General features: G+C 34.5%; 57 protein-coding genes (2 of these 57 only partly in view). 52 read left to right on the forward strand and 5 right to left on the reverse strand.

Annotated features, from left to right (window positions below; all coding sequences use genetic code 11):
• The 14 genes from recG to FP432_RS01345 all read left to right on the forward strand — a co-directional run.
• On the forward strand, positions 1-1,693 hold the 3' portion of the coding sequence (gene recG / locus FP432_RS01280) for an ATP-dependent DNA helicase RecG (protein ID WP_265489050.1). Its footprint begins 359 nt before the window's first position; 1,693 of the gene's 2,052 nt are visible here — the last part of the coding sequence; the start codon falls outside the window, past its left edge; its stop codon occupies positions 1,691-1,693.
• Between the two features lie 37 nt (positions 1,694-1,730).
• Complete coding sequence (gene plsX / locus FP432_RS01285; protein WP_265489052.1) at positions 1,731-2,741, forward strand: phosphate acyltransferase PlsX; 1,011 nt, start codon at positions 1,731-1,733, stop codon at positions 2,739-2,741.
• A gap of 42 nt (positions 2,742-2,783) precedes the next feature.
• Positions 2,784-3,026: an acyl carrier protein gene (gene acpP / locus FP432_RS01290; RefSeq protein WP_265489055.1), complete on the forward strand. Its 243-nt coding sequence runs from the start codon at positions 2,784-2,786 to the stop codon at positions 3,024-3,026.
• Positions 3,027-3,199: 173 nt separating this feature from the next.
• Positions 3,200-4,201: an ABC transporter ATP-binding protein gene (locus FP432_RS01295; RefSeq protein WP_265489057.1), complete on the forward strand. Its 1,002-nt coding sequence runs from the start codon at positions 3,200-3,202 to the stop codon at positions 4,199-4,201.
• Positions 4,202-4,217: 16 nt separating this feature from the next.
• Entirely contained in the window at positions 4,218-5,189 is a 972-nt protein-coding gene (locus FP432_RS01300) for an ABC transporter ATP-binding protein (RefSeq protein ID WP_265489059.1), read from the forward strand.
• Position 5,190: 1 nt separating this feature from the next.
• Complete coding sequence (opp4B, locus tag FP432_RS01305; RefSeq protein ID WP_265489061.1) at positions 5,191-6,150, forward strand: oligopeptide ABC transporter permease; 960 nt, start codon at positions 5,191-5,193, stop codon at positions 6,148-6,150.
• Positions 6,151-6,164: 14 nt separating this feature from the next.
• Positions 6,165-7,064, forward strand: a complete 900-nt coding sequence (locus tag FP432_RS01310; protein WP_265489063.1) for an ABC transporter permease — start codon at positions 6,165-6,167, stop codon at positions 7,062-7,064.
• Between the two features lie 247 nt (positions 7,065-7,311).
• Positions 7,312-9,063 carry an oligopeptide ABC transporter substrate-binding protein gene (locus FP432_RS01315; RefSeq protein WP_265489065.1) on the forward strand — a complete coding sequence of 584 codons (1,752 nt, stop codon included), beginning with the start codon at positions 7,312-7,314 and terminating at the stop codon, positions 9,061-9,063.
• A gap of 113 nt (positions 9,064-9,176) precedes the next feature.
• A complete protein-coding gene (gene rnc / locus FP432_RS01320; protein ID WP_265489067.1) occupies positions 9,177-9,851 on the forward strand; it encodes a ribonuclease III in 675 nt (224 codons plus the stop codon).
• A 19-nt stretch (positions 9,852-9,870) separates the two neighbouring features.
• On the forward strand, positions 9,871-13,431 hold the full coding sequence (smc, locus tag FP432_RS01325; protein ID WP_265489068.1) for a chromosome segregation protein SMC: 3,561 nt from the start codon (positions 9,871-9,873) through the stop codon (positions 13,429-13,431).
• A gap of 217 nt (positions 13,432-13,648) precedes the next feature.
• The gene (ftsY, locus tag FP432_RS01330; RefSeq protein WP_416202882.1) at positions 13,649-14,875 is read left to right on the forward strand and encodes a signal recognition particle-docking protein FtsY; all 1,227 of its coding nucleotides are present in this window, start codon (positions 13,649-13,651) and stop codon (positions 14,873-14,875) included.
• An 18-nt stretch (positions 14,876-14,893) separates the two neighbouring features.
• Positions 14,894-16,318, forward strand: a complete 1,425-nt coding sequence (locus FP432_RS01335) for a C69 family dipeptidase (protein ID WP_265489069.1) — start codon at positions 14,894-14,896, stop codon at positions 16,316-16,318.
• 145 nt (positions 16,319-16,463) lie between these two features.
• A complete protein-coding gene (locus FP432_RS01340; RefSeq protein ID WP_265489070.1) occupies positions 16,464-17,504 on the forward strand; it encodes a zinc-dependent alcohol dehydrogenase family protein in 1,041 nt (346 codons plus the stop codon).
• A gap of 18 nt (positions 17,505-17,522) precedes the next feature.
• A complete protein-coding gene (locus FP432_RS01345) occupies positions 17,523-17,972 on the forward strand; it encodes a flavodoxin family protein (RefSeq protein WP_265489071.1) in 450 nt (149 codons plus the stop codon).
• Between the two features lie 21 nt (positions 17,973-17,993).
• Here the strand turns inward: FP432_RS01345 and FP432_RS01350 are convergent, their stop codons facing one another.
• Positions 17,994-18,860 carry a LysR family transcriptional regulator gene (locus tag FP432_RS01350; RefSeq protein ID WP_265489072.1) on the reverse strand — a complete coding sequence of 289 codons (867 nt, stop codon included), beginning with the start codon at positions 18,858-18,860 and terminating at the stop codon, positions 17,994-17,996.
• Between the two features lie 127 nt (positions 18,861-18,987).
• Here FP432_RS01350 and FP432_RS01355 point away from each other — a divergent pair, with 127 nt between their 5' ends.
• From FP432_RS01355 to FP432_RS01375, 5 genes are all read left to right on the forward strand, one after another.
• Positions 18,988-19,845, forward strand: coding sequence for an aldo/keto reductase (locus FP432_RS01355; protein ID WP_265489073.1), 858 nt, complete (start codon positions 18,988-18,990; stop codon positions 19,843-19,845).
• A 14-nt stretch (positions 19,846-19,859) separates the two neighbouring features.
• Positions 19,860-20,522, forward strand: coding sequence for an NAD(P)H-binding protein (locus tag FP432_RS01360; RefSeq protein WP_265489074.1), 663 nt, complete (start codon positions 19,860-19,862; stop codon positions 20,520-20,522).
• Positions 20,523-20,541: 19 nt separating this feature from the next.
• Positions 20,542-21,246, forward strand: coding sequence for an SDR family oxidoreductase (locus FP432_RS01365; protein ID WP_265489075.1), 705 nt, complete (start codon positions 20,542-20,544; stop codon positions 21,244-21,246).
• A gap of 139 nt (positions 21,247-21,385) precedes the next feature.
• Positions 21,386-21,757 carry a nuclear transport factor 2 family protein gene (locus FP432_RS01370; protein WP_265489076.1) on the forward strand — a complete coding sequence of 124 codons (372 nt, stop codon included), beginning with the start codon at positions 21,386-21,388 and terminating at the stop codon, positions 21,755-21,757.
• Positions 21,758-21,772: 15 nt separating this feature from the next.
• Positions 21,773-22,381, forward strand: coding sequence for an NAD(P)H-binding protein (locus tag FP432_RS01375; RefSeq protein WP_265489077.1), 609 nt, complete (start codon positions 21,773-21,775; stop codon positions 22,379-22,381).
• Positions 22,382-22,602: 221 nt separating this feature from the next.
• Here the strand turns inward: FP432_RS01375 and FP432_RS01380 are convergent, their stop codons facing one another.
• Entirely contained in the window at positions 22,603-23,034 is a 432-nt protein-coding gene (locus FP432_RS01380) for a cupin domain-containing protein (protein ID WP_265489078.1), read from the reverse strand.
• Positions 23,035-23,149: 115 nt separating this feature from the next.
• On the opposite strand from FP432_RS01380, the gene FP432_RS01385 reads away from it, so the two are divergent.
• From FP432_RS01385 to FP432_RS01465, 17 genes are all read left to right on the forward strand, one after another.
• On the forward strand, positions 23,150-24,040 hold the full coding sequence (locus tag FP432_RS01385) for a LysR family transcriptional regulator (RefSeq protein WP_265489080.1): 891 nt from the start codon (positions 23,150-23,152) through the stop codon (positions 24,038-24,040).
• Positions 24,041-24,080: 40 nt separating this feature from the next.
• Entirely contained in the window at positions 24,081-24,287 is a 207-nt protein-coding gene (locus tag FP432_RS01390; protein WP_265489081.1) for a DUF3923 family protein, read from the forward strand.
• Between the two features lie 146 nt (positions 24,288-24,433).
• On the forward strand, positions 24,434-24,967 hold the full coding sequence (locus FP432_RS01395) for a phenolic acid decarboxylase (protein ID WP_265489575.1): 534 nt from the start codon (positions 24,434-24,436) through the stop codon (positions 24,965-24,967).
• 54 nt (positions 24,968-25,021) lie between these two features.
• A complete protein-coding gene (locus FP432_RS01400; protein WP_265489082.1) occupies positions 25,022-25,564 on the forward strand; it encodes a PadR family transcriptional regulator in 543 nt (180 codons plus the stop codon).
• A 107-nt stretch (positions 25,565-25,671) separates the two neighbouring features.
• Positions 25,672-26,784, forward strand: a complete 1,113-nt coding sequence (locus FP432_RS01405; RefSeq protein ID WP_265489083.1) for a glycosyltransferase — start codon at positions 25,672-25,674, stop codon at positions 26,782-26,784.
• The gene (locus tag FP432_RS01410) at positions 26,768-28,018 is read left to right on the forward strand and encodes a metallophosphoesterase (RefSeq protein ID WP_265489084.1); all 1,251 of its coding nucleotides are present in this window, start codon (positions 26,768-26,770) and stop codon (positions 28,016-28,018) included. Before FP432_RS01405 ends, FP432_RS01410 begins: the two co-directional genes overlap by 17 nt.
• Positions 28,019-28,116: 98 nt before the next feature.
• On the forward strand, positions 28,117-28,881 hold the full coding sequence (locus FP432_RS01415) for a carboxymuconolactone decarboxylase family protein (RefSeq protein WP_265489085.1): 765 nt from the start codon (positions 28,117-28,119) through the stop codon (positions 28,879-28,881).
• Positions 28,882-28,892: 11 nt separating this feature from the next.
• Positions 28,893-29,540 carry an NAD(P)H-binding protein gene (locus FP432_RS01420; RefSeq protein ID WP_265489086.1) on the forward strand — a complete coding sequence of 216 codons (648 nt, stop codon included), beginning with the start codon at positions 28,893-28,895 and terminating at the stop codon, positions 29,538-29,540.
• Between the two features lie 99 nt (positions 29,541-29,639).
• On the forward strand, positions 29,640-30,005 hold the full coding sequence (locus FP432_RS01425; protein WP_265489087.1) for a pyridoxamine 5'-phosphate oxidase family protein: 366 nt from the start codon (positions 29,640-29,642) through the stop codon (positions 30,003-30,005).
• A gap of 80 nt (positions 30,006-30,085) precedes the next feature.
• On the forward strand, positions 30,086-30,427 hold the full coding sequence (ylxM, locus tag FP432_RS01430) for a YlxM family DNA-binding protein (RefSeq protein ID WP_265489088.1): 342 nt from the start codon (positions 30,086-30,088) through the stop codon (positions 30,425-30,427).
• Between the two features lie 4 nt (positions 30,428-30,431).
• Positions 30,432-31,859 carry a signal recognition particle protein gene (gene ffh, locus FP432_RS01435; RefSeq protein ID WP_265489089.1) on the forward strand — a complete coding sequence of 476 codons (1,428 nt, stop codon included), beginning with the start codon at positions 30,432-30,434 and terminating at the stop codon, positions 31,857-31,859.
• A gap of 83 nt (positions 31,860-31,942) precedes the next feature.
• Positions 31,943-32,215, forward strand: coding sequence for a 30S ribosomal protein S16 (gene rpsP / locus FP432_RS01440; RefSeq protein ID WP_117118820.1), 273 nt, complete (start codon positions 31,943-31,945; stop codon positions 32,213-32,215).
• Between the two features lie 67 nt (positions 32,216-32,282).
• Positions 32,283-32,810: a ribosome maturation factor RimM gene (gene rimM, locus FP432_RS01445; protein WP_265489090.1), complete on the forward strand. Its 528-nt coding sequence runs from the start codon at positions 32,283-32,285 to the stop codon at positions 32,808-32,810.
• Entirely contained in the window at positions 32,800-33,522 is a 723-nt protein-coding gene (gene trmD / locus FP432_RS01450) for a tRNA (guanosine(37)-N1)-methyltransferase TrmD (protein WP_265489091.1), read from the forward strand. Before rimM ends, trmD begins: the two co-directional genes overlap by 11 nt.
• Positions 33,523-33,640: 118 nt before the next feature.
• Positions 33,641-33,991 (forward strand): 50S ribosomal protein L19, encoded by a 351-nt coding sequence (gene rplS, locus FP432_RS01455; RefSeq protein WP_265489092.1) that lies wholly within the window; start codon positions 33,641-33,643, stop codon positions 33,989-33,991.
• Positions 33,992-34,066: 75 nt separating this feature from the next.
• Positions 34,067-35,038: a class III bacteriocin gene (locus tag FP432_RS01460; protein ID WP_265489093.1), complete on the forward strand. Its 972-nt coding sequence runs from the start codon at positions 34,067-34,069 to the stop codon at positions 35,036-35,038.
• 54 nt (positions 35,039-35,092) lie between these two features.
• A complete protein-coding gene (locus FP432_RS01465; RefSeq protein ID WP_265489094.1) occupies positions 35,093-35,941 on the forward strand; it encodes a phosphotransferase in 849 nt (282 codons plus the stop codon).
• Between the two features lie 60 nt (positions 35,942-36,001).
• Here FP432_RS01465 and lexA read toward each other — a convergent pair whose 3' ends face one another.
• Positions 36,002-36,625 carry a transcriptional repressor LexA gene (lexA, locus tag FP432_RS01470; RefSeq protein WP_265489095.1) on the reverse strand — a complete coding sequence of 208 codons (624 nt, stop codon included), beginning with the start codon at positions 36,623-36,625 and terminating at the stop codon, positions 36,002-36,004.
• 133 nt (positions 36,626-36,758) lie between these two features.
• Here lexA and FP432_RS01475 point away from each other — a divergent pair, with 133 nt between their 5' ends.
• From FP432_RS01475 to FP432_RS01490, 4 genes are all read left to right on the forward strand, one after another.
• A complete protein-coding gene (locus FP432_RS01475; protein ID WP_265489096.1) occupies positions 36,759-37,007 on the forward strand; it encodes a DUF896 domain-containing protein in 249 nt (82 codons plus the stop codon).
• Between the two features lie 69 nt (positions 37,008-37,076).
• Positions 37,077-37,298, forward strand: a complete 222-nt coding sequence (locus FP432_RS01480; RefSeq protein ID WP_265489097.1) for a YneF family protein — start codon at positions 37,077-37,079, stop codon at positions 37,296-37,298.
• Between the two features lie 84 nt (positions 37,299-37,382).
• Positions 37,383-39,149, forward strand: a complete 1,767-nt coding sequence (locus FP432_RS01485) for an ABC transporter ATP-binding protein (RefSeq protein WP_265489098.1) — start codon at positions 37,383-37,385, stop codon at positions 39,147-39,149.
• Positions 39,142-40,938 (forward strand): ABC transporter ATP-binding protein, encoded by a 1,797-nt coding sequence (locus tag FP432_RS01490; protein ID WP_265489099.1) that lies wholly within the window; start codon positions 39,142-39,144, stop codon positions 40,936-40,938. The genes FP432_RS01485 and FP432_RS01490 overlap by 8 nt, the downstream gene beginning before the upstream one ends.
• A gap of 54 nt (positions 40,939-40,992) precedes the next feature.
• On the opposite strand, the gene FP432_RS01495 is transcribed toward FP432_RS01490, so the two are convergent.
• Both FP432_RS01495 and FP432_RS01500 read right to left on the reverse strand, forming a co-directional pair.
• A complete protein-coding gene (locus FP432_RS01495; protein WP_265489100.1) occupies positions 40,993-42,174 on the reverse strand; it encodes an SAM-dependent methyltransferase in 1,182 nt (393 codons plus the stop codon).
• Positions 42,175-42,255: 81 nt separating this feature from the next.
• Entirely contained in the window at positions 42,256-42,870 is a 615-nt protein-coding gene (locus FP432_RS01500; RefSeq protein WP_265489101.1) for a lysophospholipid acyltransferase family protein, read from the reverse strand.
• A 64-nt stretch (positions 42,871-42,934) separates the two neighbouring features.
• Between FP432_RS01500 and FP432_RS01505 the strand changes: the two genes are divergently transcribed.
• The 12 genes from FP432_RS01505 to nusA all read left to right on the forward strand — a co-directional run.
• On the forward strand, positions 42,935-43,960 hold the full coding sequence (locus FP432_RS01505; RefSeq protein WP_265489102.1) for a GIY-YIG nuclease family protein: 1,026 nt from the start codon (positions 42,935-42,937) through the stop codon (positions 43,958-43,960).
• A gap of 150 nt (positions 43,961-44,110) precedes the next feature.
• Positions 44,111-44,896 carry a 30S ribosomal protein S2 gene (gene rpsB / locus FP432_RS01510; protein WP_265489103.1) on the forward strand — a complete coding sequence of 262 codons (786 nt, stop codon included), beginning with the start codon at positions 44,111-44,113 and terminating at the stop codon, positions 44,894-44,896.
• 39 nt (positions 44,897-44,935) lie between these two features.
• A complete protein-coding gene (tsf, locus tag FP432_RS01515) occupies positions 44,936-45,961 on the forward strand; it encodes a translation elongation factor Ts (RefSeq protein WP_265489104.1) in 1,026 nt (341 codons plus the stop codon).
• 110 nt (positions 45,962-46,071) lie between these two features.
• Positions 46,072-46,797, forward strand: a complete 726-nt coding sequence (pyrH, locus tag FP432_RS01520) for a UMP kinase (protein ID WP_265489105.1) — start codon at positions 46,072-46,074, stop codon at positions 46,795-46,797.
• A complete protein-coding gene (frr, locus tag FP432_RS01525) occupies positions 46,797-47,354 on the forward strand; it encodes a ribosome recycling factor (protein ID WP_265489106.1) in 558 nt (185 codons plus the stop codon). The genes pyrH and frr overlap by 1 nt, the downstream gene beginning before the upstream one ends.
• Before the next feature lie 15 nt (positions 47,355-47,369).
• Positions 47,370-48,089 carry an isoprenyl transferase gene (locus FP432_RS01530; RefSeq protein ID WP_265489107.1) on the forward strand — a complete coding sequence of 240 codons (720 nt, stop codon included), beginning with the start codon at positions 47,370-47,372 and terminating at the stop codon, positions 48,087-48,089.
• A 15-nt stretch (positions 48,090-48,104) separates the two neighbouring features.
• Entirely contained in the window at positions 48,105-48,902 is a 798-nt protein-coding gene (locus FP432_RS01535; RefSeq protein WP_265489108.1) for a phosphatidate cytidylyltransferase, read from the forward strand.
• Positions 48,903-48,912: 10 nt separating this feature from the next.
• Positions 48,913-50,169 (forward strand): RIP metalloprotease RseP, encoded by a 1,257-nt coding sequence (rseP, locus tag FP432_RS01540; RefSeq protein WP_265489109.1) that lies wholly within the window; start codon positions 48,913-48,915, stop codon positions 50,167-50,169.
• 18 nt (positions 50,170-50,187) lie between these two features.
• Positions 50,188-51,885 carry a proline--tRNA ligase gene (locus FP432_RS01545; RefSeq protein WP_265489110.1) on the forward strand — a complete coding sequence of 566 codons (1,698 nt, stop codon included), beginning with the start codon at positions 50,188-50,190 and terminating at the stop codon, positions 51,883-51,885.
• A gap of 5 nt (positions 51,886-51,890) precedes the next feature.
• Positions 51,891-56,195, forward strand: coding sequence for a PolC-type DNA polymerase III (locus FP432_RS01550; RefSeq protein WP_265489111.1), 4,305 nt, complete (start codon positions 51,891-51,893; stop codon positions 56,193-56,195).
• A 107-nt stretch (positions 56,196-56,302) separates the two neighbouring features.
• The gene (rimP, locus tag FP432_RS01555) at positions 56,303-56,779 is read left to right on the forward strand and encodes a ribosome maturation factor RimP (protein WP_265489112.1); all 477 of its coding nucleotides are present in this window, start codon (positions 56,303-56,305) and stop codon (positions 56,777-56,779) included.
• Positions 56,780-56,797: 18 nt separating this feature from the next.
• On the forward strand, positions 56,798-57,671 hold the 5' portion of the coding sequence (gene nusA / locus FP432_RS01560) for a transcription termination factor NusA (RefSeq protein ID WP_265489113.1). Its footprint extends 299 nt past the window's final position; the window shows 874 of its 1,173 coding nt (coding positions 1-874); it begins with the start codon at positions 56,798-56,800; its stop codon lies beyond the right edge, outside the window.

Raw genomic sequence — 57,671 nt, forward strand, 5'->3', positions numbered from 1 at the left:
TGGTAAATATAATACGACTCGTCAATCTTTAAGTGCTTTTAAATTAGTGGCTGAGAAAAAAGAGGATTCAAGTATGGAACCTATCTATCCTTTAAATCGTCACGTAAAACAGAAAAAGCTTCAAGAATTGATTGATCAAGCTATTACCGAATATCTGCCCTTATTAGATAATGTAGTGCCTGATGATCTAAGGAAAAAATATAAACTTGAAACAGATCAAGCAATTGTGCAAGATTTGCATCATCCTAAGAATGGAATTATGGCCAAAATGGCCAAAAGAAGTGCAATTTTTAGAGAATTTTTCTTATTTCAAATTCAATTAGCACAAATGCTTAATCAAAAAGATGAAACTGCTCCAGGTCAAGCAAAAGAATATGATTTAAAAGAAATCTCTAAATTGATTTCCTCGTTACCTTTTGAACTCTCAGATGATCAAAAGAAAGTTGTCAATGAAATTTTTGCGGATCTACATGCACCGCGTCAGATGCGACGTTTACTGCAAGGGGATGTAGGAGCGGGAAAAACAATTGTCGCTGTTTTTGCTATCTTTGCTGTCATTACTGCTGGTTATCAGGCAGTCTTAATGGTGCCGACAGAAATTTTAGCGCAACAACATTTTGATAAAATAAATGAACTGTTAAGTCAATTAGGTGTTAGAGTAGCACTACTAACTGGCGATACTAAAGAATTAGAAAAGAAAGAAATTTATCGTGAATTAGAAGATGGAACCATTAACGTAGTTATTGGAACTCATGCTTTAATCCAAGATAAAGTCAAATTTAAAAAGTTAGGTCTAGCAATTATTGATGAACAGCATCGTTTTGGGGTAAATCAGCGTAATAAATTAATCAACAAGGGTAATAATCCTGATGTTTTGGCAATGACTGCTACACCAATTCCGCGAACTCTCGCTTTAACTGTCTATGGTGATATGAATGTCTCTTCAATTCACCAGCTACCAAAGGGAAGAAAACCAATTATTTCTTCCTGGGTTACTAGTAATAAGTTACGTGATGTACTCATGCAAGTGCAAAGTCAATTAGACCAAGGCTTTCAGATTTATGTAGTTACACCACTAATTAGTGAGTCTGAAGCTACTGATTTAAAAAATGCAGAAGACTTACAAGTGAAATTAGCACAATACTTTAAAGAGCAAAATGTTGTCTTGCTTCATGGACGAATGGCAGGGGAAGAAAAGAATAAGATCATGGATGCCTTTGCCGATAAAAAAATTAATATTTTAGTAACCACAAGTGTAATTGAAGTGGGGGTTGATGTCCCTAATGCTAATATGATAATTATTTTCAATGCTGATCGATTTGGCTTAAGTCAATTACATCAACTTCGTGGTCGAATTGGTCGTGGTCAAACTCAGAGTTACTGCGTATTTGTAAGTGATCCGAAGACAGAAGTTGGAAAAAAACGGATGGAAATTGTTGCCAATACTACAGATGGTTTTAAACTGGCTGAAGAAGATTTAAAGCTACGTGGTGAAGGAGATATTTTTGGTAAAGCGCAATCTGGCTTGCCTCAGTTTAAATTGGGTGATGTAGTTCAAGATTTTAATTCTCTGGTTACTGCCCAAAAAGAAGCGCGCGCTCTTATTAAAAAAGATCCGGATTTGACTGGTAAACAATATAACTTTTTGAATAAAGTGTTAAAATATAGCAAAGAATTACAAAATAATGATTAATTATTAGATTAAAGTAGATCATTTATAGGAGAAATTTATGAAAAGAATTGCCGTAGATGCAATGGGCGGAGAGCATGCACCTCAAGCTATTGTAGATGCAGTTATTAAAGCTCGTAAAGAATTAACCAATGTAACTTTTATCTTGTTTGGTAATGAAGAACAGGTAAAGGCTGCTTTTCCTAAGGATGAAAATTTTGAACGAGTAGAATTTGTGAATACTACTGAAGTAATCGCAGATAGTGATGAACCAGTCAAAGCAATTCGCAAGAAAAAAGATTCTTCCATGGTAGTAGCAGCAAGATATGTTAAAGATAAGAAAGCTGATGCTTTGATTTCTTTAGGAAATACTGGGGCTTTGCTTTCAAGTGGAATTTTTATCATTGGTCGCATTAAAGGCGTAGAACGTCCAGCCTTAATGCCTACGATGCCAAGTCAAAAGGGTGAACAAGGTTTTAATATTATTGATGTTGGAGCGAATGCTCAAAGTAAAGCTAGTTACTTAGTTCAATGGGCTCAAATGGCTAATTACTATGCTGAAAAAATCCGTAATGTAAACCATCCTAAAGTTGCACTCTTAAATAATGGTGCTGAAGATGATAAGGGCGATCCCATGCACCAAGAAGCATATAAGCTCTTATCTGAAACTGATTTAAACTTTACCGGTAATATTGAAGGTAATGAATTAATGGAAGGTAAGGCTGATGTTGTTGTAACTGATGGTTTTACTGGAAATGCAGTCTTAAAGGCAATTGAAGGTACTGCTTCTGTGATTCTTCATATGTTAAAAGATTCATTATTAAATAGTGGTTTAGTGCCTAAAATTGGTGCGGGATTAGCTAAACCAGCTTTAAAGAATTTAGCAAAACGATTTGATACTAAACGATATGGTGGAGCTGTTTTATTAGGTGTTGATGGAGTAGTAGTTAAATCACACGGTCGCTCTGATGCCACAACAATCTATTATGTATTTAAGCAAGTAGATAAAATGCTTGACCAAAATTTAGTAGAAAAATATACAGAGCTATTTAAAGACGAAAAGACTAAATAATTGTAAAATAGTAAGTAAATTTAGTAAAAGAGGGGAATATAAATGACTGAAGAAGAAATTTTTAATAAAATTGCTGATATGATTGCCGATCGCTTTGAATTTGATCGTGATAAGATTACGATGGATTTAAACTTCCAAAACGATTTAGATGCAGATTCAATTGATTTTGTAGAATTTGTCATGGATTTAGAAGATACTTTTGGTGCAGAAATTCCTGATGAAGAAGCTGAAAAACTTCAAACTGTTGGTGAAGCTGTTGCTTATATTAAGGCACACCAAGGTTAATTAATTATTTAAAATTAAGAAATAAATTAAGAAAAGCCTATCAATTTATGAAAAATATTTAGGGAAATATTGAATTGATAGGTTTTTTTATATATAATGAGTGCATTATTAAGAATCAAGTTGATTTTAATTTTAAATTCAAAATTGCATAAAGGTTGAGAGGAGAATGAGCTTTGGAAAAGCAAAGTGATGTATTATTAGACATCGAACACTTGCATACTGCATATCGCTTGCAAGGTAAATTTTATGATGCCGCTGATGACATTAACTTGAGATTGAAGCGAGATGAAATTCTAGCGATAGTTGGTGAATCTGGTTCAGGTAAAAGTACAATTGCTTCAAGTATTATTGGTTTATACGATCAAAAAAATACTAAAGTTACGGGAGATATTTTATATAATGAACTGAACTTAGTGGGCTTAAATGATAAGCTTTTTAATCAAGTTCGCGGTAAAAAAATCGGTATGATTTTCCAAGATCCCTTGGCTTCCCTCAATCCTTTGATGCGAGTTGGAGATCAAGTAGCAGAAACCTTGTTATATCACACTGATATGAATGAAAAGCAAAGATATAATCGAGTAATAGAGCTTTTCAATCAGGTTGGGATGCCACGTCCTGAAGAAATGTATTCAATGTATCCTCATGAATTATCTGGTGGACTACGTCAACGTGTGGTAATTGCGATTGCAATTGCATGTAAGCCGGAGATTATCATTGCTGATGAACCTACAACTGCTTTGGATGTTACTATTCAAGCTCAAATTTTGGATTTATTAAAAGAGATTCAAAAGGAAACTCATTCAGGAATCATCTTAATTACTCACGATTTGGGTGTCGTTGCTGAAACAGCAGATCAAGTAGCGGTTATGTATGCTGGACAAATTGTTGAAAAAGCTGATGTTAAAACGATTTTTTCACATCCATTACACCCCTATACTCGTTCATTATTGCATTCAATGCCTCAAACTGATGATAACAGTGAAGAATTACATGTAATTCAAGGAACTGTCCCATCATTAAAAAATATGCCACGTACTGGTGATCGTTTTGCAGCCCGTATTCCTTGGATTCCGGCTTCAGCTCATGAAGATAATCCCCGAATTCATGAAGTAGAGCCAAATCACTTTGTAAGATGTACTTGCTGGCAAGGATTTCATTTTGAGGATGAAAAGTAAAAAGTAGGAGTAGTTTATGGCAGAAGAAATAATTCAAATCAAAGATTTAAAAGTCCATTATCCTATTCGTTCTGGTTTCTGGAATCGTATTACTGATTACGTTCGCGCTGTTGATGGTGTTAGCCTTTCAATCAAAGAGGGAGAAACTTATGGATTGATCGGTGAATCAGGTTCAGGAAAATCAACAACTGGTAAAGCAATTGTTGGTATTGAAAAGGTAACAAGTGGACAAATTCTTTATAAGGGTGTAGATGTTACCAAGGCAAGCAATCGCAAAAAATTGAACTACAATAAGGACGTTCAAATGATCTTTCAAGATTCGATGTCTTCATTGAATCCGCGTAAGAGGATAGAAGATATCATTGCCGAACCAATTAGAAACTTTGAAAACTTAACCACTGATGAAGAACGTAAAAGAGTGCAAGAGTTGCTTGATATCGTAGGGATGCCGAGTGATGCAATTTATAAGTACCCACATGAATTTTCTGGTGGACAAAGACAAAGAATTGGGGTTGCTCGTGCTGTTGCAACTAATCCTAAGCTAATTGTTGCCGATGAACCTACTTCAGCCCTGGACTTATCAGTTCAAGCACAAGTGCTTAACTTTATGAAGCACATACAGCAACAATATAACATTGCCTTTCTCTTTATTTCTCACGATTTAGGTGTGGTTAAGCATATGTCAGAAGATATTGCGATTATGCACCGTGGTCGGTTTGTAGAGATTGGCGAACGTGATCAAATTTATAATGATCCAATGCATATTTACACTAAACGTTTACTTTCAGCTATTCCTAAAGTAGATGTTGAAGGTCGTGAAGAGCATAAATTGGCACGTCAAAAAGTTGAAAAAGAATTTTTAGATAATCAAGATAAATGGTATGACAAAGATGGACGTGTGTTACCGCTAAAAAAGGTTTCAGATCGTCACTATGTTGCCTTACCAGAAGATATGATTCAAGAAGAATTAAAGGAGGGAGAAGAATAAAATGTGGAAAACAATTTTACGACGTATTCTTGTTATGATCCCTCAATTAATCATCTTAAGTATCTTAGTCTTCTTTTTGGCTAAATTGATGCCAGGGGATCCTTTTACTGGGATGATTAACCCAAATTCTGATCCTAGAACGATTGCACGGTTAAAACAGGAATATGGTTTGAATGATCCGGTTTGGGTTCAATATGGCCGTTGGGTTGGTAATCTATTCCATGGTGACTTAGGGATGTCCTATATCCAAAAAGTACCAGTAGCATCACTTATTTGGGATCGTGCTGTAAATACTTTCTGGTTGTCATTAGTTACAGTTATTATCACTTACGCAATTGCAATTCCACTTGGAATTTCTGCTGGTCGTCACCAAAATGAATGGCAAGACCAATCAATTCAAATTTTTAACTATATTACCTTAGCAACTCCTGCATTTGTATTTTATATTTTAGGTTTATACATTTTTGGTTTTGTTTTAGGCTGGTTCCCAGTCTCAGGTTCAGTTTCTGATACTGCTTCCGGGTTCTTTGGTATTTTAGGAAGTAGGTTATATCACATCATTTTACCGGCAATTCTGTGTGCCTTGATTACAACTACTGCAACTGTACAATACTTGAGAACAGGTATTGTTGATAATAAAGTTGAAGATTATGTTAGAACAGCACGTAGTAAGGGTGTTCCTGACAAGGTTGTTTTCAATAAACACATTCTCAGAAACTCTTTACTTCCAATTGCAGCATTTTTAGGAACAACAATTACTGGTTTGCTTTCTGGTTCAATGATTATTGAAACGGTCTTTAGTTATCCTGGAATGGGTAAATTATTCTTGGACTCAATTGGCCAACGTGATTACACCACTTTAACTGCTTTAATTATGATTTTCGGAATTTTAACCTTAGTTGGTAACTTGATTTCCGATATCGTAATGAGTATTGTTGATCCACGAATTAGAGTTCAATAGGAGGGAGAGAGAAAATGGCTGAAGAAGCAAAAAAAGAAACCAAGCCAACTCTTCCTTCATCGGGATTGAGAGTTGTTGCAAGAGAAATTTTTCATGATCCTACCGCTATGGTAGCTTTAATCATTATTATTTTAATTTTATTATTTACCTTTGTCGGTTCACTGTTTTTGAATAGTACTCAAGTGACTCAAATCAATATTGCCGATGCCTATTATGGTTGGGGTGAAGCTGGACACTTACTTGGAACCGATGATGGTGGCCGTGATATTGTCCAACTACTTATTATGGGTGGTCGAAACTCAATCTTTATCGGGATTGCCATTACGGTTATTACTGAATGTATCGGTTTGGTAATTGGACTTGTTACAGGATATTTCGGTGGGATTACGGATTCAATTATCATGCGTATTGTTGATTTTATTCAAATCTTGCCCCAAATGCCAATTTTGATCGTTTTGGTTACTGTAATCCCTAATTACAATGCCTTTACATTGGTATTATTAATTGCAATGTTTGGTTGGACTACAACTGTTAGATACTATCGTTCTTTTGTTTTATCGCAAAGTGGTCGCGAGTATGTTTTAGCATCCAAAACTTCAGGTTCTTCAAATATGAAAATTATGTTCCGAGAAGTTTTACCAAACATTACATCAATGATTATTATTGATGTCGTATTGACCATCGCTGGAAACATTGGTATTGAAACTACTCTTTCATTTATCGGTTATGGGTTACCACCTAATGTGCCATCACTTGGTAGTTTGATTGGTTATGCGAATGATCCAGTTAACGTTACTACCAGACCATGGTTATGGTTACCGGCAACAATTTTATTATTAGCAATTTCATTAAGTATTAACTATGTAGGTCGTGCGCTTCAAAGAGCCTTTGATGCCCGTCAACGTGTAAACTAGCAATAAAGATTCAGATTTTATTCTGAATCTTTATTTTTTTGCCTTAATAATACTTAGATTAAAATATTTTAATAATTAATTGCAAGGATGTAAGGGGATTAGTGCTTATTAATGCAAGTATTCATAACGGTTAGCTTAAGTAATAATAAAATTAAAAAAATATAAGTAAAATTATTGAATTTTAAAAAAAGTGATGTTAATATCTAATTGTGATTAAAATTAGTTCCAGAAATTGGAGGATAAATACATGAAGAAAGCCAAGTTATTTGGAAGTTTAACACTTCTTACTGGTGTGGCTTTAACATTAGCTGCATGTGGTAATTCAAGTTCAAACGATACAAGTTCTGTAAAGAAGATGAAAGCAGCTGTTCCTACAAAGACTGCTAAAAAGGGTGGGACAGTTTCACAAGCGATTGAAACTGATACTCCATTTACAGGAATTTTTTCAAACGAATTATCAACTTCTGCAACTGATACAAGCGTAATGGCACCAGCGAATGAATCTTTGTTTGATACTGATAATACTTACAAGTATAACAATAAAGGTCCTGCTACAATTGATATTAATAAGGATGCAAAGACTGTAACTATTAATATTAAGAAGGGCGTAAAGTGGTCAGATGGCAAGCAAGTAACTGCTAAAGATTATGAATATGCTTACGAAATTATTGCTAATCCTGATACTGCTTCACAAAGATATACCAGTAGCTTGGCTGACCTAGAAGGTCTTGAAGAATATCATAATGGCAAGGCAAAGACAATTTCTGGTCTTGAAATGCCTGATGGTGAAAATGGACTTAAAGTAGTTCTTCACTTTAAAGAAATGAAACCAGGTATGGAACAGTCTGGTAATGGTTATATTTGGGAATCAGTAGCTCCATATCACTACTTAAAAGATGTACCATTTAAGAAGCTTCAATCTTCCGATCAAATTAGAAAGAAGCCATTATTCTTTGGCCCTTACAAGGTTTCTAAAGTTGTCCGTGGTCAATCAGTAACCTATGTTCCTAACAAGTATTACTGGCGTGGAACACCAAAACTTGATAAGGTAAGTTTTTCAGTTGTTAATCCAAATTCTGCTAGTCAAGCAATTAAATCTCATAAATATGACATTGCGGATGTGGTAAATTCACAATGGGATCAAGTAAAGAATACAAGTGATGTAAACTTTGTTAAACAAGTTCCACTTGGTTATTCTTACCTTGGCTTTAAGGTTGGTAAATGGGATGCCAAGGCAGGTAAGAATGTCATGGATCCAAATGCAAAGATGAATAATAAGAATCTTCGTCAAGCAATTGCTTATGGGATGAATATTGAACCAGTAACCAAGCGTTATACTAAGGGTCTTTCATTCCAAGTACCAACTTTAATCCCTAAGCAATTTGGTGACTACTTCAATCCAGATGTTAAAGCCTACACTCAAAACATGAAGAAGGCTAACAAGTTACTTGATGAAGCTGGTTACAAGAAGAAGGGTAAATGGCGTACACAACCTAATGGTAAGCCTTTAGTCATCCACTTTGCGGCTATGTCCGGTAGTTCAACTCAAGAACCAATTATCCAGAACTACATCCAACAATGGCAAAAACTTGGCTTAAATGTTAAGTTAACCAGTGGTCGTTTAATGGAATTCAACTCATTCTACGATAAGGTTCAAAATGATTCTTCATCAGTTGATATGTTCCAAGGGTCATGGCTATTGTCTAGTGAACCTTCACCAAATGATTCATACAGTGAAAAGGCACCATTCAACTTTAGTCGTTTTGTAACTGCTAAGAATACTCAGTTATTGGATGAAATGGATTCTGAAAAAGCATTTAATACTAAGTACCGTGTTGATAAGTTCCATGAATGGCAACAATATATGCACGATGAAGCATATGTATTGCCAATGACTAATGCTTACCAAGTTACTGCAGTTAATAATAAGTTAACTGGTTACTCAACTAAGCCAGCAGATGCCAATGGTTTATGGTTCAAGATTGCTTACGCAAAATAAACAATTAAGTACAATATTTAAGAAGTCATCTTTTTTGCGAGATGGCTTTTTTCTTTGCTTTTTTATCACTCTAAAAATGGGTATAATTAATACATACATGAAAGGACAATTATATGGTATCAGTAGCTTTTAAAAATAATTTAAAAGAAAAATATGGCATAAAATTTATTAATGAAGATTTATTAGAACGTGCTTTTACCCATTCTTCTTATGCTAACGAGCATCATGGTAAGTATAACTATGAAAAATTAGAATTTTTGGGCGATGCAGTTTTAGAATTAGCTATTTCCGATTATCTTTACCGTCATTTTCCTAAGCTTAATGAAGGACAATTGACAAGGATGCGTTCCAATATTGTAAGAACTGAAGGGTTCTCTGAATTTGCTAAGGAAGTAGGATTTCAAAAGGAAATCTATCTGGGTAATGGTGAAGAAAAATCTGGCGCGCGCAATCGTAAGACACTTTTAGAAGATGTTTTTGAAGCTTTTAATGGAGCCTTATTTTTGGATCAAGGGATGCCAGCAGTACAACAGTTTTTAAAGCAAACAGTTTATCCTTTAATTGATGAAGGTGACTTTGATGCTTCGCGTGATTATAAGACTGAATTACAGGAAAAATTACAAGTTAATGGTGCAATTGAGATTAAGTATGAAGTGATTGCAGAAGATGAGAGTGTACCAACATTTACAGTACAACTGTTAGTTAATGGTAAGAAAATGGCCACTGGTACAGGTAGAAATAAAAAAGCAGCAGAGCAACAAGCAGCTGCTGTAGCGTTAAAGAAATAAACTAAGAATAGGTGAGATTTTGCCGCTTAAGCAACTAATTTTAAATGGTTTTAAATCATTTGCAGACAAAACAACTATTAATTATGATGCAGGAATTACTGGGATAGTTGGGCCCAATGGTAGTGGGAAAAGTAACATTACCGAAGCTATTCGTTGGGTAATGGGAGAAAGTTCAGCCAAATCTTTACGTGGTGCGAAAATGAAAGATATTATTTTTGCTGGAAGTCAATCACGTACACCTTTAAATAAGGCTGAAGTAAGTTTGGTTTTTGATAATAAAGATCGCAAGTTAAACTTCAATACTGATCAAGTAACAATTACAAGAACAATTTTACGTTCTGGCGAAAATGAATATTATATAAATAATCAATCAGTTCGCTTAAAAGATATACGTAATCTTTTTATGGATGTTGGTTTATCACATGATAGTTTAGCTATTATTTCACAAGGACGCGTTGATCAGATTTTAAATTCTCAACCGCAAGAACGTCGAAGTATCTTTGAACAAGCAGCAGGAGTTTTACATTTTAAACAGCAAAAAGAAACAGCCCTTAAGCAACTTGATCAGACCAATAATAATTTAATCCGGATTAATGACTTAGTAAAAGAACTAGAGGCTAGAGTTGAACCCTTGCATGAGCAAAGTTCGCTTGCCAAAGAATATAAGTTTACAAAAGAAAAACTTGATGCTGATTTAAAACAATTACTAGCTTTGGAAATTGAAACTTTAAATAAGCAAAAGGCACAAGTAGAGCTTAAATCAAAAAAGAACCAAGAATTGCTGGCTAAGTTAGATAAAGAGGTTATAGAAAGCAAAGAGAATTTAGCGCAATATCGGGATGAATATACAAGTTGGCATGATAAAAAAGATCAACAGCAGAAAGATTTATTAACTTTAACTCAAGATATTGCCAGTTTAAATACTGACTTACAGATGAAAGAACAGTCAAGTCAGTATAATGCAGCTACAAAAAAAGAATATGAAAGTCAAAAGGCTGAGTTAATTAAGCAGCGCGATAATTTAAACAAATTATTAGCTGAGTATGAAAATGATATAAGTAAAAAGAAAGACCAACTAGATAACTTAGACCAAGAAAAGCAGACTTTGGCGAATAATTTAGCACAGGATCCAGATCAATTAAAAAAGCGATTAGAACAATTACGAGCAGAATATATCGATGTTTTACAAGCACAAACTTCTGCTAATAATCAACTTGTTTATCTTAATTCTGAATTGACGCGTTTGCAACACAGTTCAAAGAGCAGTTCTTCGATTGATACCGAACTTGAACAAGCTGAGTATAAGTTAACCGAGCTTAAAGAAAAGGGAAGTAATTTAGTTGCACAAAGAAAAAAGCTTGAAGATAAGTTAGCTGCACAGGCAGATAAGGTTAATCTTCAAAGACATAACGAACAAGAATTACTTCAGAGCATTAGACAAGTTGAAGGGCAAATAAGTCAAGATCAGGCTCAATTAAATGGTTTAAAACGTTTGCAAGAGCGCCATGAAGGATATTATGGTGGAGTAAAATATGTTTTAAATCACCAGCAAAACTTTAATGGGATAATTGGAGTAATTGGGGAATTAATTAGTTTTCCAAGCGAATTAGAAGCAGCTTTGACTACAGCTTTAGGCGCTGGCGTCCAAAATATTGTGACGCAAACTAGGGAAGATGCAAGAGATGCAATTGGACAATTAAAACAGAATCATGCCGGCCGAGCAACCTTTTTACCACTAGATGGAGTTCGTCAAAATTCAATTGCTAGTTCTACTCTTAACACTTTAAAAACAATAGAAGGATTTGTTGGTGTAGCTGCTGAGCTGGTTACTTCGACTACAAATAAAGATATTTCACGCGCAATTAATTATTTACTTGGGAATGTATTAGTTGCTAAAGATATGAATACCGCTTTAAGAATTCAAAGACGAACTGGACATTATTATCGTATCGTAACACTTGAAGGTGATATTATTAGCCCTGGCGGTAGCATGACAGGTGGAGCCCGAACACGTCGTAATAATTCACCATTACAAACTAATACTGAAATAACTAAGTTGACACAAAATATTAACTTGTTGACTAAAAAATTAAAAGAAAGTCAGCAAAAGCTACATGATATTCAGGTAAGTCTAAAACAAGAAGAGGCTGAATGGCAGAGTTTACAAGATAATGTGCAAGAATTAAAACAACAAATTAATGAACAAGCCATCAGATACCAAGCTCAAGAAAAAGAGCTTAGTCGGGTTAAAAAAGTTAAACAAATTCAGGATGCAGAAGAAGTTGCGCGTGCTGGTGAGTTAGAAGAATTAAAGCAAAAACTGCAGTCAGAAAAAGAACAGCAAACTAAATTAGATCAAAAAGCTGATGAGTATCAGCAAAAGATGGATCAAATTAAACATACGTTAGCTGATTTAGATCAAGCTTATGCGCAATTCCAAACACAATTAAGTGAATTAAGCTCAAAAATTGCCGTAGTAAAAACGCAAGCCAGCAACTTGGAAAAACAAAAAGATCAAGTAAAACATAATCTTGAAAACAATCAACAGCAAATTGATGATTTGAATACTAAGATCAATAGTTTAAGCGAAAGTAACAAAACAGAAAAATCACCTGATGAGATTAATGCGCAAATTCAGCAACTAACTCAGCAAAAAGAAGAGCTAAGTACTAAATTAGTTGAAGCTAATGAGTTTCTTGGGAGACAAGAAGCCAAAATTAATCAACTAGAATTACTGGCTAATCGAAACTATGATTTACGTAAAGATGCTGCTCAAGAACAAGAACAAGTTTCAGTTCAAATAAGTAAATTGAGTGGACAGATTGATCAGAAATTAGCCCAACTCCGTGAAAATTATTCGCTTACTTATGAAGCTGCACGTGCACTTTGCCAAAATGATAATACACCCGAAATCCGGGAACAACTTCAACGAGATGTTAAATTAAATAAGATGTCCCTTGATGATATCGGTCCGGTAAATTTAAATGCGATCGAAGAATATGAAGATGTAAAAACTCGTTATGATTTTCTGCATGGACAACAAGATGATCTTTTAACAGCTCGTCAAGATATTGAGCAATCAATGGCTGCATTAGATGAAAATGTAAAAGAACGTTTTAAAGCAACTTTTGAGCAAGTGGAAGCTAAGTTTGAAAAGATCTTTCCGCTTATGTTTGGTGGAGGAAAGGCTCAATTAGTCTTAACGGATCCTGACAATTTACTAGAAACTGGGGTAGATATTATTGCTCAACCGCCTGGTAAAAAGTTGCAAGATTTAGGATTATTATCTGGTGGTGAACGAGCACTTACAGCAATAACGTTGCTGTTTGCAATTTTGGAGGTTAACCCGGTTCCATTCTGTATTTTGGATGAAGTTGAAGCTGCACTAGATGAAGCCAATGTCACCAGATTTGCCAAATTCTTGAGTCGCTATGAGTCAGATACTCAGTTCATTGTTATTACTCATAGACGTGGCACGATGGAGCAAGCTGATCAACTTTATGGAGTGGTTATGCAAGAATCTGGTGTCTCACAGGTATTATCGGTTTCTTTAAAAGAAATAAAAGATGAGGTGAAATAATGGGATTATTTGATCGTATAAAAAATCATTATTTAGTAAAAAGAATAAAAATGATGCAGAAGAGCCAAAAAGTGAAGCATCTATAGTTGAAAGTGCTGCACCTGAAACTAATGAGGCTGCTGAAAAATCAGAAACGGATCAAGTTGAATCTGGAGCTGAACAGTCAGAATCTGAATCAATTGAAACTACAGAGCCTAAATTTTCCGAAGCTCCTCAATTGACACCACCTCTCCAAGAGGAAACTCTAAAATCTGAAGCGCCAAGTGAAGCAGGGTATGAAGTTCAAGTAAGTCAAGCTACTAGTGAAGATAGCCAAGCTAATTCAGAAAGTAGTACTGAAAGCTTAAGTTCTGCTGAAAGTGAAACTACTGAAAGTGCTGGAGAACAAACAAGTAGTGAAGAAGTAACTGAAGAAGAGTCGGAAGCTCCAGAGTCGGTAAAAGAAGAGGCAACTGAAACCTCTGTTGAGGAAGATGAAATAGATGAATCAGAGGAGGAAGAGTCTGAACAAGAAGATCAAGAAAAGTATGATAAAGGATTAGAGAAAACTAACCGCAGTTTTGGTGAGAAATTAAATGCTTTCTTTGCTAAATTTAGAAGTGTCGATGAAGATTTCTTTGATGACTTGGAAGATCTTTTAATCGAATCAGATGTTGGCTATGAAACTGCAATGCAATTAACTGATTCTTTGAGAGATGAAGCAAAATTACAAAAAGCTAAAACCCATGAGGATTTAAAACAAGTAGTAGTAGAAAAACTAGTTGAAATTTATGATCAAAGTGGAGAAAATAAAGATTCAGCTTTAACCTATGATCCTACTGCTAAGCCAAACGTTTATCTTTTTGTTGGTGTTAATGGTGCTGGTAAAACTACCACTATCGGTAAATTAGCCAAACGGCTCAAAGATGCGGGTAAGTCGGTTATGATGGTAGCCGGTGATACTTTTAGAGCTGGGGCAGTTGAACAATTAGTTGAATGGGGCAAGCGTGATGGTGTAGAAGTCATTACCGGAAAAGAAAATGCAGATCCTGCTTCAGTAGTTTATGACGGTGTAGTTAAGGCCAAGGAAGAAGGTATTGATTATTTATTAGTTGATACTGCTGGACGCTTACAAAATAAAGTTAACTTAATGAATGAGCTCGATAAAATCGAACGAACTATTAAGAAAATTTTGCCAGATCAACCAAATGAAGTTTTGTTAGTTTTAGATGGATCAACAGGACAAAACGCCTTATTACAAGCTAAAGACTTTAATAAGACCACTGAATTAACCGGATTAGTTTTGACAAAACTGGACGGTTCTTCTAAGGGTGGTGTAGTAATTGCCATTAGAAATGAAATGAATTTACCAGTAAAGCTTGTTGGTTTAGGTGAAAAAGTTGATGATTTAGCTGACTTTGATGCCGAGAAGTTTGCAATTGGCCTTTTCCAAGGTTTAATTTAAAGATGTAAGGAGACAAATATGAGTAAATTAAGTGCATGCACTACTATTTTAGTAGGGAAAAAAGCTTCGATTGATGGTTCAACGATGATTGCGCGTAATGATGATACATTTCGTCCTATAACACCACAACGTTTCATTATTGAACCAGCTGTAAAGGGAGAAAAGGGACGTAAAATTAAGTCATGGCTCAATAAGTTCCAAATGGAATTACCAGAAAATGCGCAACGTGTTCCAGCTGTTCCAAATGTAGATTACAAGACTCAAGGCTACTATGATGAAAGTGGTATTAATGAAGAAAATGTAGCTATGTCATGTACTGAATCAACTTATGGAAATGAAAGAACTTTAGCATTTGATCCTTTAGTAAAAGACGGTCTTGATGAAGATTGTATGCAAACTGTTATATTGCCATACATTCATTCAGCTCGTGATGGAGTACAATACCTTGGTAAGTTGATTGCTAAATACGGTTCACCTGCCGGAAACTCAGTTTTATTTAGTGATAAAGATGAAGTTTGGTATATGGAAATTGTGACTGGTCACCACTGGGTAGCTCAACGTATTCCTGATGATTGTTATGCTGCTACTGGTAACCGTGTTGCTATTCAAGAAGTAGATTTTAATGATCCCGATAACTTTATGTGGTCTGAAGGAATTCAAGAATTTGTTGAAGAACATAATTTAAATCCAGATCATGAAGGTTGGAATTTCCGTCATATTTTTGGTACTTATACTGAACAAGATCGTCACTATAATACTAGCCGTCAGTGGTATATTCAAAAATACTTTAACCCAGATATTGAACAAGATCCTGAAGATGGAGAAATTCCATTCATCCGTCGTGCCAATAAAAAGATTACACGTGAAGATATTGAATTCTTATTAGGTTCACACTACCAAGATACCCCTTATGATCCTTATGGTAAGGGGAATGAAGAAGAAAAGCATCGCTTCCGTCCAATTGGTTTGAATAGAACTCAGAACTCACATATTTTACAAATTAGAAGTGATGTTCCTGAAGAAATGGCAGGAATTATGTGGTTGTGTATTGGTGGACCAACATTTACCCCATTTGTTCCATTCTTTGCAAATATGAATGATACTGACCCATCTTACAACAACACTTCTATGAATTATAACCGTGATGATGCTTGGTGGTACTACAAATCATTGGCTGCATTGGTAGAAAGCCACTACTCACACTTTGTACAACTAGATACTAAGTATTTAGAAGAGTTAAATCGTTATTACCGTGGTCGTGTAGAAGAAATTATCAAAAACGCTGGCGACTTAACTGGAGATGAATTGACTGACTACTTAACTAAAGAAAATCAAATGACTGTTGCCCATACTAAAGCAGATAGTGAAAAGTTGATGGGTCAAATGTTTATTGATTCAATTAACATGTCTAAATTAACATTCGATATGGATAAGAATCTTTAATAATTTAAAATCCTGCAAGAAATTGCAGGATTTTTTGTATAACGAACTATACTTAAAACGTATACTACCATCAAAAGATAGTAATTTCTTTATTAATTTTTAATAAGTAAAATAAACTTAAATTAAAAATTAAGAAGGTAATGAAATGAAAGCAGCAATATTTGTCGAACCTAAAAAAGTTGAAGTTAAAGAAATGACAATGCCTAAACTTGAAAAGCCAACAGATGCAATTATTCGGGTTATTCGCGCATGCGTTTGTGGTTCAGACTTGTGGTGGTATCGTGGGATTGCTAAACGTGAAGGTGGTTCAACAATAGGTCATGAAGCTATTGGAATTGTAAAAAGCATTGGGGACGATGTGACTGCTGTCCATCCAGCTGATTTTGTTATTGCCCCATTTACTCATGGTTGTGGGTACTGTGTTAATTGTCGTGCTGGTTTTGATGGCAATTGTTTAAATCAAGAAAAAGGTATTAATGGCGGTTATCAGGGTGAGTATCTACGCTTTACTAATGCAAATTGGGCATTAATTAAGATTCCAGGACAACCTAAAGATTATACGGATGCACAGTTAAATAATTTTTTAGCCTTGTCAGATGTAATGGCAACTGGTTACCATGCTGCAGCTAGTGCGGAAGTTCAGCCGGGTGATACCACTGTTGTAATTGGTGATGGTGCTGTCGGACTATGTGGTGTGATTGGTGCCCGTTTATTAGGTGCTAAAAGAATTATTTTAATGAGTCACCATGAGGATCGTGCAAAGTTAGGACGAGAGTTTGGTGCAACTGATATCATCAGCAAGCGTGGTAATGATGCCGTAGCTGAAGTACTTAAATTAACTAATGGTGTTGGAGTAGATAGTGTATTAGAATGTGTCGGCGCAACTAGTGCAATTGAACAAGCAGGTCAACTTGGCCGTGCAGGTAGTATCATTGGTCGTGTTGGTGTTCCACAAACTGAACCAGCTTCTAACCAACTATTTTGGAAAAATATTGGCTTACGTGGTGGAATTGCACCGGTGACTACCTATGATAAATCGCGTTTACTTAAGGAAGTATTAGAGGGAAACATTAACCCAGGTAAGGTATTTACAAAGCGTTTTTCATTAAAAGATATTCAAAAGGCTTATGAAGCAATGGATAAGCGTGAAACAATTAAGTCTTTAATTATCGTAAATGATAAATAAAAATAGGAGGAATTAAATTTGAAAACTTTAGTTGCCTATTATTCTTGGTCAGGCAATACTAGAAAGGTCGCTGAAAAAATTCATAAGCAAATATCAGAAAGTGATCTTATAGAAATAAGGGTACCAGCTGAGACATTTTCTGAAGATATGTATCAAACTAATGATATTTTTAAGGAACAGGTTAAAAATAAACAATTTCCAAAAATAGTTCTTCCAGCAACTGATTTTCAGAATTATGATCTTATACTAATTGGTAGTCCCGTATGGTCGGGAATGCCAGCGAGTCCGATTAAGACATGTTTAGATAAATTAAGGCAGAATGATTATCAAGGAAAGATTGCTTCATTTTTTACTGATGTTGGACAAGAGGGTAATTATGCGGCAACTTTTAAATCATGGAGTAAAGATCTTAAATTAATTGGAATCGGAAAAAATGATTCTAAAGTAAATGAATGGTTATCAAAATAGGATACTCACAATTGAGTATCCTTATTTTTGTGGCCAAAGTTGACTTAGTTTTAACAGATAGTCCTTAAGCTCAGTTTTATTTTGCTTGAGATAAGTAGCATAAATCTCAAGTTCGTTATGTTCATCTTCAATTTTAACTAAAGTACGATTATCATCCTGATTATGATTAGTGTCTAAGACAGATAGATTTGAACGGAAAACAGGAAAGTTAGAATATTTTGTTAGTTCGTCTAGAGAATTAAGGTCATTTTGATAAAGAAATTTAGCATTAGGGATATATTTCTCACTAATGTCTTTCCATTCTCCAATATCTTGAGCTACTAAGAAGCTCAAGCCTTCTAAGTCTTTAAATGTGACTGAATTCTTTTGCGCAAGAGGATTAAATTTATCAATTTTAACAAATAAGTTTTCTTTTCCTAGATAAAGAGATTCAAGTTCAGGAGTTTGATATTCTTTAGTAGTAAAAATGATTTTTTCTTTATAAGTGAGTAAGTCAGCAGTAACATTAAGTGGATTAATAAGTTGAGAATTAATTACCAAATCTTGATCAAATTTTGGGTCAAAAGTTTTAACTAATAAAAGTGGTCCAGGTAAAGTGGAGGCAATGTGTAACATATTTTGACTGTTGGCAAAATTGATAACTTTTTCAGTAAATTCTTTTTGCGAGTCTAGTAATTTTTTCGCTTCTTTAGCAGCTAATTCACCAGTTTTATTAAGAGTAATCTTATTAGCTTGTCGTTCAAATAAAGTTACACCTAATTCCTGCTCTAATTTTTTCATTCCACGCGTAACACTAGGTTGAGTGATTAATAAATGCTCTGCTGTTGCACTTAAAGTTCCATATTTTTTAAAGGTAACTAACTCTTCTAAAAGTTCTGGGCTAATCATTTTAAGTCTTCTTTCTACCATTCGTTAAGTGTATACTAGCATAATTCATTAGTAATTTTAAAGCTTTATATTCTGTCATATACTCATAATTGAAATTTAGCAGAAAACGAAATAGAGGTAGACAAAGATGGAATATATTAATTTAAATGATGGAAACAAAATGCCCATGTTAGGATTTGGAGTTTTTCAAGTTCCTGATTTTAAGCAAGCGCGTCAAGCAGTTACGGATGCAATTGATGTTGGGTATCGCCTATTTGATACTGCTGCAGCTTATCAAAATGAAGCGGCAGTTGGTGAATCAATTAATAAAAGTGGAATTGATCGTAGTGAATTTTTTGTTACGTCAAAATTATGGCTTGATCATTTTACCTACGAAAAAGCTAAAGCGGGAATTGAAGATTCTTTAAGAAAATTAAATATGGATTATATGGATCTTTACTTACTTCATCAACCTTACGGAGATGTATACGGAGCATGGCGTGCATTAGAAGAAGCACAAAAGTCAGGTAAAATTAAGTCAATTGGCGTATCTAATTTTTATCCTGATCAGGTTAAAAATTTAGAGTTAATGAGCAGTGTCAAACCAGCAGTTAACCAAATTGAAGTTTCTCCATGGTTCCAACAAAATGATGATGTTAACTTTATGCAAAAAGAAGATATTGCCGTAGAAGCTTGGGCACCTTTTGCGGAAGGTAAGCATGATATCTTTACTAACGAAACTTTAGCCAAAATTGGTGAAAAGTATGGTAAGAGTAATGGACAAGTAATTTTACGTTGGTTATTACAAAGAGAAATTATTGTTATTCCTAAGACTGTTCATAAAGCACGGATGCAAGAAAATTTTGATGTATTTGATTTTAAATTGTCGCAAGATGATATGGAAACTATTAGTAAGCTTGATAGACATGAAAGTCAGTTCTTTGATCATCACGATCCCGTAGCAATTGAATCAATTTTTGGTTCAAGCTTAAGAGCTTTACGTTAAAAAAGGAGAAAAATATGATAAAAAATGTTCTAATTGTTGGGGCAAATGGACAAATCGCTCGTTTAGTTGAAGACAGGCTTTTAAAAGATGGTAAAGATGTACATCTAACTTTATTTTTAAGAAATGCTGGTCGCTTAGTGCAATTAAAAGATAATAAGGCAGTAACCATTATTGATGGGGATGCTAATAATTCTGAAGAATTGCGTGAAGCAATTAAAGATCAAGATATTGTTTATGTTGCGTTTGTTGATCATGGCGAAAATGCCCAGGTAACTAAAAATATTATTAAGATTATGGATAAAGAAAGGGTTAAACGTTTAATTTCGTCAAATATCTTGGGAATTTACGACGAAGTGCCGGGGGAATTTGGTGAATATAATCGTCAAATGTGTTTCGGTGGAGTTGTTAAATCTACAGATTCAGTAGTTCAATCAGCAACTGCAATTGAAAATTCAGATTTAGATTATACAATCTTACGAATTCCTTGGTTAAATGATCGTAACGAAATAAAATATACTGTTACACATAAGGGAGAAGAGTACATCGGTGTTTCTGCTTCGAGAAAGAGTGTAGCAGATTTGATTGTTAAGATTATTAACGATCCAAAACTATATGAAAAAGAAAGTATTGGATTTGCAAATCCTGATACGCAAGGTGCAAGTCGACCAGTATATTAAGAAAAGGAAAAAAGTTAAAATGAGTAAAACATGGTTAATCACAGGAATTAGTAGTGGTTTTGGTAAAGCATTGACAAAACAATTATTAGCAAATGGTGAGACAGTAATTGGTACAGTTAGAACTAAAAAAGAAGATATTAAAGAATTAGAAGAACAATATCCTCATACTTTAGATGTAGAGCATTTAGATGTGACTGATGTTAATGAAATTCGTAAAGTAGTAAGTGAGACAATTGCTAAGCATAATAAAATTGATGTCTTGATTAACAATGCAGGTTATGGACTCTTTGGCGCTGCAGAAGAATTAAGTGATGGAGAAATCAATAAAATTTTAGCTACTGATCTTACCGGATCTATTCAAATGATTCGTGCTGTTATTCCACAAATGCGTAAGCAAGGTGAAGGACGTATTATTCAAATTTCTTCATATGGAGGTCAGGTTGCTTATCCTGGTAATTCAATGTATCATGCAGCTAAGTTTGGAATTGAAGGTTTTTGTGAATCAGTAGCCCAAGAAGTTGCGCCATTTAATATTGGTGTAACTATTATTGAACCCGGTGGTGCAAGAACTGAATTTCGTTATGGGAGTGCTCATATAGCAAACTTAATACCAGAATATGATAATACTCCAACTCATGCATTTTTGAAGATGCTTGATCCTAAAAATGGATTAGCTCCTGGTGATCCAAATAAAATGGCTACGCGCATTATAAGAAACAGTTGATCAAGATCCTGCTCCATTACATGTATTACTTGGTTCACAAGCTCTTCGAGCTACCATTGAACGGTTGAGTCAACGATTAGATGAATATAAAGGTCAAACAGATTTAGCAGCTTCAACTGATGTTAAGGAAGAAAATTAAATGACTGACAAAGAAGAAATAATTGATCTATATCGTCGTGAAAATCAGGCTATGGTAGATAAGGATATAGTAACTTTAAAACAGATTTTGGTTCCGACAATGCAACTAATGCATATGACTGGTTATGTTCAACCAAAAAATGAATGGCTAGATCAAATTCAAAATGGACAAATGAAATATTTTTCTTCTGTGGAAGAGAATATTAAGGATATCAATATTGAGAAAAATCATGCCAGTTTAATTGGTCAAAATAAAGTAAAAGCAAATATTTGGGGTAGTGGAGTCGCTACTTGGCGTCTGCAAATGAAAGTAAACTTTATCAAAGTTGATGGTAAATGGATGATTAGTGATCAAGTTGCAAGTACTTATTGAGGAGAAGAGGAAATAATGACAAAAAATATTTTAATTATTGGAGCAACAGGAACTTTAGGTAGAGCAGTTACAGAAAATACGTTAGAAACAACAGATGATAAGTTAACCTTATTTTCTCGTTCAGCTAGCCGAATTAGTCTTATTGACCCTAGCCGTGAAAAAATAATTAGTGGTAGTGTAATGGTTGATGCAGATTTGGATAGAGCAGTAGCTGATCAAGATGCAGTTTTTGCTGCTTTAAGTGGAGACCTTGGAGCTTATGCTGCAAAGATTATTGCTGCTATGAGTCCTAATCATGTTTCTCGCTTAGTTTTTATCACTTCAATGGGAATTTATGATGAAATTCCAGCTTCAGTTGGTACTCAAGGAAATCTTCGTTTCAATCCAGTTTTACAAACTTACCGTGATGCTGCTGATGAGATTGAAGCTTCTAATTTAGATTACACGATTGTACGTCCAGGGTGGTTTACTAGTGGGCCAGTTGATTATGAAGTAACTCATAAAGGTGAGCCTTTTGGTGGTCATGATGTTTCAATTGCATCGATTGCTGATATTGTGACTAAACTTTTAGACGATAATACTTTGTATGCTAGAGATAGTACTGGAATTAATACACCAGCATAATGATTATTAATTTAATTCTAAAGTTTTTTTATCTTTTGACTATTTGAAGGATAGTAGAATAAATAATAAGGAGAAAATTATGTTACAAATAATTGGAAGTGGAATTTTATTAGGGTTATTATTTTTTGCAATGAGACCAAGTCAAAAACAACAATTGCAAAGAATTAATCGTCATGGAAGATAAAATAAATTCCCGAAATTCGAATTAGGATTTCGGGGATTTATTTTGCATTTAAAAAGTAGCTTTCTAATGAATTGTAATAATCATCATCAACAGGTTCTTCCCAAGTTGCAGTACCCTTGGTAATAGCAATATGTGAGAACCAACTATCCTTGGTTGCACCATGCCAGTGTTTTACACCATCATGAACTTCTACTACATCGCCAGGCTTCATTAATTGAGCAGGCTTACCTTCTTCTTGGAACCAGCCTTCACCACCAGTTGCAATTAAGATTTGGTAGCCATGGTGACGATGCCAGTTATTACGAGTTCCTGGTTCAAATGAAACATTAGCTACACTCACATCAATATTATCGTCAGGAGCAACTAAACCATTGAGATAACTTGTTCCAGTAAAGTATTTTGCATATGCGACATTTTCGTCGCCAAAACCAAAGGTATTATTTTTAACTTCTTCTTCATTTTTAGCCATTTTATTCACCTCATAAGTAATATTTAATTCAATATTATTGTAAAGACTACCTAATTCTATGTAAAATGCTTATAGTTTCTTAATTTTAATGCTTAAAATGTATGGAGAAGAAATCATGGATACAAGAGTACTAAATTATTTTTTAACGGTAGCGCAAGAGGGTAATGTAACTAAAGCAGCACAGAAGTTGCATATTACTCAGCCAACACTTTCGCGCCAAATTAGTGAGCTAGAAGATTCTTTAAATGTCACTTTATTTGATCGCACTAATCGACATCTCGAGTTAACTCAAGCAGGCAAATTTTTTCAAAAGCGTGCTCATGCAATTCTTGATCTTGTGGCTCAAACAGAACTGGATTTACAAAATCAAGAGAATGAATTAACCGGGACAATTCACCTCGGTAGTGTAGAAAGTAGCGCTTCAATTTGGTTAATGAACATAGTAAAAAAGATGCAGGAGCTTTATCCACAAGTAGTTTTTGATATTGATACTGCTAATGGGGATGATTTAAAAGAAAAGTTAGACCAAGGATTATTAGATTTGGCACTTTTACTAGAGCCAATTGAAGCAAAAAAATATAACTATATTAGACTACCAATTAAAGATACCTGGGGTATAATTGCAGCACGAGATAGTTATCTAGCAAAAAAGGAAACAATTACTACTAATGATCTCTACCAAATACCTTTAACTTTATCTAAAAGATCTTTGGTGCGTAACGAATTGGCACAGTCTTTACAATTGAATCCTAACCGTTTGAATATTACTTCCACTCATAATTTAGCCAGTAATCCACTGCAATTAGTAAAGAATCATACTAGTTTTCAGTTGGGAATCGAAGGAGTTTTAAAACTACATAATGATCCTGATTTAGTCTTTCTTCCTCTTGTTCCGAAAACTACGACAGGGCATATTGTTGCCTGGCGTAAAAATGCCTACTTGTCAGCAGTAACAAAATCATTTTTACAGTTAATTACGGATACATTGAATACAAGCTCAAAGTAAAGTAAGATAAGGTTATTAATTCAGAGCTTGGAGGAATATTATGAAAGCTTGGAAAATTAGTGGGATGATAGTGTTATTATTTTGGCTTATTGTTGCTGCCATTATTTGGTTTCGTCGGATTGATGGAGCCGGAGTAGTGCAAAATGTTCAAATGAGAGAGATTACTTTGTTAATTTGGTGTGTTTTTGCTATTCCTGTAATTATTGGTTATATTATTTGGTTTATTGGGTTAAATAAGAAAAGCTAGTGGTGATAAATAGCAAAAAATATCTGGGACTAAAAATCTCAGATATTTTTTTATTTGACTATTTGTCGATAACGACTTATACTAGTTATGAAATATGTCGATATTAACACAAAAGGAGAAAATGACTTATGGCAAACTTAAATCATATGGATAAAAAATTTAAAACTTTAGATGATTTTTTAGGTACACACTTTATTTATACTTATGACAACGGCTGGGAATATGAATGGTATGCTAAGAATGATCACACAGTTGACTATCGTATTCATGGAGGAATGGTAGCAGGACGTTGGGTAAAAGATCAAGAAGCCCATATTAATCTTTTAACTGAAGGTGTTTACAAGATTGCTTGGACTGAACCAACTGGAACTGACGTAGCTCTTGACTTTGTACCTAATGAACATAAACTTAATGGAACAATCTTCTTCCCAAAGTGGGTTAAAGATCATCCTGAAATTACTGTTACTTTCCAAAACGAACATATTGATTTAATGCATGAATCACGTGAAAAGTACGATACTTATCCAAAGATGGTAGTTCCAGAATTTGCAACCATTACTTATATGGGAGATGCAGGCCAAAATAATGAAGAAGTTATTGCCGAAGCACCTTATGAAGGTATGACTGATGATATTCGTAATGGCAAATATTTTGATGAAGATTACAAACGTATTAAGTAATAAATATTTAATTTTTAGTATAATGAAGGAAGAAACTAGTTTGGAGGCTTAACTATGCCAAAACAACGGATTCTTCCTTTTATTTTGTTGGGAATTATTGATTGTCATCCCCAAATTACTGGGAAGGGAATTACCAACGAATTTAATACAGAAATTGGCGACTTTTGGAAGGCATCTCATAGTCAAATTTATCCTGAGCTTAAACGCATGGTCGCAGATAAATGGATTACTGTTACTCAAAATGACGATAATGCTAAAGAAAAATACTATAATCTAACTGCTGAAGGTCTTGAAGTACTTAATAATTGGTTAACTCAAGCAGTTACAAAGTTACCAATTCATCAAGATTTATTTTCACTTAAACTATTTTTTATTAAGCAAGCCAATGATCCTCGAATAAAAGATTTAATTACGCGTCAAATTAATTTGCTGAAGCAAGAACTAGATCATTTATTAGAACGTAAAGAATTAATCTTCAGTAAGCAGGCAATGATTGACAATCATTACGGCCATTATCTTGTTTTAACCAGAGCGATTTCAAGAACTCAAGGGCAACTTAAATGGCTAAATGAAGAATTGAATAAGTTAAATAAATAGTGCAGTTTTATCTAATAAAGCTGCACTTTTTTATTGAACTCAATAATTAAGCTCTTAGGAGCAAAAATTATATAATTGAACTAGATTTAGTTTAACGAGGTAGAGAAATGCGGATTTTGATCGTAATTGATGATTTCTTTAATAAAAGTAATGGGATGTGTATTTCAACCCAGAGATTTGCTCATGAATTTAAACAAGCAGGCAATGAGGTAAGGATTGTATCTTGTAAAGATGGTGGCAAAGCTTACTATTCATTACCAGAATTAGTAGTTCCTTTCTTCAAAAAGATTATCGCCAAAGAGGGTTACCATATTGCTTGGCCAAAAAAGAAAGTATTAAAAGCGGCAGTAGGGTGGGCAGATATGGTAGCTGTCGAAACCCCGTTTCCGGTATCTTGGCGCGCTGCAAAATATGCTAAGAGGATGAATAAACCAGCTTATGGCACCTTCCATATTTATCCTGGCAATATCACTGAGACTTTGCATATTAATAATTGGTTCTTTAATAACTTTTTTATGTATTTTTTCCGCGATATTTCTTTTCGTAATTGCGCAGCTATGCAGTGTCCCACTGAAAAGGTAAAAGCAGAACTAGAAAAATATCACTTCAAGCAAAAATTATACGTAATTTCTAATGGGATTACTCAAGCGTTTATTGATAACCCTCATAAAAAGGAAGTGGGTCATCCTTTTACCATTTTGTGTATCGGTCGGTATTCACGGGAAAAACATCAAGAAGTTCTCTTTAAAGCTATGAAACTAGTGCAGCATAATCAAAAGATTAGGTTGATTTTTGCAGGGAAGGGACCGTTAAAAAAAGAATATGAACAGTTAGCTAGAGAATTACCGGCAAAACCAATCATGAAATTTTATACAGCTACCCAACTACGTAAAGTAATGCGTGAAACTGATCTTGTTGTTCATTGTGCTGATGTTGAAGTCGAAGGAATGGCATGTATGGAGGCGTTTGCGGCAGGATGTGTACCTGTGATTGCTGATAGTCCACTTTCATCTACTGCGTCTTATGCCTTGACTGCACATAATTTATTTCCTGCTGGCGATTGTCAACGGCTAGCTGCACAAATAGATTATTGGTATGATCATCCAGCCGAACTGGTGAAAATGCGGCAACGTTATCGGACTTATGCAAAAGAGTTCACTGTTCGTAAGTCTGCCGAAAAAGCCTTGAATATGATGAGAGAAATTGAAAAGAAGAATTAAACAAATGAACTATCTTACTAATACTGAACCTAATAAATTATATGTAATATCTGATACTCATTTATTGGCTAAAGAGTTACAAGATGAAGGGCCGGCTTTTCAAAGAATGCGAGATACAAGTGCGGGGAAAGACCTTGACTATCCTGGCTTGGCGTTAATCGCTTTTGTTCGTAAAATATTACAGGAAAAGCCAACTGCAGTTGTTATTACTGGTGATTTAACCTTTAATGGCGAAAAATTATCGGCTGAGAAATTAGCAACTATTTTTGCTCCACTTGAAAAAGCAGGAATTTACTTTTTTGTGATTCCAGGCAATCATGATATTTATGACGGCTGGGCCAGAAAATTCAGAAATGATAAAAGCTTTTATACTGAGCAGATTAGTACGCAAGAATGGAAACAAATTTTTACTACATCTTATCAACATGCAGCAAGTATTGATGGCCTTTCTTATAGCATTAATTTTAGTAAAAAATATCGTTTAGTATTTGCTGATTCTAATATTTATGGTGAGCGTGAATCATTAACACATCCTATTACCAATGGCAAATTAAGCAATAACCAATTAAAATGGATCAAAAAAGAATTTAAGCAAGCTAAAAATAACCATCAGCATGTGCTACTTTTTATGCATCACAATTTGTATGACCATAATGAGATTATTAAGGGTGGTTTCACCTTAGATAATGCGCCTGATTTGCGTCGATTATGTCAAAAATATCAAGTTGCAGTAGCATTTTCAGGGCATATCCATGCGCAAAATATTATTCGGGGAAATGATGAATGTGATACACCTGAAGTTGCTAGTTCAGGTTTTTCGATGTCTGATCAAGGTTATGGGGTAATTGAATTAACACCTAATGCAGTCGAATATCAACGTTATTCTTTCGATATGGTGCCATTTCTAGCGGATAGAGAAAAAGCGCTGTTACCAAAACAAGATTTTCATGAGTATTTGCATGATATTTTTTATCAGACCAATCAAAAGCAGATGGCTTGGTTAAAAAAGAAGATTTCAAATCAAGCGGAATATGAAAGAATTTTAAATTTTATTGATCGGCTTAATTGGAATTATTTTATTGGTAAAAGTAATTATTCAAGTAAAGATAAAAGTAAGATAATATCATCACCAGAGTATCAGTTGGTGAAAGCAAAGCTACCAGAAATGAAGAATTATCTTGATTCTTTATTAGCTGTAGATCAAGATAGTCAGCATTTAAGAGTGGAATTGTAAAAATCCATCTTGTTTACAGTATTAGAGTACTTATTTTTTGGTTAGAAAGAAATTTAATTTTAAAATAAATATGAGAAAAGAAATTAAGGAGAATGCAAATGGCAATTAGTGAAAATGCAAAAAAGTATTATAAAAAAATGTTTTCTGGTCATGAATCTGTATTAACAAAGACAGATCCTGAATTTATTGAATTCTTTAAAAACTTTGCCTTTGACGAAGTTGTAAATCATGATGATATGGATGATCGAACTAGATTTATGACTATTTTGGCTACTTTAATTGGTTGTCAAGGTAAGGAAGAATATGAATTAATGGTGACTGCAGCTCTGAATTTTGGTGTAAAGCCAGTTGAAATTAAAGAAATAGTTTATCAAGCTGTAGCATATCTAGGGATGGGACGTGTATTCCCATTTTTCAAATTAACTAATAAAGTTTTTGAAGAACAGGGAATCGAGTTACCACTTCCTGGGCAGGCAACTACCGAGGCTGATGAAAGATTACGTGCTGGTGAACAAGCACAGATTGATATTTTTGGACCAGGGATGAAAGATTTTTGGAAGTCGGGTCCTGAAGAAAGTCAACACATTAATTATTGGTTAGCTGATAACTGCTTTGGTGATTACTACACTCGCCATGGATTGACTCTTAAGGAAAGAGAATTAATGACTTTTTGTTATCTAGCTGCACAAGGCGGCGTAGAACCACAGTTAGTTGCGCATGCCAAAGCAAACTTATCAATGGGAAATGATAAGCAATTTTTGATTGATGTAATTTCTCAAAATATTCCTTATATTGGCTATCCACGTAGTTTAAATGCTTTAAGATGCGTCAATACTGCTGCTGAGGAATTAGATAAAAACTAGGAGGCTTTAAAATGAAAAAAGTTTTAATTTTAGGAGCAAATGGTCAAATTGCTCGTCTTGTTGAGGAGCGCTTATTAAAAGAACAACCAGATGTTGAATTGACTTTGTTTTTACGTAACTCTGATCGTTTAGCAAATTTGGCTGATAATAAACGTGTTCGTATTATTGAAGGTGATGCAACTAATGAAAAAGAAGTTGCCGATGCAATGCATGGTCAAAATATTGTTTATATGGCGATGGTAGATCATGAGCACGATAATCAAATTACTAAGAATGTAATTGAAGCGATGAAGCATAATGACGTTAAGCGTGTAATCTCATCAAATATTTTGGGTATTTACGATGAAGTTCCTGGTGAATTCGGACGCTGGAACCATGAACAGGTAAAGGAAGGCTTAGAATCAGCAACAAAATCAGCTGAACTTTTAGAAGATTCAAGATTAGATTACACAATTATCCGTATCCCTTGGTTAAATGATCGTGACGAAATTAAGTACACTGTTACTCACGCTAATGAAGAATATGTTGGTGTTTCAGCTTCTCGTAAAAGCATTGCTGACTTGATTGTCAAAATTATTGCTGATCCATCATATTTGGCTAAAGATAGTGTAGGAGCAGCTGACCCTGATACTCAAGGCCAAGATCGTCCTGTATACTAAGTAAAAGCATAATTCTTATAATTTGTAAGCTAATAACTTTTATCTTATTCATAAAACATATATAATAATAGTTATAATAGAAAAAGGAGAGATTAAATTATGAAAAAATTAGATTCAAATAAATTAACTCCAGAACAACAAAATATGTTCAACGATGAATTAACTTACCTTGCAACTGTAAGTAAAGATGGTACTCCACAAGTTGGTCCTAAGGCTTCATTAATTGCAATTAATGACCACCAATTACAATACTTAGAAAAGACTAAGTCAACTGCTTACCAAAACATTAAGGATGGTTCAAAAGTAGCAGTTGTTGCAGCTAACGTTCCAAGCCACAAGGCTGTTCGTGCTGTTGGGACAGCTGAAATTCACGAAAATGATGAATTTGCTAAGGCTATCGTAGAAAATTCTGACACTCCAGATGCATACGTAGTTGTAATTAACGTTGAACAAGTAAACGGCTAATTATAAATATATTTAATAATTAAAAGAGCGACATGGGATTGTCGCTCTTTTTTTGCTATACTGAAACAAGGTGAAGACAGATGAATGAACTTGAAAAAAATGAAAAATTAGGCAATTTATATGCTTATTATGGTTCACTTTTGACCCAGGGACAGCAAGAGTATTTTGAAGATTATTACTATAATGATTTGTCTTTAGGAGAAATTGCAGATAATCATCAAGTTTCGCGGCAAGCTGTTTATGATAATTTGAGACGTTCAAGTAAAGCTTTGGAAAATTACGAATCTAAGCTTCATATGGCGCAAGATTATCAAAAGTTTGGTAAGTTAACTCAAGAAATATCACATGCTTTATCAGATGGTAACAAGCAGCTAGCTCAAGAAAAAACAGACTATTTATTAAATGAATTAGGCGAGGTTTAAGGATATGGCTTTTGAAAGTTTAAGTGAGAGACTCCAAAAGGCTCTAAGAAATTTAACAGGTAAGGGAAAAATCAGTGAAGCTGATATTAATGAAGCATCCCGTGAAATTAGATTAGCTTTACTTGAAGCAGATGTTAACTTTAAAGTCGTAAAAGATTTTATTAAAACTATTAAAAAAGAAGCTTTAGGTAAAGAAGTCCAAGAAAGCTTAAATCCAGGACAACAAATTATCAAGATAGTTGATCAAGAGTTAACTAAAATGATGGGAGAGGAAGCTGTTAGCTTAAACAAAGCTCCTCATATTCCTACGATCATTATGATGGTTGGTCTTCAGGGTACTGGTAAGACTACTACTGTTGGTAAACTTGCTAATTATCTTAAGAAGAATGATAATGCGCGTCCGCTATTAATTGCTGGTGATATTTACCGTCCAGCAGCTATTGATCAATTAAAGCAAATTGGATCTGACTTAGATGTACCTGTTTACAGTGAAGATAATAAAGATGTAGCCGAAATTGTTAAACATGGTCTTGCGCAAGCAGATAAAAATAAGAATGACTATGTAATTATCGATACCGCTGGTCGTTTGGAAATCGATGAACAGTTAATGGACGAATTAAAGCGCATTACTGAAGTTGCACATCCAGAAAATACTTTATTAGTAGTTGATGCCATGACCGGTCAAGCTGCTACCAAAGTTGCTGAAGGCTTTAATGCAGATCTTGATTTGACTGGGGTTATTTTAACTAAGTTAGATGGTGATACTCGTGGTGGTGCTGCTTTATCAGTTCGTGCTGTAACTGGATTACCAATTATCTTTACTGGTCAAGGTGAAAAATTAAGTGCTCTAGAAACTTTCCACCCAGATCGAATGGCTTCTAGAATTCTTGGCATGGGTGATATGCTGAGCTTAATAGAAAAGGCTCAACAAGACTATGATGCTAAAGAAGCCGAAAAAGTAGCGCAAAAAATGCGTGAAAATACTTTTAACTTTAATGATTTTATTGATCAATTAGAACAAGTTCAAAAGATGGGACCAATTGATCAATTAATTAAAATGATTCCAGGGATGGCTAATAATCCTGCACTTAAGAATATTCAAATGCCAGAAAAGCAAATTGATCATACTAAAGCGATCGTTTACTCAATGACGCCTGCAGAAAGAGAAGATCCAGATATTTTGAATCCTTCACGTCGTCGCAGAATTGCAGCAGGATCAGGTATAGCGGTAGCAGAAGTTAACCGTATGATTAAGCAATTTAAACAAGCCAAAGAAATGATGCAAAAGATGACCTCAGGTAATATGAAGGGCCTTGAAAATATTCCAGGCATGAATTCGCCGATGGGCAAGATGGCTATGCGCTCAATGAGTAAAAGATTTAAGAAAAGTAAGAAGAAGCGCATGAAGAAAATTAAAAGATTTCACTCCTAAAAATAAGTGTTAAGGAAAAATACTTTACACTTATGCAGGGATGTGCTATATTATTAAAGTCAAATAATTTAGGAGGAAATTAAATGTCTGTTAAAATTCGTATGCGCCGCATGGGCTCAAAGAGAAAACCTTTCTACCGTATCGTTGTTGCTGACTCACGTATGCCACGTGATGGTCGTTTCATCGAAGAAGTAGGTTACTACAACCCACTTACTAACCCTGATGAAGTTAAGCTTGAAGAAGGTAAAATCTTTGATTGGCTTGAAAAGGGTGCACAACCTTCAGATACTGTAAGAAGCTTACTTTCAGATGCTGGTATTATGAAGAGATACCACGATGCAAAATACGGTAAGTAATTACTGAACTTAAAAGAGCTTGGGAGTAAGTCCTAAGCTCTTTTCTTTTTATAAATTGAGGTTTTAAATGGATAATTATTTTGAAGTAGGTAAAATTTTAACTACTCATGGCTTAAAAGGTGAAGTAAAAGTTAATCCAATCACTGATTTTATTGAAGAACGTTTTACTCCTGGAACTAGTTTATATATTGGAGAAAGTGTAGATAGCTCAAAGCAAGAAGTTGTGGTCCAAAGAGCTAGAATGCACAAACAATTTGTTTTAGTCATTTTTGAAGGTATTGATAATATTGATGAAGCTGAAAAGATAGTAGGTAAAAAAATCTTTGTTAAAGAAAGTGATCGTCAAGAATTAGAAGATGGTTCTTACTATTTTAAAGATATTTTAGATTTACCAGTTTTTGATGCTGAGACAGGCGAAAAATTGGGAATTTTAAATGATATTGAAACTCCAGGAGCAAATGATATTTGGGAGATAAAACCAGAAAATGGTAAGTCATTTTGGATTCCAAATATCGCTTCAGTTGTTAAAAAAGTAGATTTGGATAATAAACGCATAGAAGTAAGTTTACTTGAGGGATTGCGCGATGAAGATTAATGTTTTGACTTTATTTCCAGATATGTTTACACCACTTCAAGTATCAATGCTTGGCCGAGGCCTTGAGGATGGCAAATGGGATTTAAATTTAGTTAATTTTAGAGACTTTACAACTGATGTTCATCATCATGTCGATGACACTCCTTATGGTGGGGGAGCAGGCATGGTATTACAAATTATGCCAATTAAGAAAGCACTAGATTCCATCGAAAATAAAGGAAAAGTTATCATTACTGCACCACAGGGGAAGACTTTTGATGAAAAAATGGCTCAGGAATGGTCTAAGGAAGAGAATCTTACTTTTATTTGTGGTCACTATGAAGGATTTGATCAGCGTGTCTATGATCTAGCTGATGAAACAGTTTCTATTGGTGATTATGTCTTAACAGGTGGAGAATTACCAACAATGAGTATGATAGATGCGACAGTACGGCTTTTGCCGGGAATTCTTGGAAATGCTGCTTCTCCTGTTGAGGAAAGTTTTTCTCATGGTTTATTAGAATATCCTCAATATACTCGTCCTGCTGATTTTGAAGGCTTAAAGGTACCCGAAGTTTTGACTTCTGGTAATCACCAAAAGATTGCTGAATGGCGTCATCGTGAGGCATTAAAAACTACATATCTAAATCGCCCAGATATGCTTGAAAATCGTGAACTAACAAAAGAAGAAGTTAAAATGCTCAGAGAAATTAAGGCAGAATTAGGACAATAGCATTTACAAGTAAAGTATCATTTGATAGACTACTTTATGTGACTAAATGAGTCACTAGAGTTATGGGTATTCCGCTGGCAGTGGTTGTTTATGAATGCCGTAGAAGGAGAGAAATATAATGGATCCATTAATTCAAGAATTGACAAAAGATCAAATTCGTACTGATTTACCAGACTTCCGTGCAGGTGATACTGTTCGTGTTCACGTACGTGTTGTTGAAGGTAGTCACGAACGTATCCAGATTTTCGAAGGTGTTGTAATTAAGAGAAAGGGTGCTGGCATCAGCGCTACTTACACTGTTCGTAAGATGTCATCTGGTATCGGTGTTGAACGTACTTTCCCAGTAAACGACCCACGTGTTGCTAAGGTTGAAGTTGTACGTCAAGGTCGTGTACGTCGTGCTAAGCTTTACTACTTACGTGATCGTCATGGTAAGGCAGCTAGAATTCCTGAAAAGCGTCGTAAATAATAAAAATAAAGCTTTCTTGTACAAGAAAGCTTTATTTTTTTATCGTAAATTTTATAGATTAAGAAAAGAATTAATATGATTCCTAAAAATGCTCAAGTAAAGTTAAAATATGATTTAAATAATTTACCCCACGTTGTTGTGCAGGCTAGTTTTATGAGCCCGGAGCAAATTTATACTTTACAATTATTACATCAGCAAAGAGATACGGTTGTATATCGTCATCCAGCTTTTGGAAAAGAAGTAAATTTTGAGGGAGAAGAGGCAGTGCTATACTTAAAAGGTAACGAAGAAAATACCGCAGCAGGCCATACTCAAACTTTGATTTACTCTGGACGTGAGAATTACTATTTTGTAGGTGTAAAGCCCAAAAAAACTGGACATATTTTTTGGAGTACCCAAATTGCACGAGTTGCCCTTAATGAAGCTGGAAGTATTACTTATAATGAAAATACGCAATTACCACGATTATCATATCTAAATCGAGCAGGTATAAAATATCCCGGTAAAAATTTAGTTAGAGTAGAAGCAGCTATTTCTCCAAATTATCAGTATTTTTTGCTTGCTAGCATTGATAAGGACCATACAGGCCACTTTTCGCTTTATCATCTTAAAGATATTAACCGAGCATTGGATAAAGTTGAATATAAGCCAGTTGATATTAATATTGAAAAATTAAAATGTATTGATTCTTTTACAATTTCTAACTTTAATAGCGAATATTTTAAGTCAATTCAGGGATACGGAATTGATAATGATAAAAGCATTTATATTTCTAGTCAACCAAGTCCTACTCAAAATTGGTTAGGCTTTGCGCAACAAAGACTACCAAGAGAAATAGTGAAGATCCCTTGGGCTAATGAAATGGCAGATAACTGGGAAGTAGTAAATTTAGATAAAGAGAAAATTTTAAATATGAGAGGATTTGTGACTGAATTTGAAGGAATTCAAGTAATAGATCGAGATCATGTGTTATTAACTGTGGCATACCATAAAAGATATAGCGGAACTACGCTTCATAATAAAATTTTTGAAATTAAGATGTTATAAATTGATTTTTTAGAAGTAGTTAAGTATATAAAGAGTTGGGTATTGAGGGACAAAATGGAAAAGAGTGAAGAATTTAGAAAAATTTTAAATAATAAGGTGAACGGACAATTAATTCCGACAAATCATGAATCATTAAATTCGACCTATTTCGGATTTAGCAAAAAATTTAATAATAGTATATTTATCAAAGTATTTAATTCATTTAAGAAATTTATGACAGAAGAACGGATTACTTGCCAATTAAGTAAAAGAATATTGGATACTTTTAAAATTGATTGTAACGGAATGAAGTATGTTCTAGTTATGAAAGATTTACATCCACGAGATTTAGAAGAGAGGATAAATACTGAGCGAGCTTATGAAATGGGGGTTGTTTTGGCTAAATTTCATAATACAGTTAAAAGGTTTGATGGAATAAAAATAGAAAGTAATTATTTTAATAAAATACCTGAAAATATAAAAGAATTGAGAGATTCCCTCGAAAAAGAAAGATTATTTAATTTATCAAGAAAATTTAATAATTTACAGCCTTTAATTGAAAATGACTTAAAAGAGAATGTAAATGTTGTGTTACATGGGGATGTAGGAGTACGAAATTATAAAACTATAAATAATTGTTTAATCTTAATAGACTATGAGAGAGCCAGAGTAGGGATTAATTATCAAGATTTTATAAAACTTTTTTATCAAGATTTTAAATTAGATTCTTCATTAATTGACTCTTTTCTTAATGGATATAATTCAAAGAGCATTTATCATTGGAAAATAAATACCTCTACTCAGTATTTTCTCGTTTTTATAACTGCCATTGGTATTATGAAATATACTCAGAAAATCAAAGATAAACCTTTTAAAAAGATTGGAATACAAATGATTAACGAAATAGAAGATTATTTTAGATAAATAAATTTCGTAAAGTGTATGTCAAAATAAAAAACGCTTGATTACCATCAAGCGTTTTTATTAGTCGATATTATTACGATACAAGCCCACAACTTTCCCTAAGATATGAACAGTATTTAAGATGATAGGTGCCATCGTATCATTTTCTGGTTGAAGCCGGTAATGATCATCTTCTTTATAGAATCGTTTAACAGTAGCTTCATCTTCATCAGTCATTGCTACGACAATTTCACCGTTATGAGCAGAAGTTTGTTTTCTTACAATTACATTATCGCCATCAAGAATCCCCACATTAATCATTGAAGTTCCATGAACTCTTAACATGAAAAGATCCCCAGCATCATTAGTTAAGTCAGGTGGAATAGGGAAATAGTCTTCAACGTCTTCGACGGCTAAAATCGGTTGTCCAGCAGTTACAACACCGATAATTGGAATATTTTTAGGTTTAATTCCTAAAGCACTAAGTCCTTCTTGTGTTACTTCAATGGCACGAGGTTTGGTAGCATCTTTAATGATATAGCCCTTATTTTCAAGACGTGACAAATGACCATGAACAGTAGAAGTAGAAGATAAGTTAACAGCAGAACAAATTTCTCTTACGGTGGGAGGAAAACCACGGTCTTCGACTGTTTCATAAATATATTTTAAAATTTCAAGTTGCTTTGATTCGCGTGCTTCAGTCATATTAAACTCCTTTTATTGATACAATAATTCTAACAAAAAATAAAAGAGATAACAAACAAATGTTCTAGGTCTTTATAACTTTTTTTATAAATTTAGAAAGAGTAAACTTAATGAAGTAAGAGAGGTGTTTTTTATGGACAAAAAAGAAGAAGAAAAAGTAATAAAGCGTATTAATGAACTCTACCATACTAGTAAGGAAAGAGAATTAACGCCTGAAGAACTTGAAGAAAGAAAGAAATTGCGCAGTGCCTTCCTCGAAAACTTCCGTGCAGGATTTAGACAACAACTTGAAGATACTGTTGTTATCGATAAAGATGGTAAAGAAGTAACTTCTGAAAAGGCCAAAGAAGCACAAAGAAGAAAAGGTTTAAGAAAAGATTAAAATAAACCTTTAAAAAATATATCTTTTTTAGTAAAATTTACTTGTTAGAAAATTGGAGGTTTTATCATTATGAATATTGGGTTAGCAATTTTATTAATCATTATCGCTCTTCTTATTGGTCTTATTGCAGGCTTTTATGGTGCAAGAGCATATATGAAGAAATATTTTCAAGACAACCCTCCAATTAGTGAAGATATGATTGTTGCTATGATGTCTCAAATGGGGCAAAAGCCATCTGCTAAAAAAGTAAATCAAGTTATGAATATGATGAAACATCAACAACGCAAGTAAATTTAATTTAATCAATTCACTAATTTAGAAAACGAGGGAATTTTCCCCTCGTTTTTTTGTATATATTTTTATTGGGGTGATTTATTGAGTATATTTGGTAAACTAAATTGGTTTTTTAAGTCAGAGAAAAAAAGATATATTATTGGAATTATATTTTTAGCTTTAACTTCTGTAGCTAATTTGATTCCACCATTAATTTTAGGTAAAATGGCCGATCAATTAGATAAAGGACATATTAGTGTGGCTTATTATCTGTGGTTAATTTTAGCAATTGTCGCGGCTGCCTTTTCTTTATATTTTTTAAGATATTTTTGGCGCAAACAAATTTGGGGTGGCGCTGCTGTTTTAGAAAGAAAGCTGCGCTCGCAATTATTTGAGCATTTTATGAATATGGATCGCACTTTCTTTCAACGTCATCGAACCGGAGACTTGATGGCACATGCAACAAATGACATCACGGCTATTCAAAATGTTGCCGGTGATGGAGTATTAACCTTGGTCGATTCTTTAGTAACTGGTGGTTCTACCATAATTGCAATGATGGTAGTAGTTGATTGGCGGTTAACGATTATCGCCTTGTTGCCATTACCTATTTTAGCAATTGGTTCTTGGAAATTAGGGGACCGCCTGCATGGTGCCTTTGATAAATCGCAGGCAGCTTTTTCACGTCTTAATAACAAGACTCAGGAATCAGTATCTGGAATAAAAGTTCTAAAAACTTTTGGGCAAGGAAAAGAAGATACGGCTGCCTTTAATAAGATGGTTGATGAAACAATTGAAATCAATAAAAAAGTTTTTAAGTGGGATGCTTTATTTGATCCATTGGCTACTGGAGTAATTGGAGCCACTTATGTAATTACAATCATTTATGGTGGACTATTAGTTTCTCATCAAACTCTTTCTGTAGGACAGCTAGTGTCTTTTATAGCTTACATTGGTAACATGATTTGGCCGATGTTTGCGATTGGTTATCTATTTAATATTTTGGAAAGAGGAGCTGCTTCTTATGATCGAGTAGAGCTCCTATTAAAGGAAAAACCATTAATAACTGATAAAGATGCTGACAAAAGCCTTGATCAAGATGCAATTAAAGGTGATTTAGTTTACGATGTACAATCTTTTGCCTATCCAGATGAAAAAGATATCCCTGTTTTGCAAAATATAAAATTCAAGTTAAAACCAGGTCAAACTCTTGGTTTGGTAGGTAAGGTTGGCTCAGGTAAAACGACAATTATTCAATTATTGTTACGTGAATTTGATGACTATCAAGGAGAAATATCTTTAGGTGGTCATAATATCAAGAACATTCCCCTTAAAGTATTTCTTAACGAAATTGCTTATGTACCGCAAAAGAATTTTTTGTTTTCAACGTCGATAAAAGATAATATCGCTTTTTCTGAACCAAATATTGAACAGAATAAAATTGAAAATGCAGCAAAAAAGAGTGATCTGCATGATGATATTTTACAAATGCCAGCGGGCTATAAGTCTTTAGTAGGAGAAAATGGTCTTTCTTTATCAGGAGGACAAAAACAAAGAATGTCTATTGCGCGGGCTTTGTTAAAAGATAGTCAAATTTTAATTTTGGATGATGCCTTATCAGCTGTCGATGCGAAGACAGAAAAAGCAATTTTAGCTTCCTTACGCAAAGAAAGAAGAGCTAAAACAACTTTGATTGCAGCTCATCGTCTAACTTCCGTTATGGATGCAGATTTAATTTTAGTTCTTAAAGATGGAAAAATAATTGAAGAGGGAACTCATCAAGAATTGTTAGCAAGACATGGTTGGTATGAATCAATGTGGCAAAAACAAGAGTTAAATGCGGAGGCAGGTGAAAAGCTAGATGAATAATGAAAAGGATGAATCGATTTGGGCTAAAGAAATTCCGTTTAAAGAACAAATGGGAATTTTTAAGCGGTTAATGACATATGTTAAGCCATTTAAATTTGAAATTGGACTGGCCTTAATTGGTGCTTTTTTGGTTAGTGTAATTAACATGTTGTTGCCACGCGGTTTACAATACTTTTTAGATTATTTTTTATTAAAACAAAAGGCTAGCTTGCAGATAATTTTATGGGCTGGATTTTTATATGGAGTTGGATCTATTTTAAAAGCCTTGATTCAATTTACCTATGAATATTTTTATGCTTTAGGATCAGAAAAAACATTGGAGAGTGTGCGTAAGGCACTTTATCAAAAATTGCATACTTTAGGGATGCGCTATTTTGATCAAACTCCTGCTGGCTCCATTGTTTCTAGAGTTACTAACGATACAATGACCTTGAGTAATTTTCTTTCTGTATTGTCTGGAGTAGTAATTGGTATTTTTTCTATTGTAACTGCTTTTGTAGCGATGTTTTTGACTAATCAACTAGCAGCCTGGATTGTATTAGCATTTTTACCAATTTTAGGGTTGGTCTTTTGGCTTTATGCGCGTCATAGTTCCAAACTATACCGTAATTATCGTGAACGATTAAGTCGAATTAATACTAATTTAAATGAATCAATTGAAGGTGTTTCTTTAATCCAGCAATTTAATCAAGAAGAACGTAAAGAGCATGAATTTGAAAGTGAAAATGGATCTTTGATGCAGACGCGGTTTAATATGATTAGAATTAATTCATTGCTTTTATCTCCCTTAACCAGTTTGCTTTATTCTTTAGCGTTAGCAGCAACTTTGATGTATTTTGGATTCCCGCTTCAAGCTACTTTTGTACCAGCTGGTGTAGTTTATGCATTTTCTGAATATGTAGTTGCATTTTTTAATCCAATTTCACAAATGATGGATACCATGACGATGTTTCAAGATGGGATTGTTGCCGGAAAAAGAATTTTTGGTATTCTAGATGAAACTGAATATGAGCCACATCAAACTCCTGATCCTAACCTAACTATTACTAGGGGAAAAATCGAATTTAAGCATGTAAGTTTTTCTTATGATGGTAAAAATGAAATTTTGCATGATATTTCATTTATTGTGAATCCTGGAGAAACACTTGGTATTGTTGGTCATACTGGCTCAGGAAAAAGTTCGATTATTAATGTGATGTTGCGCTTTTATGAATTTGGTAAGGGCGAAATCTTAATTGATGATGTTGATATTAGAAAATATTCTAAAGCAGAGCTAAGAAAAAAATTAGGGCTCGTCTTACAAGAGCCATTCATGTTTTATGGGGATATTGATTCAAACATTCGCTTATATAATGATGAGATTCCCGATAAGCAGATTAAGGCTGCTGCAAAGGCTGTTCAAGCGGATCAATTTATTGAAAAAATGCCTGGGAAGTATCACGCTAAAGTTAATGAAGGCGGGGATGAGTTAAGTCAAGGTGAAAAGCAATTAATTTCTTTTGCAAGAACCTTAGTGAGTGACCCTAAAATTTTAGTTTTAGATGAAGCTACAGCAAATGTTGATACTGAAACTGAATCCATGATTCAAGCAGGATTGAAAAAACTGCGTCAAGGTAGAACTACTTTAGCAATTGCACATCGACTTTCAACAATTGCGGATGCAGATCAGATAATTGTTTTAGATAAAGGGTGCATTGTAGAAAAGGGTACTCATCAGCAATTATTAGATCAAAAGGGTTATTATTATAATCTTTATACTTTACAGCAAAATAATGAAGAAGAGGAATAAAAAAATACGACACAGAATATAGTCTGTGTCGTATTTTTTAACGATTAACTTTACTTACTTATCGTTTAACATGTAATCACGGGTCATTGGTAATAATTTACCTGAAGGCCCCTTTGTTAATAAGTATTGCATAACATCAATATTACCTGATTGGAAGGATGCAGCACATGCTTGAAGATACATATCCCACATACGCGTAAAGCGTTCACCCATTTTTTCTTGAACTTGATCACGTACTTTGTTGAAGTTAGCATCCCAAATTTCAAGTGTTCTTTGGTAGTGCCGACGAAGTGATTCAACATCGGCAATTTGAAGGTGGGCTTCTTCAATGCGGCTAATAATTTCAATTAGGCCAGGGATGTAGCCACCAGGGAAGATGTATTTATTAATCCAAGCATTGGTTGCACCACCTTGTTGACGGGTAATACCATGAATCAAAGCTACACCATCTGGAACTAAATACTTAGCAACGTCATTGAAGTATTCACCTAAGTTTTCAGAACCAACGTGTTCAAACATTCCTACAGAAGTAACATAATCAAATTGACGATCACCAAGTTCACGGTAGTCTTCAAGCAATACTTCTGCTTGGCCTTCAAGACCCATATCTTTAATCTTCTTTGAAACTAAATTATATTGTTCTTGACTTAAAGTAACACCAGTAACTTTTAAATCATATTCTTTAGCAGCGGTTAGCATTAAAGTTCCCCAACCACAACCAATATCCAATAAAGTTTTACCTTTTTCTGGATTTAACTTTTGTAAAATATGGTGGATTTTAGCCATTTGAGCTGCTTCAAGATCATCATGATTACCATTAGTAAAGTAAGCACATGAGTAGGTTAAAGTAGGATCTAACCACAATTCATAAAAGTCATTCCCGATATCATAGTGACTTTGTACGTCTTCTTGACTTTGCCTTTCAGTATGTTTTTGTTTTGGCAAAAACTTCTTAAACTTTGAGTTATAGAAGAAGCTATCCGCATTATCATAAGCAGCTTTGATTAAAGATTGAATTGAACCTTTAATTTCAATGTCCTTGTCCATAAATGCTTCACCTAATGCTAAAGAAGCATTTGAGGTTACGTCTTTAATTGGAATTTTTTTGTTAAAAATAATTTCTACTTCGGGTTCGCCATCGCCATAAACTTCTGATTTGCCATCCCAGTAAGTTACTTTAACGGGGATGTTAAAGGAGTGTTTTAACATGGTTTTGTAAAATGTTTTTTCTAGCATTAATCTATCTCCTTGAATTTAATTAACTAGGTTATTCTAACATAAAACCCGTTATCTAGGATAACGGGTGATTAGTGATTTTTATTTGGGAACATATTTAAAATTAGGATTTTCTTCTTTATCAAGCTGATCCCAAGCCTTTTCTAACTCTTGATATAGGGAAGGGATAGTTTCTTTATTGACCTTTTCTTTGCGAGGAATATAAATAGGATCACCAAAACAAATATGCATTGGTTCACGTTTGAGTACGCCTTTAAAGGAAAGAGGTCCTTGATAAACAACTGGTACTAATGGCTTTTGTGACATTTTAGCAATTACAAAAGCACCACTTTTTAATTCTGAAGAATGCCGGGTACCAGAAGGGAAAATAATTAAAGATAGATCGGAATTTTTAAGTCCTTTCACTGGAATTTTAATAGCTGAAGCTCCCGGATGTTGACGGTCAACTGAAAAAGCATGTGAATGGACCAGAATAAATCTTAAAATAGGATTCTTAAATAATTCTTTTTTTGCCATGAACATGAATTCTTTAGGTCTTGCTGCGTAAGCAAACAAGACCGGTTCCCACCAGTTTCGGTGAGGAGCTACTAAAATATAATTACCTTCAGGAATTCGATCTTTATGTTGAACATCTAGATGTCCGTTGAGTAGCCAAATTAAAAAGCGAACTACTTGTCGTGCAAAACGATAAAACATAAATTAACCTCCATTTTCATGTATAGTATTATACAGCAGTATAGATAAAAGAGGGATTAAGTTTATGACACTTTTAAAAGCAAATGAACGAATCGATTATATTTATAATGATGATTTAGGTATTATTCAATCAAAAAATGCATTTAATGTTACCTTAGATAGCATGTTTTTAGCAAATTTCGCTCAAAAAAAGGTTAAAGATAAAGATAAGATAGTAGATTTGTGCAGTGGTAATGGGGCGGTCAGCCTTTATATGTCATATTTTAATCGGGCTCATTATGATGCAGTTGAAATTCAGCCAGAGATTGCTGATCAAGCCCAGCGTAGTGTTGAATTAAATCATCTTGAAAATCGCATTGAAGTCCATAATTTTAATGCCTTACAAGCACCTAAGAAGTTAGGCAAAGATAAATACGATATGGTGGTAGTTAATCCCCCTTATTTTAAAGTGCCAGAGGGACATATTATTAATCCAGATGAAAAAAAAGCTTTAGCGCGTCATGAAATAGCAATTAACTTAGAAGAAATAATTAATGTTGCGAGTCAAATGTTAAAAATGAAAGGCAAAATGTTTATGGTTCACCGTCCTGAAAGGTTAGGTGAAATTATGCATTTTTGTCTTAAATATAATTTAAGTCCAAAATGGGTCCAGCCTTTTAGTTCAAAAGAGGGAGAAAAAGCTAATTTAGTATTAATTGAAGCAATTAAAAATACTGGAGCAGACGGCTTAATTTTAGAAAATCCAATCGTTGTCCATCAAGAAGATGGTAGCTTTAAAGCAAATATTCAAAAAATTATTAAAGAAGATAAAGGTGCAACAAAAGATAAAAAAGAAAAATACTATTTTTACTGTTTATTATGTAATGATGGTAGTTTTTATGGGGGTTTTACGAATGACTTAAAGCATCGTTTGGAGATGCACAATAGTGGTAAAGGTGCTAAATATACCAAAACTAGGCGACCCGTAAAAATGATTTATCATGAAGAATTTGATGATAAACGTTTGGCTTTAAAAAGAGAATACTGGTTCAAACATCATTCAAGGAGTTGGAAAGAAAAATTTTTAAGAGAGCATCAAGTAAGATTTTGATTGCAATCTATTACGTTATTAGTTAAAATGGTTGAGTGTGTAAAAACACAGTAAATAAAATCACATCAAGAGCGATTAAAATTTTGGTGCCAATTTGGTCTAATTTTAATGCGACCTCTTGAGAGGAATTAACCATAGGAGGAATTTATTATGACAGTTGTTACTATGAAGCAATTGCTTGAAGCAGGTGTCCACTTCGGTCACCAAACTAGAAGATGGGATCCAAAGATGGCTCCTTACATCTTTACTCAAAGAAACGGCATCTACATCATTGACTTACAAAAGACTATTAAGATGTTAGATGACGCATACAACTACGCTAAAGCAGTTGCTGCAGATGGTGGTGTTTTCTTATTCGTAGGTACTAAGAAACAAGCCCAAGAAGCTGTTAAAGAAGAAGCAACACGCGCAGGTCAATACTACGTTAATGAACGTTGGTTAGGTGGTACTTTAACTAACTGGAAGACTATCCAAAGCCGTGTTAAGAGATTAAAAGAATTAAAACAAATGTCAGAAGATGGTACTTTTGATGTTTTACCAAAGAAAGAAGTTGCACTTTTAACTAAGGAAATGGACAAACTTCAAAGATTCTTGGGCGGTATCGAAGATATGCCTAGAATTCCTGATGTTATGTTTGTTGTTGATCCTAAGAAGGAAAAGATTGCAGTTCACGAAGCAAACAAGTTAGGTATCCCAGTTATTGCAATGGTTGATACTAACACTGATCCAGATCCTGTTGATGTTATTATCCCTTCAAACGATGATGCTATTCGTGCTATCCGCTTAATTGCAGGTGCAATGGCAGATGCAATTATTGAAGGACAACAAGGTCAAGATGATGAAAAGTCAGTAGAAAAAGAAATGGCTGACAAAGCAGCTGAAAACGTTGATGAAGAAGTATCAATTGAAGAAGTTGTAGAAGACTCAGAAGACTAATTTATTTTTACTATTGGTTCTGTTAGGAGGACATAATTAATGGCACAAATTACTGCTAAATTAGTTAAGGAATTACGTGAACGTACTGGTGCAGGCGTTATGGACGCAAAAAAGGCATTAGTAGAAGTTGACGGAGACATGGATAAGGCAGTTCAATACCTTCATGATAAAGGTATGGCTAAGGCCGCTAAGAAGGCTGACCGTGTTGCAGCTGAAGGTTTAACTGGTGTTTACGTTAACGGTAATGTTGCAGCTATTACTGAAATTAACTCAGAAACTGACTTCGTTTCACAAAACGATAAGTTTGTTAAGTTAGTTAACGATGTTACTAAGACTATTGCCGAAGGCAAACCAGCTGATATGGAAGCAGCAGAAGGCTTAGATATGGGTGATGGCAGTACTCTTGGCCAAGCATTCGTTGATGCTACTGCAACTATCGGTGAAAAGATTGCATTACGTCGTTTTGCTTTAGAAGAAAAGACTGATGATCAAGAATTTGGTGCATACCAACACAATGGTGGTCAAATCGGTGTAATTACTGTTTTAGAAGGTGCTGATGCAGAAACTGCAAAGCACTTGGCAATGCACATTGCTGCAATGAGCCCTAAGGTTATTTCACCAGACGAATTAGATGACGAATTTATTACTGAACGTTTAGCTGAAATGAACCACAAGATTGATCAAGACAACGAAAGTCGTGCATTGGTTAACAAGAAGCCTTTACCTCACCTTGTTTATGGTTCAGAAAAGCAATTAACTGATGATGTTTTGGCTAAGGCTAAGGAAGACATCAAGGCTGAACTTAAAGAAGAAGGTAAGCCTGAAAAGATTTGGGACAAGATTATTCCAGGTAAAATGCAACGTTTCATCGATGATAATACTCAAGTTGATAAGCAATACGCTGTTTTATCACAAGATTATATCATGGATGACAGTAAGACTGTTGGTCAATTCTTGGAAGAAAAGGGAGCTAAGTTAGTTGCCTTCCAACGTTTCGAAGTTGGTGAAGGTATCGAAAAGAAAGAAGAAGACTTTGCTGCCGAAGTACGTGAACAAATGAGATAATTTGTTAAATATTTTAAAAGAGTAGTGTATTTTTTACACTACTCTTTTTCTTTGCGCTTATTTCATATTCTTTTATGGTAAAATGGTAAAAGCAAAAGAGGAGGAAAAACATGAGTCAAGTTAAATATAAACGTGTAATTTTAAAAGTTTCCGGCGAAGCCTTAGCTGGCGAAAAGGGAACAGGTATTAATCCTGAAGTTATTAGTCACTTAGCCGAAGAAATCAAATCAGTTCATGATATGGGCGTTGAAATTGGTATTGTCTGTGGCGGTGGAAACATGTGGCGTGGTGAAACTGGCGCTAAAATGGGTATGGAAAGAGCACAAGCCGATTACATGGGTATGCTTGCTACAATTATGAATGGCTTAGCATTGCAAGATGGTTTAGAAAACTTAGGCGTACCAACTCGTGTTCAAACTTCAATTGAAATGCGCCAAGTTGCTGAACCTTATATTCGTAGAAAGGCAATTCGTCACTTGGAAAAGGGACGTGTAGTGATTTTTAGTGGTGGTACTGGTAATCCATACTTTTCAACCGATACTACGGCTGCCCTTAGAGCTGCTGAAATTGGTGCAGACGTAATCTTGATGGCTAAAAATGGTGTTGACGGTGTATATTCAGCTGATCCAAAAGTTGATCCTGCAGCAAAGAAATATGATGAACTAACACAATTAGATGTTATTTCTAAAGGCTTAAACGTAATGGATAAGACTGCAAGCTCACTTTCAATGGATAATAATATTCCTCTTGTTGTATTTAATGTAAATGAACCAGGCAATATTAAAAAGGTTGTCATGGGTGAAAATATCGGTACTGTAGTTAAAGGTGGTAAATAATGGGAAACGAAGCAATTGATAAAGCAAGAAGCAATATGGATAAATCTATTGCTGTTTATCAAAAAGAATTAGGTGGTATTCGTGCGGGTGTTGCAAATGCCAGCTTATTAGATGGAATCAATGTTGAATACTATGGTTCTCCAACTCCTTTGAACCAAATGGCCAGTATTTCTATTCCAGAAGCTAGAGTTTTAATGATTACTCCTTATGATAAATCAAGTTTAGATGATATCGAGCATGCAATTTTAGCTTCTGATATCGGTATTACTCCTGCAAATGATGGAACAGTAATTAGAGTGGTTATTCCCCAACTTACTGGTGAACGTCGTCAAGAAATTGCTAAACAAGTAGGTAAATTAGCAGAACAAGCTAAGATTGCCGTTAGAAATGTTAGACGTGAAGCAATGGATTCACTTAAGCGTCAACAAAAAGATGGCGACATTACAGAAGATGAACAACGTGGACTCGAAAAAAAAGTACAAAAAGTAACAGATGATGCTACTAAACGTATTGATGAGTTAGCCGACGAAAAGAGTAAAGAAATTACTCAAGGTTAAGGTCTGGACAAGTAAATGAGTAATGAAAAAAAGCCATTAAATCATTTAGCTATTATTATGGATGGTAATGGACGTTGGGCTAAAAAACGTCATAAGCCAAGATTTATGGGGCATAAGGAAGGAATGAATAATATCCGAAGAATTGCGCTGGCCGCTAATGATTTGGGTATTAAAGTTCTGACACTTTATGCCTTTTCTACTGAAAATTGGGGCCGTCCTACTGATGAGGTTAACTATTTAATGAAGTTACCAATTAATTTTTTTGATAAATTTATGCCTGAATTAATGGAAAAGAATGTTCGGGTTAATATAATGGGATATGCTGATGAGTTACCAGAAAAAACTTCTCAGATCACACAGAAAGCTATGGCTGATACCGCAAATAATACAGGCATGATTTTAAATTTCGCTTTTAATTATGGCTCTAGACGAGAAATGATTAGTGGTGTAAAGAAGATTGCCCAACAAGTTAAAACGGGTAAGCTAAGCCTTGATGAAATTAATGAAAATTTATTTGCTAAGGAATTAATGACGGCCAAGCTTGCACCGTATGAAGATCCGGATTTATTAATTAGAACTTCAGGAGAAGAAAGAATTTCAAACTTCTTGCTTTGGCAGATAGCATATACAGAATTTTCATTTACAAAAAAACTTTGGCCTGATTTTAATGAAGAAGATTTAAAAAAATTAATTGAAGAATATCAAACTCGTGATCGGAGATTTGGTAAAGTTTAATGGATTGATAAGAAAATGAAACAACGTGTAATAACAGCAGTAATTGCTTTAATATTATTTATTCCAATTGTTGTGGTCGGTGGTATATGGATTGACTTACTAACTTGCCTTTTTGCAGTAGTTGGAATTGGTGAAATTTTTATAATGAAGAAGCAAATAATTGTTTCTTGGGATTTTGTTTTAGCCTTATTAGCAACTCTAACTATCACCTTACCTAATGCATTTTTTAACTTTTTACCAGCATTTTTGAATAGATATGACATTTTCTATATTTTTGTAATGTTAATGCTCGTAAGAACTGTTGTCTCGAAAAATAAAGAAACTTTTGATGATGCAGGGGTCTACACTTTAGCAGCTTTGTATATTGGAACTGGGTTCCACTATATGGCCGCAATTAGAAATGTAAACGATGGTTATGGTTTAGCAATTCTTTGCTACGCTTTTGTAGTTGTTTGGACAACTGATATTGGGGCATATCTGATTGGAAGAAAGTTTGGTAAAACTAATCTTTGGCCAGTAATTAGTCCTAATAAAACTTGGGAAGGATCAATTGGGGCAATGATTTGTGCTGTTATTTGTGCTGCAATTTATGTTTATTTAGTTCCTACTGATAGAAATAAGGCAATGATGATAGGATTAGCATTAGTCCTTTCAATTATTGGTCAAATTGGTGACTTGGTTGAATCTGCATTTAAACGTTTCTATGGAGTTAAAGACTCAGGAAGAATATTGCCAGGGCATGGAGGAATCCTTGACAGATTTGATAGTATGCTCTTTGTTCTTCCAGTTGTAGCTTTTTTAGGAATTTTATAGGAGAAAATCGATGAAAGGAATTTTGATTTTTCTTGTCGTATTTGGAATCCTAGTTTTTGTTCACGAATTTGGACACTTTATTGTAGCTAAAAAAGCCGGAATTTTGGTCAGAGAATTTTCTATTGGTATGGGGCCAAAACTTTTTCAAGTTATGCGTAAAAAGACAACTTATACTATTAGATGGCTCCCATTGGGTGGTTATGTTCGTTTGGCTGGGCCTGATGATGCAGCAATAATTGATCCAGGGACAACTGTCGTTGTACAGTTTGACAATGACGGAAAAGTAAAAAGAATTGATGCGTCTGGATCACAAATGCCAATTTCTGGTACGCCAATTCAAGTAAGTGAAAGTGATTTAGTAGATAAGTTATATATGACTGGTTTTGAAAATGGTGATGAGGAAAAGAAGGTTACTTATCAAGTAGATCATGATGCCACTATCATTGAAAAGAATGGAACTGAATTATTAATTGCTCCTCGAGATACTCAGTTTCAGGAAGCAAGTGTTGGCAAAGAGCTGGCAACTAATTTTGCTGGGCCATTTATGAATATTGTTTTAGGCTTTGTAGTTTTTCTTATTTGGTCCTTAGTAAGTGCTGGCCCAGCCACTACAACAATTGATAAAACAATTGCACATTCGCCAGCTCAAACTGCTGGCTTAAAGGCTGGCGATACTATTAAGAAAATTAATAATAAAAATATTACTAATTTTGAAGATATTGCGCAGCAATTAACTGAATCAAAAGGAAAAAAAGTAACTGTTACTATTGAAAGAAACGGTAAAGAACAAAGAGTAGAAGTAAAACCTAAAGCAGACAAAGTAAATGGTGTTAAAGTTTACCAACTTGGTTTTTATGGCAAACCTGACAATAATGTGGGTGTAAAGTTAAGTCGCGGTTGGAAAACAAGTGTCCAAACAACTGGTATGATCTTTGGTGCTGTAGGTAATTTATTCCAACACTTTAGTTTGAACAAATTATCTGGTCCAGTAGGTATCTATTCTCAAACGGTTCAAGTTTCTCATATGGGAATTACATACCTTTTAGCATTTTTAGCAATGATTTCAATCAATTTAGGGATAGTGAATTTAATTCCTATTCCTGGCTTAGATGGTGGAAAGTTATTGCTTAACATTATTCAGTTGATCATTGGCAAGCCAATCCCTCAAGAACGTGAAGCGCTTGTTGATGTAATTGGATTTGTACTCTTGCTAGTTTTAATTATTGCAGTTACTGGTAATGATATTTATCGTTACTTTATTAAATAAAGTTATTTTGGAGGAAAAATGCGTCAATCTAAATTTTTTATGCCTACTTTAAAAGAGGCACCTGCAGATGCAGTAGCAGAAAGTCATAAGTTAATGATTCGTGGTGGCTATATTCGCCAAGTTACAGCTGGTGTTTATGCTTACTTACCACTTGGCTATCGTGTTTTACGTAAGGCCGAAAACATTATGGAAGAAGAAATGGACAAGATTAATGTTCCCGAAATGTTAATGCCTCATTTCTTACCTGCTAGTCTTTGGGAAGAGTCTGGGCGTCTACCAAAATATGGTCCAGAAATGTTTAGACTTAAGGATCGCCATGATCGTGAAAGTTTATTAGGGCCTACTCACGAAGAAACATTTACTGAAATTATTGCTAAGAATTTGAAGAGCTACAAGCAAATGCCAATTGCTCTTTACCAAATTCAAACTAAATTCCGTGATGAAAACAGACCTCGTTTTGGTTTATTACGTGGTCGTGAATTCATTATGCTTGATGCTTATAGTTTTGCTTCAACTCAAGAACAATTGGATCAGCAATTTGATGATGAAAAGCAAGCATTTAAAAATATCTTCAGAAGAGCTGGAGTAGATATTCGTCCTGTTATTGCTGACTCTGGGACAATGGGTGGTAAAAACTCAACCGAATTTCAAGCTCCAGCAGCTATTGGTGAAGATACAATTGCAACTAATGAAAAAGGAACTTATGCAGCTAACCTCGAAATGGCCAAGAGTATTGATACTTTCAAGCAAGATCCTGAAGATCCTAAAGAATTGAATAAAGTAGCAACTCCAGGTATGGATACTATTGAAAAATTAGCTGACTTCTTAAATATTCCTACAACTAGAATTGTGAAAAGTGTCTTGTTTATTGCCGATGATCAAAAAGTTTTAGTGTTAATTCGTGGTGATAAAGATATCAATGAAGTTAAACTTGGTAATATTCTTGATGCTGATGAAGTAAGAGAAGCTACCCCGGAAGAATTAGTTGAAATCACTGGAAGTGAAAAGGGTGGCGTTGGTCCAGTTAATGCAGATTGGGCTGATAAAATCATTGCTGATGAAACAGTTAAGAATCTTTATAATGTAGTAGTTGGTGCTAATGAAACTGATTATCAATTTGAAAATGCAAATCTAGATCGTGATTTCAAAGTCGATGAATTTGCTGATATTAGAACTGCTAATGAAGGTGAACCAGATCCTATTGATCAATTACCACTTCAATTTACTACTTCAATTGAAGTAGGTCACATCTTTAAGCTCGGTACATATTACACAAATACTATGGGTGCGGATTTCTTAGATCAAAATGGTAAAACTCAACCTGTAATTATGGGTTCTTATGGAATTGGAGTTACCAGAATGCTTTCAGCAGCTGTGGAACAACATTTAACTGAAAATGGTATTGCGTGGCCAAAAGAAATTGCACCATTCACTATTCATTTAATTCAAATGAAGATGAAGGATGAAACTCAAACTCAATTAGCAGAAAGACTTGAAAAAGAATTATCAACCAAGTATGATATCTTATACGATGATAGAAACGTCCGTCCAGGTGTTAAGTTTAATGATGCCGATTTAGTAGGGGCACCAATTCGAATTACTGTGGGACGCGACGCTGCTGAAAATATGATAGAAGTTAAGCAACCAACTGATGATGCTGCTACTAAGATCAGCGTTGATGAGTTAGAAGCTTATATTACTGATAAGTTAGGATAATTTTCGTGACTAAAAAAAATGATCTTTTCTTAAAGTTATTAGAGCAAGTTGATTTGCCTGCAGATTTCGCAAATAACGAAATCTTGAAAAAAGGTGAAATTGAAAACGTGGATGTTTACGCCAAAGAGCGTAAGTGGGAAGTCCACGTTTTTTTTGCTACACCACTTGAATTTTCGACATATCAGGCATTTTATCAAGGCTTGATCAATAACTTTAATCCATTTGTGAATGTAGAATTGTATGTTCGGAGTGAAGATGGTAATAGTCAATATTTACCTGATTATTGGCAATTTGTCATCAAGAATTCTGATCGCTTACAACCAGTTGTGCGTGAATTTTTATTAAATCAAACACCTTATTTAGAAAATGAAAAGTGGTTAATCCCTACCCAAAATAAGGTCGTTAATAATATGTTGACTGATGAAGTTTTGGCAACTTTGAATGAAGAGTTCAGAGATTATGGCTTCTTTAACATAAAGTTCTCAACCAAAATTGATGAAGCAGGTAATGATGAAAATCTAAGAAGCTTAGAAGAGCAACAAACAGCTCATGAGTCTGCGATGAAGGAAATTTATAAGCAAAATCCTCCAGAATCTAAAACAAAGGTATCCTCTTCACATAACACTAGAAGCTTTACCAAAGGGAAAATAAATAAAAAAGCTGAATTTATTCAAATTAAAGAAATTGAAGATGGTACTCGTAACGTATTAATCGAAGGACAAATTTTTACTACAGAATTAAAAGAATTAAAATCAGGAAATGCTATTTGGACAGGTGAAATAACCGATTATACTGATTCGATAAGTTTTAAGAAGTTTGTTAATGATAAAGATGAGCAAGACTATTTAAGTTCAATTAAACCGGGAACTTGGGCGAGGTTGCAAGGAACCGCAGCTGATGATCCATACCAACATGAAGTTGTATTTAATATCAGAAATATGGAGTTGATTGAACACCAAGGGCGAAAAGAAGAATATGAAGGCAAACAACAGAGAGTTGAACTTCATCTTCATACAAATATGTCGCAACTTGATGCTACTAATCCACCTACTGACTTTATTAAAACAGCCAAAAAGTTTGGTCAAAAAGCTATCGCAATCACTGATCACGCTGATGTACAGTCCTTTCCAGAAGCTTATTTTGCTGGAAAGGCTAATGATGTAAAAGTTTTATATGGTTATGAAGCTAACATGATTGATGATCATGCACTTTTAGTTTTAAACCCAACTGATATGGATTATCGTGATCGTGAATATGTGATTTTTGATGTTGAAACTACTGGTTTATCTTCTGTTTACGATACAATTATCGAAATTGGTGCCGTAAAAATGAAGAATGGGGAAGTAATTGATCGCTTTGATAAATTTATTAACCCTCACCATCCTTTAAGCGATACTACAATTAATTTAACTTCAATTACTGATGAAATGGTTGGAGCAGCAGACGATGAGGCAGTTGTAATTAAACAATTCCAAGATTTTTATGGCGATTTACCTCTTTGTGGTCATAACGTTCAATTTGATGTTGGATTTGTTAATGCCGCACTTAGACGTGCTAATTTAGCGGAGATTACACAACCCGTTGTTGATACTCTGGAAGTTTCTCGTTTGCTTCATCCAGAACAAACCAGACACACCCTAGATTCTTTAGCTAAAAAATATAATGTTGTTCTTGAACATCACCACCGCGCAAATCAAGATGCAGAAGCCACAGGTTATTTGATGTTTAAACTCTTAGATGCATTTTACGATCGTTTTGGTGAAGCTAATTTGGGTAAAATGAATGACTATGCCCAATATGGTCAGGTATATAAGCGAGCTAAACCAAGTCACATGACGGTTTTAGCTGTGAACCCAACTGGCCTCAAGAATATGTATAAGCTCATTTCTAGTGCTTCAACAACCTACTTTTATCGTGTGCCTAGAACTCCCATCTCAGAATTGAGAAAATATCGAGAGGGCCTTCTCTTTGGTAGTGGTTGTGCCCAGGGTGATGTTTTTATAGCAATGATGCAAAAGGGCTATGATGAAGCCAGAGAAAAAGCTAAGTTTTATGACTTTCTTGAAGTGCAACCACCTGCAGCTTATCAAACTTTAATTGATGATGAACTAATAAAAGATGAGGCAGAATTAGAAGAAATTATTTCTAATATTTATAAGCTTGGTAAAGAACTGGGCAAGCCAGTTGTAGCTACCAGTGATGCTCACTATGTAGAACCACATCAGGCAATTTATCGTAAAATATTGCTAGCTGCCCAAAAGTCTAACCCTAATCGAAATAAACCATTACCAGATCTACATTTTTATTCCACTCAAGAAATGCTAGATGCCTTTGCTTTCTTAGGAGAAGATATTGCTAAAGAAATAGTAATCGATAATACTAATAAGATTGCTGATCAAATTGAAGAGATTGCTCCAATTAAGAGTGGCCTTTATCCACCTCATATTGATAATGCAGACGAAGAGATGAAGAAATTAACCTATGATAAGGCATACGAACTTTACGGCAAGCCTTTACCAAAAATCGTTAAAGATCGGATTGATATGGAGCTTAACTCGATTATTTCAAATGGATATGCGGTTATTTATTTGATTTCTCAAAGACTTGTGGCTAAATCGAATAAAGATGGATATTTGGTTGGTTCTCGTGGATCTGTTGGTTCAAGTCTAGTTGCAACAATGTCAGGAATTACAGAGGTTAATCCTTTGGCACCACACTATCGTTGTCCTGAATGTAAGTATTCTGAATTCTTTGAAAATGGAGAATACGGTTCTGGTTACGATTTACCTGATAAAGATTGTCCAAAATGTGGAACACCATTAGTAAAGGATGGACAAGATATTCCATTTGCTACTTTCTTAGGATTCCATGGTGATAAAGTTCCCGATATTGATTTGAACTTCTCAGGTGATTACCAACCAGTGGCTCATAATTATATCAGAGTGATGTTTGGTCCTGATAATTCTTATCGTGCTGGAACGATTGCTACAGTTGCAGATAAAACTGCTTTTGGTTATGTTAAACATTATGAAGATGAAAATGAGCTCCATCTTAGAAATGCAGAATTGGACCGTTTAGCAAAGGGTGCAAGTGGAGTAAAAAGAACTACTGGTCAGCACCCGGCAGGAATTGTTGTGGTACCTGATGATATGGATATTTATGATTTTACTCCAGTACAATATCCAGCTGATGATTTGGATGCTGCCTGGTTGACTACTCACTTTGATTTCCATTCAATCCATGACAATATTCTGAAGTTTGATATTCTTGGACATGATGATCCAACGATGATCAGAATGCTTCAAGATCTTTCTGGAATTGATCCGATGACAATCCCAACTGATGATCCTGGAGTAATGGCCTTGTTTTCTGGGACTGAGGTGTTAAATGTAACCCCAGAACAAATTGGGTCACAAACAGGGACATTAGGTGTACCAGAATTCGGAACTCGCTTTGTTAGAGGCATGCTTGAAGAAACAAAGCCGACAACTTTTTCTGAGTTATTACAAATTTCTGGTTTATCGCATGGAACTGATGTATGGTTAGGTAATGCTGAAGAGTTAATTAATAACGGTACTTGTGAATTGAAGAATGTAATTGGTTGTCGTGATAATATCATGACTGACTTAATTCACTGGGGTATCAAACCAGAAGTGGCTTTTTCAACGATGGAATCTGTTCGTCATGGTAAAGGTATTAGTGACGAAGATATGGAAGTCCTGAAGAAAAATGATAAAATCCCTGACTGGTATATTCCTTCTTGTTTAAAGATTAAATACATGTTCCCTAAGGCACATGCCACTGCTTACATTTTAATGGCACTTCGCATTGCTTGGTTTAAAGTTTATTATCCTGTGATTTACTATGCTTCATATTTTACAGTCAGAGCGGATCTATTTGATATAGTGGCTATGAGCCATGGTAAAAATACAGTAAAAGCAGCCATGAAAGAAATTCAAGATAAGGGTATGGACGTCTCTGCAAAAGATAAGTCCTTGTTAACTGTCTTGGAATTGGCCAATGAATGTATTGAACGTGGAATTAAGATAAAAATGGTTGATGTTGATCAATCCGAAGCACTTGATTTTAAAATTTTAGATGACCATACAATTTTGGCTCCCTTTAATTCAGTTCCAGGATTGGGTGATAATGCTGCTAAGCAAATTGTTGCAGCACGTGCGGAACAAAAATTTCTCTCTAAAGAAGATCTTGCAACGCGAGGAAAAGTTTCACAAACGATTATGGAATACTTTGAAGAAAATGGTGTTTTGGAAGGGATGCCTGATCAAAATCAGTTATCACTTTTCTAGTTCCAAAATTTACAAAATTAAATAAATATGCTATTCTAATGGGGAAGTTCGAATAGCTAATTCGAGTGAGCAGCAATGCTCACTCTTTTTATTACGGAGGAAGAAATTTGTCAAAAGTTACTGAAATGGTTACTAAACTTGTTCAACCTTTAGCACAAGCACGAGGAGATGAACTTGTAGACGTAGAATACGTTAAAGAAAAGAACCAAAATTATCTTCGTGTTTATGTTGATCGTAGACCGGATGGGATAGATATTGAAGAGATTGCGGATCTTAGTGACATTGTTTCTGAAAAGCTAGATGAATTAGACCCAGATCCTTTTCCCGATCCTTATGTTTTAGAACTATCATCTCCAGGATTAGAACGTCCAATCAAAACTCGTTCTGATTGGGAACATGCAGTTGGGTCTTATATCCATGTGGGACTTTACCAAAAAATTGATGGCAATAAAGTAGTTGAAGGCTTCTTAAAAGAATTAAGTGATGAAGAATTAATCTTAACCGTAAAAGATAAAACTCGTACCAAAGAAGTAAAGATTCCTCGTGATACTGTAGCTAATGCCCGATTTGCGATCGAGTTTTAGAAAGGAAGAGCAAAACTTATGACTAAAGAAATGATTGATGCTTTTGCAACTTTAGAAAAAGAAAAAGGCATTAAGCAAGATGTAATTGTTGATGCAATTAAGGCTGCTTTAGTTGCAGCTTACAAGAAGAATTATAATCAAGCACAGAATGTTGAAGTCGTGTTTGATGAAAAGAAGGGTAATTTCAAAGTTAATGCAGTCAAAACTGTAGTTGATGAAGTGCAAGATGACCGAATGGAAGTAAGTCTTAGAGATGCTCTTGAAATTAATAAGGCGTATGAAGTTGGGGATGAAATTAGATTTGAAGTTACTCCAAAAGATTTTGGACGTTTAGCTGCTCAAACTGCAAAACAAGTAATTATGCAACGTTTGAGAGAAGCAGAACGCAATCACATTTATGATGAATACTCTCAATATGAGGATGAAATTATCACTGGAACTGTTGAAAGACAAGATAATCGTTTTGTTTATGTCAAAATTGGTAATGTTGAAGCTGTTATGCCACATAATGATCAACTGCCAGGGGAAAGTTATAATCCTCAAGATAAGATTAGAGTACTTGTTACAAGAGTTGGTTCAGATACCAAGGGAGCACAGATTACAGTTTCAAGAACTGCACCTGATTTAGTTAAACGTCTATTTGAGCAAGAAATTCCTGAGGTTTATGATGGAACTGTTGAGATTGTTTCTATTGCTCGTGAAGCAGGAGATCGAACTAAAATTGCTGTGAAAACTAATGATCCTGATATTGATCCGGTTGGTACTTTAGTAGGACCAAAAGGTTCACGAGTTCAAAACATTGTTAATGAACTCGGGGGAGAAAATATTGACGTTGTAAAATATGAAGAGGATCCAACCGATTTCATCGCAAATGCTCTTAACCCTGCTGAAG

Source organism: Lactobacillus sp. PV034 (genome assembly GCF_014522305.1).
Classification (GTDB): Bacteria; Bacillota; Bacilli; order Lactobacillales; family Lactobacillaceae; genus Lactobacillus.

Coding starts and splice junctions, on each gene's coding strand:
- FP432_RS01340 (WP_265489070.1), top strand. CDS start 16,464: ATGAAAGCAGCAATATTTGTCGAACCTAAAAAAGTTGAAGTTAAAGAA.
- FP432_RS01475 (WP_265489096.1), top strand. CDS start 36,759: ATGGACAAAAAAGAAGAAGAAAAAGTAATAAAGCGTATTAATGAACTC.
- FP432_RS01545 (WP_265489110.1), top strand. CDS start 50,188: ATGCGTCAATCTAAATTTTTTATGCCTACTTTAAAAGAGGCACCTGCA.
- pyrH (WP_265489105.1), top strand. CDS start 46,072: ATGAGTCAAGTTAAATATAAACGTGTAATTTTAAAAGTTTCCGGCGAA.
- lexA (WP_265489095.1), bottom strand. CDS start 36,625: ATGACTGAAGCACGCGAATCAAAGCAACTTGAAATTTTAAAATATATT.
- rpsP (WP_117118820.1), top strand. CDS start 31,943: ATGTCTGTTAAAATTCGTATGCGCCGCATGGGCTCAAAGAGAAAACCT.
- FP432_RS01500 (WP_265489101.1), bottom strand. CDS start 42,870: ATGTTTTATCGTTTTGCACGACAAGTAGTTCGCTTTTTAATTTGGCTA.
- FP432_RS01465 (WP_265489094.1), top strand. CDS start 35,093: ATGGAAAAGAGTGAAGAATTTAGAAAAATTTTAAATAATAAGGTGAAC.
- rpsB (WP_265489103.1), top strand. CDS start 44,111: ATGACAGTTGTTACTATGAAGCAATTGCTTGAAGCAGGTGTCCACTTC.
- frr (WP_265489106.1), top strand. CDS start 46,797: ATGGGAAACGAAGCAATTGATAAAGCAAGAAGCAATATGGATAAATCT.
- FP432_RS01420 (WP_265489086.1), top strand. CDS start 28,893: ATGAAAAAAGTTTTAATTTTAGGAGCAAATGGTCAAATTGCTCGTCTT.
- FP432_RS01405 (WP_265489083.1), top strand. CDS start 25,672: ATGCGGATTTTGATCGTAATTGATGATTTCTTTAATAAAAGTAATGGG.
- FP432_RS01360 (WP_265489074.1), top strand. CDS start 19,860: ATGATAAAAAATGTTCTAATTGTTGGGGCAAATGGACAAATCGCTCGT.
- FP432_RS01460 (WP_265489093.1), top strand. CDS start 34,067: ATGATTCCTAAAAATGCTCAAGTAAAGTTAAAATATGATTTAAATAAT.
- FP432_RS01365 (WP_265489075.1), top strand. CDS start 20,542: ATGAGTAAAACATGGTTAATCACAGGAATTAGTAGTGGTTTTGGTAAA.
- FP432_RS01490 (WP_265489099.1), top strand. CDS start 39,142: ATGAATAATGAAAAGGATGAATCGATTTGGGCTAAAGAAATTCCGTTT.
- FP432_RS01530 (WP_265489107.1), top strand. CDS start 47,370: ATGAGTAATGAAAAAAAGCCATTAAATCATTTAGCTATTATTATGGAT.
- rplS (WP_265489092.1), top strand. CDS start 33,641: ATGGATCCATTAATTCAAGAATTGACAAAAGATCAAATTCGTACTGAT.
- trmD (WP_265489091.1), top strand. CDS start 32,800: ATGAAGATTAATGTTTTGACTTTATTTCCAGATATGTTTACACCACTT.
- rseP (WP_265489109.1), top strand. CDS start 48,913: ATGAAAGGAATTTTGATTTTTCTTGTCGTATTTGGAATCCTAGTTTTT.
- FP432_RS01495 (WP_265489100.1), bottom strand. CDS start 42,174: ATGCTAGAAAAAACATTTTACAAAACCATGTTAAAACACTCCTTTAAC.
- FP432_RS01310 (WP_265489063.1), top strand. CDS start 6,165: ATGGCTGAAGAAGCAAAAAAAGAAACCAAGCCAACTCTTCCTTCATCG.
- rimM (WP_265489090.1), top strand. CDS start 32,283: ATGGATAATTATTTTGAAGTAGGTAAAATTTTAACTACTCATGGCTTA.
- FP432_RS01385 (WP_265489080.1), top strand. CDS start 23,150: ATGGATACAAGAGTACTAAATTATTTTTTAACGGTAGCGCAAGAGGGT.
- ffh (WP_265489089.1), top strand. CDS start 30,432: ATGGCTTTTGAAAGTTTAAGTGAGAGACTCCAAAAGGCTCTAAGAAAT.
- FP432_RS01480 (WP_265489097.1), top strand. CDS start 37,077: ATGAATATTGGGTTAGCAATTTTATTAATCATTATCGCTCTTCTTATT.
- FP432_RS01350 (WP_265489072.1), bottom strand. CDS start 18,860: ATGATTAGCCCAGAACTTTTAGAAGAGTTAGTTACCTTTAAAAAATAT.
- FP432_RS01300 (WP_265489059.1), top strand. CDS start 4,218: ATGGCAGAAGAAATAATTCAAATCAAAGATTTAAAAGTCCATTATCCT.
- FP432_RS01375 (WP_265489077.1), top strand. CDS start 21,773: ATGACAAAAAATATTTTAATTATTGGAGCAACAGGAACTTTAGGTAGA.
- FP432_RS01390 (WP_265489081.1), top strand. CDS start 24,081: ATGAAAGCTTGGAAAATTAGTGGGATGATAGTGTTATTATTTTGGCTT.
- FP432_RS01505 (WP_265489102.1), top strand. CDS start 42,935: ATGACACTTTTAAAAGCAAATGAACGAATCGATTATATTTATAATGAT.
- FP432_RS01395 (WP_265489575.1), top strand. CDS start 24,434: ATGGATAAAAAATTTAAAACTTTAGATGATTTTTTAGGTACACACTTT.
- plsX (WP_265489052.1), top strand. CDS start 1,731: ATGAAAAGAATTGCCGTAGATGCAATGGGCGGAGAGCATGCACCTCAA.
- FP432_RS01335 (WP_265489069.1), top strand. CDS start 14,894: ATGAGTAAATTAAGTGCATGCACTACTATTTTAGTAGGGAAAAAAGCT.
- FP432_RS01380 (WP_265489078.1), bottom strand. CDS start 23,034: ATGGCTAAAAATGAAGAAGAAGTTAAAAATAATACCTTTGGTTTTGGC.
- FP432_RS01315 (WP_265489065.1), top strand. CDS start 7,312: ATGAAGAAAGCCAAGTTATTTGGAAGTTTAACACTTCTTACTGGTGTG.
- acpP (WP_265489055.1), top strand. CDS start 2,784: ATGACTGAAGAAGAAATTTTTAATAAAATTGCTGATATGATTGCCGAT.
- FP432_RS01370 (WP_265489076.1), top strand. CDS start 21,386: ATGACTGACAAAGAAGAAATAATTGATCTATATCGTCGTGAAAATCAG.
- rnc (WP_265489067.1), top strand. CDS start 9,177: ATGGTATCAGTAGCTTTTAAAAATAATTTAAAAGAAAAATATGGCATA.
- opp4B (WP_265489061.1), top strand. CDS start 5,191: ATGTGGAAAACAATTTTACGACGTATTCTTGTTATGATCCCTCAATTA.
- FP432_RS01355 (WP_265489073.1), top strand. CDS start 18,988: ATGGAATATATTAATTTAAATGATGGAAACAAAATGCCCATGTTAGGA.
- tsf (WP_265489104.1), top strand. CDS start 44,936: ATGGCACAAATTACTGCTAAATTAGTTAAGGAATTACGTGAACGTACT.
- FP432_RS01415 (WP_265489085.1), top strand. CDS start 28,117: ATGGCAATTAGTGAAAATGCAAAAAAGTATTATAAAAAAATGTTTTCT.
- FP432_RS01400 (WP_265489082.1), top strand. CDS start 25,022: ATGCCAAAACAACGGATTCTTCCTTTTATTTTGTTGGGAATTATTGAT.
- ylxM (WP_265489088.1), top strand. CDS start 30,086: ATGAATGAACTTGAAAAAAATGAAAAATTAGGCAATTTATATGCTTAT.
- FP432_RS01425 (WP_265489087.1), top strand. CDS start 29,640: ATGAAAAAATTAGATTCAAATAAATTAACTCCAGAACAACAAAATATG.
- FP432_RS01535 (WP_265489108.1), top strand. CDS start 48,105: ATGAAACAACGTGTAATAACAGCAGTAATTGCTTTAATATTATTTATT.